63 protein-coding genes (2 of these 63 running past the window's edge) are annotated in these 54,971 nt (G+C 61.4%); 46 read left to right on the top strand and 17 right to left on the bottom strand.

What is annotated here, in order from left to right; genetic code table 11:
- A protein-coding gene (locus V5N13_RS02610; protein ID WP_336359506.1) for a hypothetical protein crosses the window boundary here: on the bottom strand, positions 1-725 show its start. Its footprint begins 1,357 nt before the window's first position; only the first 725 of its 2,082 coding nucleotides appear in the window; it begins with the start codon at positions 723-725; the stop codon falls past the left edge of the window.
- 94 nt (positions 726-819) lie between these two features.
- Between V5N13_RS02610 and glyA the strand changes: the two genes are divergently transcribed.
- The 5 genes from glyA (at position 820) to folD (ending at position 4,263) form a co-directional block, all read left to right on the top strand.
- Positions 820-2,067 (top strand): serine hydroxymethyltransferase, encoded by a 1,248-nt coding sequence (glyA, locus tag V5N13_RS02605; RefSeq protein WP_336359505.1) that lies wholly within the window; start codon positions 820-822, stop codon positions 2,065-2,067.
- A 64-nt stretch (positions 2,068-2,131) separates the two neighbouring features.
- The gene (locus V5N13_RS02600; protein ID WP_336359504.1) at positions 2,132-2,449 is read left to right on the top strand and encodes a hypothetical protein; all 318 of its coding nucleotides are present in this window, start codon (positions 2,132-2,134) and stop codon (positions 2,447-2,449) included.
- Positions 2,450-2,488: 39 nt separating this feature from the next.
- The gene (locus tag V5N13_RS02595) at positions 2,489-3,028 is read left to right on the top strand and encodes a hypothetical protein (protein WP_336359503.1); all 540 of its coding nucleotides are present in this window, start codon (positions 2,489-2,491) and stop codon (positions 3,026-3,028) included.
- A 35-nt stretch (positions 3,029-3,063) separates the two neighbouring features.
- A complete protein-coding gene (locus V5N13_RS02590; protein WP_336359502.1) occupies positions 3,064-3,276 on the top strand; it encodes a hypothetical protein in 213 nt (70 codons plus the stop codon).
- 93 nt (positions 3,277-3,369) lie between these two features.
- The gene (gene folD / locus V5N13_RS02585) at positions 3,370-4,263 is read left to right on the top strand and encodes a bifunctional methylenetetrahydrofolate dehydrogenase/methenyltetrahydrofolate cyclohydrolase FolD (RefSeq protein WP_336359501.1); all 894 of its coding nucleotides are present in this window, start codon (positions 3,370-3,372) and stop codon (positions 4,261-4,263) included.
- 8 nt (positions 4,264-4,271) lie between these two features.
- On the opposite strand, the gene V5N13_RS02580 is transcribed toward folD, so the two are convergent.
- The 5 genes from V5N13_RS02580 to V5N13_RS02560 form a co-directional block, all read right to left on the bottom strand.
- On the bottom strand, positions 4,272-4,982 hold the full coding sequence (locus V5N13_RS02580) for a DUF7117 family protein (RefSeq protein WP_336359500.1): 711 nt from the start codon (positions 4,980-4,982) through the stop codon (positions 4,272-4,274).
- 43 nt (positions 4,983-5,025) lie between these two features.
- On the bottom strand, positions 5,026-5,202 hold the full coding sequence (locus V5N13_RS02575) for a hypothetical protein (protein ID WP_332899270.1): 177 nt from the start codon (positions 5,200-5,202) through the stop codon (positions 5,026-5,028).
- A 43-nt stretch (positions 5,203-5,245) separates the two neighbouring features.
- Complete coding sequence (locus V5N13_RS02570; RefSeq protein WP_336359499.1) at positions 5,246-6,259, bottom strand: alcohol dehydrogenase catalytic domain-containing protein; 1,014 nt, start codon at positions 6,257-6,259, stop codon at positions 5,246-5,248.
- Between the two features lie 73 nt (positions 6,260-6,332).
- Positions 6,333-6,716 (bottom strand): DsrE family protein, encoded by a 384-nt coding sequence (locus V5N13_RS02565; protein WP_332899268.1) that lies wholly within the window; start codon positions 6,714-6,716, stop codon positions 6,333-6,335.
- A gap of 2 nt (positions 6,717-6,718) precedes the next feature.
- Complete coding sequence (locus V5N13_RS02560; RefSeq protein WP_332899267.1) at positions 6,719-6,976, bottom strand: sulfurtransferase TusA family protein; 258 nt, start codon at positions 6,974-6,976, stop codon at positions 6,719-6,721.
- Between the two features lie 220 nt (positions 6,977-7,196).
- On the opposite strand from V5N13_RS02560, the gene V5N13_RS02555 reads away from it, so the two are divergent.
- The 8 genes from V5N13_RS02555 to V5N13_RS02520 all read left to right on the top strand — a co-directional run bounded on the left by V5N13_RS02555 (position 7,197) and on the right by V5N13_RS02520 (position 12,317).
- Positions 7,197-8,387 (top strand): MBL fold metallo-hydrolase, encoded by a 1,191-nt coding sequence (locus V5N13_RS02555; protein ID WP_336359498.1) that lies wholly within the window; start codon positions 7,197-7,199, stop codon positions 8,385-8,387.
- A gap of 3 nt (positions 8,388-8,390) precedes the next feature.
- Positions 8,391-8,885, top strand: a complete 495-nt coding sequence (locus tag V5N13_RS02550) for a YeeE/YedE family protein (protein WP_332899265.1) — start codon at positions 8,391-8,393, stop codon at positions 8,883-8,885.
- Between the two features lie 23 nt (positions 8,886-8,908).
- Positions 8,909-9,331, top strand: a complete 423-nt coding sequence (locus V5N13_RS02545) for a YeeE/YedE family protein (RefSeq protein ID WP_336361408.1) — start codon at positions 8,909-8,911, stop codon at positions 9,329-9,331.
- A gap of 133 nt (positions 9,332-9,464) precedes the next feature.
- Positions 9,465-9,614, top strand: a complete 150-nt coding sequence (locus V5N13_RS02540) for a DUF7512 family protein (RefSeq protein WP_336359497.1) — start codon at positions 9,465-9,467, stop codon at positions 9,612-9,614.
- Between the two features lie 2 nt (positions 9,615-9,616).
- Entirely contained in the window at positions 9,617-10,609 is a 993-nt protein-coding gene (locus tag V5N13_RS02535; RefSeq protein ID WP_336359496.1) for a sulfite exporter TauE/SafE family protein, read from the top strand.
- A gap of 159 nt (positions 10,610-10,768) precedes the next feature.
- Complete coding sequence (locus V5N13_RS02530; RefSeq protein WP_336359495.1) at positions 10,769-11,164, top strand: DUF7528 family protein; 396 nt, start codon at positions 10,769-10,771, stop codon at positions 11,162-11,164.
- 38 nt (positions 11,165-11,202) lie between these two features.
- Positions 11,203-12,132, top strand: coding sequence for a DUF1028 domain-containing protein (locus V5N13_RS02525; protein WP_336359494.1), 930 nt, complete (start codon positions 11,203-11,205; stop codon positions 12,130-12,132).
- 38 nt (positions 12,133-12,170) lie between these two features.
- Complete coding sequence (locus V5N13_RS02520) at positions 12,171-12,317, top strand: hypothetical protein (RefSeq protein ID WP_332899260.1); 147 nt, start codon at positions 12,171-12,173, stop codon at positions 12,315-12,317.
- Between the two features lie 156 nt (positions 12,318-12,473).
- Here the strand turns inward: V5N13_RS02520 and V5N13_RS02515 are convergent, their stop codons facing one another.
- Positions 12,474-12,755, bottom strand: coding sequence for an amphi-Trp domain-containing protein (locus tag V5N13_RS02515; protein WP_336359493.1), 282 nt, complete (start codon positions 12,753-12,755; stop codon positions 12,474-12,476).
- Positions 12,756-12,999: 244 nt separating this feature from the next.
- Between V5N13_RS02515 and V5N13_RS02510 the strand changes: the two genes are divergently transcribed.
- Positions 13,000-13,272 carry a PadR family transcriptional regulator gene (locus V5N13_RS02510; RefSeq protein ID WP_336359492.1) on the top strand — a complete coding sequence of 91 codons (273 nt, stop codon included), beginning with the start codon at positions 13,000-13,002 and terminating at the stop codon, positions 13,270-13,272.
- Positions 13,273-13,308: 36 nt separating this feature from the next.
- On the opposite strand, the gene V5N13_RS02505 is transcribed toward V5N13_RS02510, so the two are convergent.
- Complete coding sequence (locus V5N13_RS02505) at positions 13,309-14,466, bottom strand: AI-2E family transporter (protein WP_336359491.1); 1,158 nt, start codon at positions 14,464-14,466, stop codon at positions 13,309-13,311.
- A gap of 84 nt (positions 14,467-14,550) precedes the next feature.
- Between V5N13_RS02505 and V5N13_RS02500 the strand changes: the two genes are divergently transcribed.
- The 7 genes from V5N13_RS02500 (at position 14,551) to V5N13_RS02470 (ending at position 22,424) form a co-directional block, all read left to right on the top strand.
- The gene (locus tag V5N13_RS02500; RefSeq protein WP_336359490.1) at positions 14,551-15,825 is read left to right on the top strand and encodes an MgtC/SapB family protein; all 1,275 of its coding nucleotides are present in this window, start codon (positions 14,551-14,553) and stop codon (positions 15,823-15,825) included.
- 52 nt (positions 15,826-15,877) lie between these two features.
- Positions 15,878-17,218, top strand: a complete 1,341-nt coding sequence (locus tag V5N13_RS02495; protein ID WP_336359489.1) for an aminotransferase class III-fold pyridoxal phosphate-dependent enzyme — start codon at positions 15,878-15,880, stop codon at positions 17,216-17,218.
- A gap of 191 nt (positions 17,219-17,409) precedes the next feature.
- A complete protein-coding gene (locus V5N13_RS02490) occupies positions 17,410-17,643 on the top strand; it encodes a transcriptional regulator (protein WP_332899254.1) in 234 nt (77 codons plus the stop codon).
- A gap of 92 nt (positions 17,644-17,735) precedes the next feature.
- Positions 17,736-18,611: an ABC transporter ATP-binding protein gene (locus tag V5N13_RS02485; protein WP_336359488.1), complete on the top strand. Its 876-nt coding sequence runs from the start codon at positions 17,736-17,738 to the stop codon at positions 18,609-18,611.
- Positions 18,608-20,371 (top strand): PrsW family intramembrane metalloprotease, encoded by a 1,764-nt coding sequence (locus V5N13_RS02480; protein WP_336359487.1) that lies wholly within the window; start codon positions 18,608-18,610, stop codon positions 20,369-20,371. Before V5N13_RS02485 ends, V5N13_RS02480 begins: the two co-directional genes overlap by 4 nt.
- A complete protein-coding gene (locus tag V5N13_RS02475; protein ID WP_336359486.1) occupies positions 20,364-21,419 on the top strand; it encodes an ABC transporter permease in 1,056 nt (351 codons plus the stop codon). Before V5N13_RS02480 ends, V5N13_RS02475 begins: the two co-directional genes overlap by 8 nt.
- A 30-nt stretch (positions 21,420-21,449) precedes the next feature.
- Positions 21,450-22,424 carry an aldo/keto reductase gene (locus tag V5N13_RS02470; RefSeq protein ID WP_336359485.1) on the top strand — a complete coding sequence of 325 codons (975 nt, stop codon included), beginning with the start codon at positions 21,450-21,452 and terminating at the stop codon, positions 22,422-22,424.
- A gap of 200 nt (positions 22,425-22,624) precedes the next feature.
- Here V5N13_RS02470 and V5N13_RS02465 read toward each other — a convergent pair whose 3' ends face one another.
- Together V5N13_RS02465 and V5N13_RS02460 are read right to left on the bottom strand one after the other, a co-directional pair.
- A complete protein-coding gene (locus V5N13_RS02465; RefSeq protein ID WP_336359484.1) occupies positions 22,625-23,272 on the bottom strand; it encodes a helix-turn-helix domain-containing protein in 648 nt (215 codons plus the stop codon).
- Between the two features lie 36 nt (positions 23,273-23,308).
- Positions 23,309-23,773 carry a DUF6069 family protein gene (locus tag V5N13_RS02460; RefSeq protein WP_336359483.1) on the bottom strand — a complete coding sequence of 155 codons (465 nt, stop codon included), beginning with the start codon at positions 23,771-23,773 and terminating at the stop codon, positions 23,309-23,311.
- A gap of 163 nt (positions 23,774-23,936) precedes the next feature.
- Between V5N13_RS02460 and V5N13_RS02455 the strand changes: the two genes are divergently transcribed.
- Both V5N13_RS02455 and V5N13_RS02450 read left to right on the top strand, forming a co-directional pair.
- Positions 23,937-24,431 carry a PH domain-containing protein gene (locus V5N13_RS02455; protein ID WP_336359482.1) on the top strand — a complete coding sequence of 165 codons (495 nt, stop codon included), beginning with the start codon at positions 23,937-23,939 and terminating at the stop codon, positions 24,429-24,431.
- Positions 24,428-25,879, top strand: coding sequence for a PH domain-containing protein (locus tag V5N13_RS02450; RefSeq protein WP_336359481.1), 1,452 nt, complete (start codon positions 24,428-24,430; stop codon positions 25,877-25,879). Before V5N13_RS02455 ends, V5N13_RS02450 begins: the two co-directional genes overlap by 4 nt.
- On the opposite strand, the gene V5N13_RS02445 is transcribed toward V5N13_RS02450, so the two are convergent.
- Together V5N13_RS02445 and V5N13_RS02440 are read right to left on the bottom strand one after the other, a co-directional pair.
- Positions 25,880-26,584 (bottom strand): cytochrome c biogenesis CcdA family protein, encoded by a 705-nt coding sequence (locus tag V5N13_RS02445; RefSeq protein WP_336359480.1) that lies wholly within the window; start codon positions 26,582-26,584, stop codon positions 25,880-25,882.
- Entirely contained in the window at positions 26,584-27,069 is a 486-nt protein-coding gene (locus V5N13_RS02440) for a TlpA family protein disulfide reductase (protein ID WP_336359479.1), read from the bottom strand. The genes V5N13_RS02445 and V5N13_RS02440 overlap by 1 nt, the downstream gene beginning before the upstream one ends.
- A gap of 99 nt (positions 27,070-27,168) precedes the next feature.
- On the opposite strand from V5N13_RS02440, the gene V5N13_RS02435 reads away from it, so the two are divergent.
- Both V5N13_RS02435 and V5N13_RS02430 read left to right on the top strand, forming a co-directional pair.
- On the top strand, positions 27,169-28,299 hold the full coding sequence (locus V5N13_RS02435) for a DUF3179 domain-containing protein (protein WP_442905089.1): 1,131 nt from the start codon (positions 27,169-27,171) through the stop codon (positions 28,297-28,299).
- A gap of 39 nt (positions 28,300-28,338) precedes the next feature.
- Complete coding sequence (locus V5N13_RS02430) at positions 28,339-28,908, top strand: DUF998 domain-containing protein (protein ID WP_336359477.1); 570 nt, start codon at positions 28,339-28,341, stop codon at positions 28,906-28,908.
- Here V5N13_RS02430 and V5N13_RS02425 read toward each other — a convergent pair.
- Positions 28,905-30,572 carry a potassium channel family protein gene (locus V5N13_RS02425; protein WP_336359476.1) on the bottom strand — a complete coding sequence of 556 codons (1,668 nt, stop codon included), beginning with the start codon at positions 30,570-30,572 and terminating at the stop codon, positions 28,905-28,907. The genes V5N13_RS02430 and V5N13_RS02425 overlap by 4 nt on opposite strands.
- Before the next feature lie 174 nt (positions 30,573-30,746).
- On the opposite strand from V5N13_RS02425, the gene V5N13_RS02420 reads away from it, so the two are divergent.
- Together V5N13_RS02420 and V5N13_RS02415 are read left to right on the top strand one after the other, a co-directional pair.
- Positions 30,747-31,475 (top strand): ABC transporter ATP-binding protein, encoded by a 729-nt coding sequence (locus tag V5N13_RS02420; RefSeq protein WP_332899243.1) that lies wholly within the window; start codon positions 30,747-30,749, stop codon positions 31,473-31,475.
- A complete protein-coding gene (locus tag V5N13_RS02415; RefSeq protein WP_336359475.1) occupies positions 31,472-32,878 on the top strand; it encodes a hypothetical protein in 1,407 nt (468 codons plus the stop codon). The genes V5N13_RS02420 and V5N13_RS02415 overlap by 4 nt, the downstream gene beginning before the upstream one ends.
- Here V5N13_RS02415 and V5N13_RS02410 read toward each other — a convergent pair whose 3' ends face one another.
- Positions 32,879-33,610: a class I SAM-dependent methyltransferase gene (locus V5N13_RS02410; protein ID WP_336359474.1), complete on the bottom strand. Its 732-nt coding sequence runs from the start codon at positions 33,608-33,610 to the stop codon at positions 32,879-32,881.
- A 107-nt stretch (positions 33,611-33,717) separates the two neighbouring features.
- On the opposite strand from V5N13_RS02410, the gene V5N13_RS02405 reads away from it, so the two are divergent.
- From V5N13_RS02405 to V5N13_RS02385, 5 genes are all read left to right on the top strand, one after another.
- Positions 33,718-34,131, top strand: coding sequence for a hypothetical protein (locus V5N13_RS02405; protein WP_336359473.1), 414 nt, complete (start codon positions 33,718-33,720; stop codon positions 34,129-34,131).
- A gap of 46 nt (positions 34,132-34,177) precedes the next feature.
- On the top strand, positions 34,178-34,957 hold the full coding sequence (locus V5N13_RS02400) for an HAD-IIA family hydrolase (protein ID WP_332899239.1): 780 nt from the start codon (positions 34,178-34,180) through the stop codon (positions 34,955-34,957).
- Between the two features lie 68 nt (positions 34,958-35,025).
- Complete coding sequence (locus tag V5N13_RS02395; protein ID WP_336359472.1) at positions 35,026-35,610, top strand: DJ-1/PfpI family protein; 585 nt, start codon at positions 35,026-35,028, stop codon at positions 35,608-35,610.
- Positions 35,611-35,699: 89 nt separating this feature from the next.
- The gene (gene rbcL, locus V5N13_RS02390) at positions 35,700-36,947 is read left to right on the top strand and encodes a type III ribulose-bisphosphate carboxylase (RefSeq protein ID WP_336359471.1); all 1,248 of its coding nucleotides are present in this window, start codon (positions 35,700-35,702) and stop codon (positions 36,945-36,947) included.
- 60 nt (positions 36,948-37,007) lie between these two features.
- A complete protein-coding gene (locus V5N13_RS02385; protein ID WP_336359470.1) occupies positions 37,008-38,207 on the top strand; it encodes an MFS transporter in 1,200 nt (399 codons plus the stop codon).
- On the opposite strand, the gene V5N13_RS02380 is transcribed toward V5N13_RS02385, so the two are convergent.
- Entirely contained in the window at positions 38,208-39,980 is a 1,773-nt protein-coding gene (locus V5N13_RS02380) for an acyl-CoA dehydrogenase family protein (RefSeq protein WP_336359469.1), read from the bottom strand.
- Between the two features lie 187 nt (positions 39,981-40,167).
- On the opposite strand from V5N13_RS02380, the gene V5N13_RS02375 reads away from it, so the two are divergent.
- Positions 40,168-40,419 carry an MTH865 family protein gene (locus tag V5N13_RS02375; RefSeq protein WP_336359468.1) on the top strand — a complete coding sequence of 84 codons (252 nt, stop codon included), beginning with the start codon at positions 40,168-40,170 and terminating at the stop codon, positions 40,417-40,419.
- A 42-nt stretch (positions 40,420-40,461) separates the two neighbouring features.
- On the opposite strand, the gene V5N13_RS02370 is transcribed toward V5N13_RS02375, so the two are convergent.
- Positions 40,462-40,923 (bottom strand): metal-dependent hydrolase, encoded by a 462-nt coding sequence (locus V5N13_RS02370; RefSeq protein WP_336359467.1) that lies wholly within the window; start codon positions 40,921-40,923, stop codon positions 40,462-40,464.
- Between the two features lie 70 nt (positions 40,924-40,993).
- Between V5N13_RS02370 and V5N13_RS02365 the strand changes: the two genes are divergently transcribed.
- From V5N13_RS02365 to V5N13_RS02315, 11 genes are all read left to right on the top strand, one after another.
- Complete coding sequence (locus tag V5N13_RS02365) at positions 40,994-41,122, top strand: hypothetical protein (RefSeq protein WP_336359466.1); 129 nt, start codon at positions 40,994-40,996, stop codon at positions 41,120-41,122.
- Positions 41,123-41,146: 24 nt separating this feature from the next.
- On the top strand, positions 41,147-41,713 hold the full coding sequence (locus V5N13_RS02360) for a peroxidase-related enzyme (RefSeq protein WP_336359465.1): 567 nt from the start codon (positions 41,147-41,149) through the stop codon (positions 41,711-41,713).
- 102 nt (positions 41,714-41,815) lie between these two features.
- The gene (locus V5N13_RS02355; protein ID WP_332899231.1) at positions 41,816-42,508 is read left to right on the top strand and encodes a metal-dependent transcriptional regulator; all 693 of its coding nucleotides are present in this window, start codon (positions 41,816-41,818) and stop codon (positions 42,506-42,508) included.
- Positions 42,509-43,768, top strand: a complete 1,260-nt coding sequence (locus tag V5N13_RS02350) for a multicopper oxidase domain-containing protein (protein WP_332899230.1) — start codon at positions 42,509-42,511, stop codon at positions 43,766-43,768.
- Positions 43,769-44,980 (top strand): ZIP family metal transporter, encoded by a 1,212-nt coding sequence (locus tag V5N13_RS02345; RefSeq protein WP_332899229.1) that lies wholly within the window; start codon positions 43,769-43,771, stop codon positions 44,978-44,980.
- A gap of 3 nt (positions 44,981-44,983) precedes the next feature.
- Positions 44,984-45,388, top strand: a complete 405-nt coding sequence (locus V5N13_RS02340; RefSeq protein ID WP_336359464.1) for a cupredoxin domain-containing protein — start codon at positions 44,984-44,986, stop codon at positions 45,386-45,388.
- 41 nt (positions 45,389-45,429) lie between these two features.
- Positions 45,430-46,020 carry an AsnC family transcriptional regulator gene (locus V5N13_RS02335; RefSeq protein ID WP_336359463.1) on the top strand — a complete coding sequence of 197 codons (591 nt, stop codon included), beginning with the start codon at positions 45,430-45,432 and terminating at the stop codon, positions 46,018-46,020.
- Between the two features lie 57 nt (positions 46,021-46,077).
- Positions 46,078-47,079, top strand: a complete 1,002-nt coding sequence (locus V5N13_RS02330; protein WP_336359462.1) for a DUF7490 domain-containing protein — start codon at positions 46,078-46,080, stop codon at positions 47,077-47,079.
- Positions 47,076-47,348 carry a hypothetical protein gene (locus V5N13_RS02325; RefSeq protein WP_332899225.1) on the top strand — a complete coding sequence of 91 codons (273 nt, stop codon included), beginning with the start codon at positions 47,076-47,078 and terminating at the stop codon, positions 47,346-47,348. The genes V5N13_RS02330 and V5N13_RS02325 overlap by 4 nt, the downstream gene beginning before the upstream one ends.
- A 272-nt stretch (positions 47,349-47,620) precedes the next feature.
- Positions 47,621-50,185, top strand: coding sequence for a heavy metal translocating P-type ATPase (locus V5N13_RS02320; RefSeq protein WP_336359461.1), 2,565 nt, complete (start codon positions 47,621-47,623; stop codon positions 50,183-50,185).
- Positions 50,186-50,327: 142 nt separating this feature from the next.
- On the top strand, positions 50,328-52,334 hold the full coding sequence (locus tag V5N13_RS02315) for an LVIVD repeat-containing protein (protein ID WP_336359460.1): 2,007 nt from the start codon (positions 50,328-50,330) through the stop codon (positions 52,332-52,334).
- On the opposite strand, the gene V5N13_RS02310 is transcribed toward V5N13_RS02315, so the two are convergent.
- Positions 52,331-53,374, bottom strand: coding sequence for a succinylglutamate desuccinylase/aspartoacylase family protein (locus V5N13_RS02310; RefSeq protein WP_332899222.1), 1,044 nt, complete (start codon positions 53,372-53,374; stop codon positions 52,331-52,333). The two genes, V5N13_RS02315 and V5N13_RS02310, sit on opposite strands and share 4 nt — an antisense overlap.
- A 122-nt stretch (positions 53,375-53,496) precedes the next feature.
- Between V5N13_RS02310 and V5N13_RS02305 the strand changes: the two genes are divergently transcribed.
- Together V5N13_RS02305 and V5N13_RS02300 are read left to right on the top strand one after the other, a co-directional pair.
- Positions 53,497-54,129 carry a uracil-DNA glycosylase family protein gene (locus V5N13_RS02305; protein WP_336359459.1) on the top strand — a complete coding sequence of 211 codons (633 nt, stop codon included), beginning with the start codon at positions 53,497-53,499 and terminating at the stop codon, positions 54,127-54,129.
- A gap of 65 nt (positions 54,130-54,194) precedes the next feature.
- Positions 54,195-54,971 carry the 5' portion of an NAD(P)/FAD-dependent oxidoreductase gene (locus tag V5N13_RS02300; RefSeq protein WP_336359458.1) on the top strand. The gene runs 264 nt beyond the window's last position, so only the first 777 of its 1,041 coding nucleotides appear in the window; the start codon lies at positions 54,195-54,197; its stop codon lies off the right edge, out of view.

The following is a 54,971-nucleotide window of genomic DNA, read 5'->3' as shown; positions in this document are numbered from 1 at the left end:
GTCACCTGCGCGCCAAGATAGTACGCAAGCGGCGCGACGACGTACAAGTACTCGGTATCGGGCGGGAGTTTCACCTCGATCCCAATCTGTGGCGTGCGCGATTGGATGGCGGCCGGCACGTCGATTTGCGACCCAATTTCGACCAGCGGCGGGTGGTGTCGCCACGCCGGATGCGAGCGTTCGGGACCGGTGGTCGCCATCCCCGCAGCGAGGTGAGAGAGTGCGGTCGCAATGCCTTCGGGCGTGGGCGTGACAGTGATGGTGTGTTCCGGAATCGTGTGTTCGTGGGAGACGCCCACGGTGACCGTCGATTGTTGGTCGAAGTCGATACAGAGGTCGGTGCCGAGCGGGCGAATCCTCGCTGGCCCGTCGAACGCAATCGTGGTTTCGAGCGCCGCTTCGGTCGTGCGCGCGAGTTGTTTCGTCCCGCAGCCGTCCGTGCGCATCGCCGTTCGAGAGGTTTCTATTCCGACCGTGAGGTAGTGGGTGCCAGCGCCGAGTGACTGACCAGCAGAGACGGCGCGTGGTGTTCCGTCCGCAGTGGTGAGCCGTCCGGTTGTTGCCGGGAGTTGGAGCCGGGATACCGTCCCGGCTGTCACGGCGTTTACGTGGCGTGGAAGGGCGTGGCTCACCGCCGTTGGTTGCCAGTCAGGAGCGACGAATGAAACCGACGTGGAACCGTTGCTGAGACGCACTCCGGACGCAGTCAGGTCCCAGCGCAACATTGACCGTTTAGTTCACCCTCTAGGAGTATAGGTGTGTTGGCCTTGCGTACACAGAGGTACACTTATTGAGCGAGGCGATTCAGCTTTTCATACAATGGATTACGACCAGGTTCGCGAAGTTGACCCAGAGGTCGCAAACGCACTCACAAATGAGGTAGAGCGCCAGCGTTCGACGCTCGAAATGATTGCCTCTGAGAACCACGTTTCAGAGGCCGTACTCGAAGCACAGGGCAGTGCGCTCACGAACAAGTACGCAGAGGGCTATCCCGGCGCGCGCTACTACGCTGGCTGTGAGTACGCAGACGTCGTCGAACAGCTCGCAATCGACCGCGCGAAAGAGCTCTGGGGCGCAGAACACGTCAACGTCCAGCCACACAGCGGGACGCAAGCGAACATGGGCGTCTACATCGCCATGCTCGAACCCGGCGACAAGATTCTCTCTCTTGAACTCTCTCACGGCGGCCACCTCTCCCACGGCCACCCGGCGAACTTCACGGGGAAACTCTACGAGGTAGAGCAGTACGAAGTCGATGCAGAAACCGGCTATCTCGACTACGACGGCATCATGGAGAAAGCAAAGGCGTTCGACCCAGACATCATCGTCTCCGGATACTCCGCCTACCCACGCGTCGTCGAGTGGGAGAAGATTCAGGAAGCCGCAGACGAAGTCGACGCCTACCACCTCGCGGACATCGCCCACATCACGGGCCTCGTCGCCGCAGGCGAACACCCCTCGCCCGTTGGCATCGCTGACTTCGTCACGGGTTCAACGCACAAGACCATCCGCGCGGGGCGCGGTGGCATCATCATGACCGGCGAAGAACACAAGAAGGCCATCAACTCGGCCGTGTTCCCCGGCACGCAGGGCGGCCCCCTTATGCACAACATCGCGGGCAAGGCCGTTGGCTTCAAAGAGGCCCTCCAACCGGCGTTCAAAGAGTACGCCGCCCAGACGGTCAAAAACGCCAAAGTGCTCGGCGAGACGCTCAAAGACCACGGCTTCTCGCTCGTTTCTGGCGGGACGGACAACCACCTCCTGCTCATCGACCTGCGCCCATCGCATCCGGACACGACCGGCGGCGACGCAGAGGAGGCGCTCGAAGAAGTCGGTATCATCCTCAACAAGAACACCGTGCCGGGCGAGACGCGCTCGCCGTTCAACCCGAGTGGCATCCGCGCCGGGACGCCACTGCTCACGACGCGCGGCTTTGACGAGGAAGCCACGCGCAAGGTGGGGGACATCATCGCCAAAGTCGTCGACAACTACGACGACGACGAGGTGAAAGCAGAAGCCGCAGGCGAAGTCGCAGACCTCTGTGCGCAGTTCCCGCTCTACGAATAATTCGACGTTCTCTATTTTCTGACTGTTCGCGCAGGCTTATCGACTCCACTCTCGTAGTTTACCTATGGCCGTGGGGAGCATTGGCGACCGACAGATTCGCATGGGAAACATCGTCGGCATCAGCCTGATTACGGAACTCCTGTTCGTTGAAGTGATTTTCATGTTCCTGTTCCTGCTTGTCCGGAATCCGGACGGGCTGAGCGCCCTCGCAAACAGCGAGGGGGTCGGCGTCGGTGACGTGCTTGGGTTGTTCTCAGAACCCGTTCTCGCTGTGGGATTTGCGCTGTTTCTCGTCGCCGTCGTCATTGGCCAGCGCATCGTCCGCGAGTTCGCCCGTGCCTACGACCTCGAATTCCTCCGCCGTCGCCCCGGCGACTACTGAGCCGTCACGGTAACGGCGGCTGGTCGCGTATGCACACGCATGAGTCCCTTTTCACGACGCCGCATCCTTGCACTCCTTTCCGGGGGCATCCTCTTGCTCGCAGGCTGTACAAGCGATGGCGGTGCGGACGCTGAACCTTCCACCACGACGGCGACGACGACCGCTGACTCGTCACCGACCGACACAACCACGGCTGAGCAGATGACTACGGAAATTGACCTCGACTTGCGCGAAGCGAACGTGATGGCCGTCGCGTTCGAAAAAACGGGTGAAACGAGCTACCGATTCGACGTCACGCTCCTCCACGATGACGATGGCGAAGAGGGGTACGCAAACTGGTGGCAGGTCGAAACTCTTGACGGAGAGCAGTTGGGGAGACGCGAACTCCTCCACGCGCACGGGACACAGGAGTTCACCCGGTCTGGAACCATCGATATTCCAGCAGGCGTGTCGCGCGTCGTCGTCCGGGGCCACGACCAGATTCACGGCTACGGCGGGCAGGCCATGATTGTGACACTCGATACGGGCGAGACAGAAGCCGTCCAGCAGGGTGCAGGGCTACAATCGTTCGACGAATAGCGTGTCTGTACGCTACGTGCTCGCAATTTTCCCGCGTGTTCAAATTCCTCCACGTGCTCTGTGGGCGAATTGACGCCACCGATGCGCTCGGCAATGGCCTCCTCAACCGAACCCCGACGGACGATGACTCGATTGACCTCGTCGCTGCGGCGTACGATATGCACGCCGAGTACAGAGAGCGAGACGACGTGACCGAGAGCCGAGTCACCGGGCTTGAACCCGAACTCAGAGCGTGGTCAGAGGCGTAACCTGTACACGTTCGTGCGTATTTCTTCTCGAAACAGTACGAATATAGGCACAAATCCGAGCATTAATGTGGGTCGCCACCCGCCGTTTCGGTAATGACAACTATCATTGACGGGAAGGCCGTCGCCGCGGAGATTCGAGCAGAACTCGCCGCGAGCATCGAGACGCTCGCAGACGCGGACGTGACTCCCGGCCTCGCAACCGTTCTGATGAGCGACGATGGCGCGAGCGAAACCTATGTGTCGATGAAACAGCGCGCCTGTGAAGAAGTCGGCATCAACGGCATCCACATCGAATTAGACCCGGAGGCCCCCGCAGAAGAGCTCTATGCGACCATCGACGACCTGAACGCAGACCCGGAGGTCCACGGCATTCTCGTCCAGTTGCCAGTTCCTGACCACGTCGACAAACGCGAGGTCATCCGTCGCATCGACCCCGCAAAGGACGTAGACGGCTTCCACCCTGAGAACATCGGCCGCCTCGTCGCTGGTGACCCACTGTTCAAGCCGTGTACGCCCCACGGCGTCCAGAAGCTGCTCGAAGCCACGGACGTTGACCCGGAGGGCAAAGACGTGGTCATCGTTGGCCGCTCTGACATCGTTGGCAAGCCACTTGCGAACCTGCTCATCCAGAAAACCGACGGTGGGAACGCGACGGTGACGGTCTGTCACTCTCGCACGAAAGACCTCGCCGCTAAGAGCAAGCAGGCGGACATCGTCATCGCCGCAGTTGGCGTCCCGGAACTCATCGACGGCTCGATGCTCAAAGAAGGCGTCACCGTCATCGACGTTGGTGTGAACCGCGTCGATGCAGACACCGAAAAGGGCTACAAACTCGTCGGCGACGTGGAGTTCGAGAGCGCGAAGGAGAAGGCCGCCGCCATCACGCCCGTCCCCGGCGGCGTCGGGCCGATGACGATTGCGATGTTGCTCTACAACACGGTCAAGAGCGCGAGTCTCGACGCCGACGTCGCGGTTGACCTGCCGTAGAAGCCCACTTATTCTATCGAAGCAAGACGGCTTTGTGCCGTCGCGAGTGCCGATTCGTCGCCGTCGCGGAGATACGTCCCGAGTTCTTGGGCAATCGAAACGAGTCGCTCTGCCTCCGTAGGTTCGATGTCGCCTTCGAGCGCACGCACCCGTTTTACGTGTTCGGTGAGCGACGCGAGCACCTGTCTCGCCGGTTGGTCTGGGTGGTCGTCTAAGTAGGTGTCGAGGTCGCGGCGATAGGCCATCACGGCTTCGGCGTAGGCAAGGCCGCGAGCGTCTGCGAGTGACGCGGGGACGTCGCTTGGGTCGGGACGCTCGCCCGTGTCCGCACCGCGCAGCAGCGAGACGAAGTAGAATTCTTCTGGGTCAGTGAGACTCATCGCCCGGCCGACGATGTCCGCGACGTGGCGCAGTTCGACCGCGGCGAGGTAGGTCGAAGACAGTTCGAGCAGGTCGCCGCCGCTGATGAAGCCGTAGCGGTGGACGTAGCGCCGACAGGCGTCTTTCGCGGTTCGGGCGGCCGCCCGGAGGTCGTCGCGAGATGCGAGGTCGCGTGCCTCCGTGAGGTCGAGGGCGTCGGGCGTTGCGGTGTGTTGTTTCGCCTCGGAGACCCCCACGCTTTCGAGACTGCCACACGCCGGGCATTCGACGCCGCCGGTCTCGTAGTACGACCACTGGGTGCCACACTGCTTGCACTCGCGCTCGCCTCGGATTTTCATTAGCGAATGTTGGGTGGCAATGCTCAAAACTTCGGTGGAACGTTTACAGCCGACGGCGCAGCGTCACGAGAATGGCGAGCAGTGCTGCGCCAACACCGAGGGTCGTCGCAAGCGGGTCGCCACCGGCGTCGAAACGCCAGCCGTAGACGAGAAAGCCAACGAGTCCGACGGCGAACGCGAGCAGCCCGACGATGCGTAACGCGGAGTTTCCAGGGCCCATAGTCGCTGTTTCTTGACTCGCGGCCTAAACAGTTCTGGCGCGGTCAGTTGGTGACGACGAGTTTCCCGACCGCATCGCGCTCTTGCATTGACGCGAACGCCGCCCCCGTCTCAGCGAGTGGGTAGGTTTCGTCAATCTCTGGTTCGAGGTCGCCGGAGGCGACCAGCGAGAGGAGCGTTTCGAGGTCGCCTTGGGTTCCCATCGTGCTCCCGATGACGCGCTTGTGGCCGAGAAACAGGTCGGGGATGTTGATTTCCGAGATGTTGCCTGCCGTCCGGCCGCAGATGACCATGTGACCCCCGCGCCGGAGCAGTCCGAGGCCGAGTTTGGTGTACGGGCCGCCGAGGTGGTTGATGACGGCGTCGGGCGTGCCAATCGCTTCGACTGCCGCAGCGAGTTCGTCAGGGTCGGTGCCCTGAATCGCGTGGTCGAGACCGAGGGCGTTGAGCTGGGCTAGCTTCGAGTCGGACGAGGAGGTGCCAACCGTTCGCGCGCCGAAAATCGAGGCGAGTTGGACGGTTGCGACGCCGACGCCGCCGGTCGCGCCGGGGACGAACACGAGGTCGCCGGGGCCAACTTCCGCGCGCTTGAGCATGCGGAAGGCGGTCATGTACGCCGTTGGAATCGCCGCGGCTGTGGTGGTTTCCACGTTGTCAGGGAGGGGAACGAGTCGGTCTGCGGTCACGAGCGCTTGCTCTGCGAGGCCGCCGTGGTAGAGCGAGTAGGACCTACAGAGGTTCTCTGGGCCTTCGCGGCAGAACCGACAGGTGCCACACGTTTCGTTCGGGCAGAGGACGACGCGGTCGCCGGGTGCGATATTCTCGACGCCAACCCCGATTTCTCGGACGACGCCCGCCACGTCGAGGCCACTCACGAACGGGAGGTCGTCGGTGGCGACCATCGCTGAATCGCCTTCTAAAATCCACAGGTCGTGGCGGTTGATGGCGCACGCTTTGACGTCAATGACGGCTTCGCCTGGGCCGGGTTCTGGGTTCGGTTGCTCGACGATGCCCACGCCCTCCGGGCCGGTGAGTTCGGTGAATGCTGCGACGCGCATGCACAGAGCATGTGGAGGCGAGCCTAAAGCAATACGGGAAGGGTCAATCGGCGGGGGCGAAAAAACGAGGCGGTTAGAAGCTGAACACCTGGTCTGCGTCGTCCATCACTTCGAGGAACGTCGCAGCGCCGGCGAACTGGGTGGTGACCGCTTCGTCGATTGCGTCCCGGTCCCACTGGAGCATGTCGAGGGTGGTCGTACACGCGACGGTGGTTGCGAGGTCACCGCCTTGGTCTACGAACATCGGGAGCATGTCGTAGGGGTTCGGCATGCCCTGGTCGAGGAGGGGCTGAATCTCGGAGACGTCCTTGTCGCCTTCCAGCAGGTGGGTCAGGCCATCGAACGTGAAGTAAATCATGACCTCAGTTTCGGTCGTGAGGGCCGTGTGGCCGAGGTTCATTGCCATTGCGAGGTTCTTCGGGCTGTCGTCGGAAACGATGATGCCAATTTTATCCATTGTTATTCGGTTTTGCGGATGTAGTGTTTGTAGACGGTCTGTTCTTCCGAGTCGTCTTTGTGCTGGGTGACCAGCTCGACGCCGGGTGCGCCGTTGGCCCAGCCCTTGATGTCGCTCATCGAGCCGGGGTCGGTTGCGAGCACTTCGAGGATCGCCGTCTCCGCTAAGTCATCGCTCGCCTGCTTCGTCTGCATCACGGGCATCGGGCAGTTCATCCCCCGAGCGTCGAGGGTCTCTGTCACGTCTAATTCCTGAGTCATGGTGTATCACCGTGCATTTGTCTTGCTGTGTTTGTGCAATATTGGGCCGATTGTGAAAAGCATGTCGGTGTCTGCCATGTAGCCAAAAACGCATTATTCGACCAATATTGGCCGATTAAACCAGTTATTCAACCCACGCGCCCAACAAACGGTTTTGCACAAAATGAGAACAACCGTCCAAACACTTTTGAGGATGCACCTGATAGGGACGGCTACACAGATGGCAAACAACGCGTTCCCAACGACGGACGAAGACATCGACGCCGTCCGTCCGGAAACCCTGAAAGAGCGTATCGACGACGGAGAATCCGTATTCATCCTCGACGTGCGTGCGACCGAGGAGTTCGACCAGTGGCACATCGACGGCGAGACCGTCGAAACCGAGAACGTGCCCTACTTCGAGTTCCTGATGGACGAAGACGACGACAGTCTGTACGAAGGCCTCCCAGACGACCAAGAAATCGTCGTGCTCTGTGCCAAAGGCGGGTCGAGCGAGTACGTCGCTTCCCTGCTCAAAGCGCGTGGCTTCACCGTCTCCCACCTCGAATCTGGCATGAACGGATGGGCCTCGATTTACGACTACACGGAACTCGACACCGAGACGGATGCGACGATTGCGCAGTACCAGCGGCCGTCAAGCGGCTGTCTCGCCTACCTCGTCGTCTCCGGCGACGAAGCTGCGGTCATCGACCCGCTTCGGGCGTTCGCAGACGAGTACGTCGCAGACGCCCGCGCGATGGGCGCAGAGCTGAAGTACGCCCTCGACACCCACATCCACGCAGACCACATCTCGGGCGTTCGCACGCTTGCACGCGAGACCGGCGCAACCGCTGTGATTCCAGCGGCCGCCGCAGACCGCGGCGTCGAGTACGACGACGCCTACGAAACCGTCGAAGATGGCGATGAACTCACGGTTGGCGACGTGACCATCGACGCCATCTACACACCCGGTCACACCTCGGGGATGACGTCCTACGAGGTCGGTGACGTGCTGTTCACCGGCGACACGCTGTTCACCGAAAGCGTCGCCCGCCCCGACTTAGAAGACGGAGCGGAGGGCGCAGAAGACGCAGCAAAACTGCTCTACGATTCGCTCGCAGACCGCATCCTCACCCGTGACCCGGACTCGCTCGTGGCTCCGGCCCACTTCAGCGACGCGGCGACCCAGGCAGCAGACGGGACGTACACCGCCCGCCTCGGTGCCCTCGAAACGTCGATGGACGCGCTCTCGATGGCGCGCGACGAGTTCGTTTCGTTCATCCTCTCTGACATGCCACCGCGTCCGGCCAACTACGAGGACATCATCGCCGCAAACCTCGGTGTCGAGGACGTAGACGACGCCGAGGCGTTCGCGCTCGAACTCGGGCCAAATAACTGTGCGGCCAGCCAAGACGCACTCACGAGCAACTAAACCATGTACCCGCTTCAGCTTGCGTTAGACCTGAGCGCGCTGTTCCCGAGAGGCATCCTTCCGTACGCCCTCGGCGGCGTGCTCATCGGTGTCGGCGTCGCAACCATCTACCTCGCCACCGGTATCCACGCTGGAGCGAGTACGTTCTTAGAATCGTCGCTGTCGTACGTCTCAGACTTAGCACCGTTGAACCGCTTTTCCTACCGCGAGTCGCGCGACTGGCGCGTGGTGTTCACCCTCGGCATCGTCCTCGGCGCGGGGGTGTACGCCCTCGCGTTTCAGGACGGCATCTGGGTGACGGACGTTCAGTGGTGGCGGCTCCTCGTCGGCGGCGTGCTCATCGGCATCGGCACCCGCCTCGGGAAGGGCTGTACCTCGGGCCACGGCGTCTGTGGGATTGGCTCGCGCTCGCGTACCTCGCTCACGAACGTCGCCGTCTTCCTGCTGGTCGCCGCCGGAATTGCACACCTCGTGCAAGCAGTGGGGGTGTCGCCGTGAGCGACGACCGCCACCCGCTGTTCATGCCCGTCATCTTCGGTGGCGGGCTCATCTTCGGCTTCGGCCTCGCGCTCAGCCAGATGGCGAAACCGGAAGTCGTCCTTGACTTCCTCCAGTTCGAGGACTTCGGCCTTCTGTTCGTGATGGGCGGGGCCGCAGTCGTCTCCGGACTGGCGGTTATCGTGGGCACGCGCTTCCTGCAAAACGCACCGCTCACGGGTCGCGAGTACACGCCGCGAGTCAAGGACTTAGACCGCGACGTGCTTGTCGGCGGGGCCGTCTTCGGCGTTGGCTGGGGCCTCTCCGGCATCTGCCCGGGCGCAGGGTACGCCAGCCTCGGCATTGGAAACTATCCCGTGCTCCTCGCCATCGGCGGAATGTTCGTTGGCGCGTACGCACAGAGCTACTGGAAGGCGGTTCGACGCGACGATTCAGCACCGACATAGGCAAAAAAATTTGAGAAACAGTATTGTACACAAATCCCAAAATCGAAACAACTACCACGATGAACCCACCGCACACCCTAACCCGCATGATTCGACCCACCACACACCCCACTCGCTTCGGGGGGTGGAGCTGATGTTCGGCATCGAAACCCTCCCGGCAACCGTGCAGGCGGCCGCAACCGTTGGCTTCGTCCTGAGCGAGGCGTTGGTGCTCTACGTCGGCTACGGCACCCTCACGAGCCTCGCCGGGCCGACGCTCAACGAAACCGTACAGGGTGACTGAGTGTGTCAATTCTCGGTTTGAGCCTCGGCCTCGCCGCGCTGTTCGTCGGCTTTGGTCTGCTCATTGGCATCCTGTTTGGCTTCTTTGGGATGGGCGGGTCGTTCCTCGTCACGCCCGCCTTGCTGGTGATGGGTTATCCGGCGAAAGTCGCGGTCGGCAGCGGGCTCGCGTTCGTGTTCGGTACCTCGATTATCGCCGCGCTCAGACACCGCGACCTCGGACAAGTTGACTACAAACTCGGCGCGATGTTCGTCGTCGGCATGACCGCGGGCATCGAGGTGGGAAAGCGTCTCGTGCTCGTCCTCGAAGCCGCGGGGCTCGCAGACACAGTCGTGAGCGTCGCCTACGTCGTCTTGCTCGCCACGGTCGGTCTGTTCGTCCTCAGAGACGCCCGCACCGCAGACGACAGCGACGGCGAAGACAACTCGGCCATTCTCCGGGCACTGCGCCGCGTCCGACTCCCACCAGTTATCACACTCAAAGGCGACATCGAGGTGTCCATCTGGGTCGGCCTGACCATCGCCTTCGCCATCGGTATCCTCTCGGGATTCCTCGGCGTCGGTGGCGGGTTCCTCCTCATGCCCGCGATGATGTACGGCCTCGGCGTACCGGCGGCAGTCGCGGTCGGCACCGACGTGTTCCAAATCACCATCTCCGGGGCGTTCGGTGCGTTCCGCTACGCACAGGAAGGCGCGGTCTCCCTCCCCGTCGTGACCACGCTCCTCGCCGGGAGCGCGCTCGGTGCGCGTGTCGGCGCGGCCGCAACTGACGTGGTGGACGAAGACGCCATCAAGGGCTACTTCGCCGCCATGTTGCTCGCAGGCGCACTCGCCGTTGCGAGCAAGAAACTTGGTGCAGTATACGCCATCGACCTGCTCTCGACGGTGAGCATGGCGCTCATCTTCGGCGCGGCAATTCTCGTGAGCGGGGCGATTCTGTACCGCGCTGCGGTGAACATCCGACAGGAAAGTCGGGCAGAGAGCCTCGCCGACTAACGACACTTCTAGCTGCCTGACCGCCACCGTTTATCCCGGTTGGCAGCGTACGACGGCGTACAATGTCGAGTGAGACACTCACCTCCGACGTGCCAGAGGATACTCGAAGTCGCCGCGAGGCGACTGGTCGAGAAATTCTCCGGCGATGAAACTGTTTCTGTGACGAGCACACCAGAGGGTGTCGTCCTGCGCGTAAACGACGAAACGACCGTTCTTTCGAGAGCGGCCGCCACCCGCCTGCGCGACGCGCTCAGAGACGCACTCACCGAAACCCGCGAGTACGTCTACACGTCTGGAACGTACCGCGAAGACGGTTCCTACGTCGTCGCCCGACGCGGTGCGACGTCTGTGGGTCACAGCAAGGTGTTCGAGGACTTTCGAGAACTGCAACGACTCTACGACCGCCTCCCCGAGGCGTTCACCGCCGACGACCTGAGTCGGTCGGGACTGACCGGTGGCCGCCGCCACATGCTACTGCGTCACTTCGTGGAGCATCCGGCGTTCGACTGCCGACTCGAACATCGCCAGCCGCTCACAGCGCGAAAAGTCGGCTAGCGCCGAACGCTTTTGCGCCTGCCAGTTGTGACTCCGGTATGCCACAACCACGACCCGCCACCTTCTCAATCGTTGCGCGCGACCACGACACCGACACTGTCGGGGTCGCCGTCCACTCGAAGTTCATCAGCGTCGGCTCCGTCGTCCCGTTCGTGAGCGCCGATGCCGGGGCAATTGCAACCCAGAGCTTTGCAAACGTCGCCTACGGGCCTGCGGGATTGGCACTGCTCCGCGACGGTGAGTCCGCAGAAGCCGTCATCGAGCAACTCACCGCCGCAGACGACGAGGCAGCGTCACGACAGGTCGGCGTTATCGGCCAAGACGGCTCCGTCGCGGCATTTACGGGCGACGAGTGTTTCGACTATGCGGGCGACATTCAGGGTGAGAACTACTCCGTCCAGGGCAACATCCTCGTGAGCGAGGAGACGCTGACGGCGATGGCAGCCGCCTTCGAGGAGACGACAGGTGGGCTGCCCGAAAAACTGCTGGCGGCGCTCCACGCTGGAAATGACGCGGGCGGCGACAAGCGCGGCGAGCAGAGCGCGGCGATGTACATCGCAAAGCCCGAGGGCGGTTACGACGGCGGGAACGACCGCTGGGTGGACGTGCGCGTCGACGACCACGAAACCCCAATTGACGAACTGGAGCGCGTGTTTCGGCTCTACGACATCACGCTGCTCTCGCGCGCCGCCCCCGAGGAGACCCGCGAACTAGCTGGCGAGACGGCACAGGAGGTTTCAGAGACGCTCGCGGCGATGGGACTCTACGACGGTACGCCGGACGAGACGTTCGCCGCAGACGAACGCGAGGCCCTCGAACAGTTTCGCGGCCTCAACAACTTCGAGAACCACGACCTCGCGGTCATCGAAGACGCTCTCGCCCGCGGGTGGGACGCGGCGAGTGGGTCGGGCGAGAAACGACTCGTGAACGCGCTCTGGCACGGCCTTTCACGGCTCGACCGAGTGTAGGGAACAGGTACTTTTGCCCCGCGTGTGTAGCGAATCGTATGCGCTCTGAAGAGGAAATTCGCGCCCAGTACGAATTTCTCGCCGAAGAACTCGATGACGAGGACATGAATCACAAGGGAGTCAAACAGATGTTCACCTACTATAAGCGTGCGCTCGGCTGGGTGTTAGAAGAGGAGTATATATAGGCTGTTCCCACCGCATTCGGTACTTTTATGTATCATACTGGAATTTATCCAGTTGACGCTTCGATTGGAGGGCCGAAGCGTCAGCGGGGACCAATTCAGGGCGGCAAGCATGCCTGGGGGCCGCTCCCTCAGGCGTTGCTTACCTTTTGATGATCACTACGAGATTGAGAGCGACGTGTCTTCGTCGCTTGCACCTTCGTCCCATTCGAGTTCTAACTCCAAACTGAGTTCGCCCTTCTTCGCGCCTCGTGAGGTTTCGCGCTCTGCTTTCACCTCGAAGGTGACCCGCGCGGGCGGGTTCATACTGACCGATTCGCCCCCGGACACGAGGGTGACCTCGTCTCCTGCATCGAGCTTGTCTGCAATCGTGCGCAGGTAGGTCGCAACCTCGGCGCGTGTCTGTGACTGCTCTGACTTGAATAACACTTCTTCTGGCATCCCTCTCTCCTACGCGAGCCAGTCAGATAAGTAGCGAGGCTCCGCCCACTAACTGTTTCCCACCACGCCCAGTAACATTCAGTTCAGACTGTCAGTATCAAATTCGCACCTTTTGTCCCACCCATCAAGAATTAAATAGTTTCTATATTTGTGGCAAAGTACAAGAAAGATAACCGCCTATCCACGTTTTTATCGCCCGATATGTTTATCCTATTCGGGTTAATATGTCTGATTGAAAGCAAAGATGTACGACTTGACAGGATTCCAGCGAGACCTCCTCTACGTCATCGCTGGGAGCGACGACCCCCACGGGCTCGCTATCAAAGAAGAACTCGAAGAGTACTACGAAAAAGAGATACACCACGGACGGCTCTACCCGAATCTCGACACCCTCGTCGACAAGGGCCTCGTCGAAAAGGGACAGCGCGACAGACGGACGAACTTCTACACGCTCACGCGTCGCGGCCGCCGTGAAATCGAAGCGCGCAACGATTGGGAAGCGCGCTACATCGAATAGACCGTATTCTAGTCTCTGCGTTTCTCGTAAGAAGGGTTACTCAGCCGACGGCTCGCCACCGTCGGTCGTCGCATCCACAGAGGCCGCCTGCTCCGGTGGCTCAGTGAGATACGTCGGGTCGACCGCATACGGCTGAATCTGCGTGCCCGCGATGAGCTCTGGGAGAATTATCCGTGCAAAGTGGACGAGGAGCACGAGCAAGATTGGGCCGAGGAAGATGCCGTACCACCCGAACAACAGTGGCCCGAAGATGTAGGCGAACATCACGGCACCGACGTGGAGATTTCGCCCAGAGACGTACGGCCGGAGCACGAAGTCAGGGAGCGTATCGACGATGATGAACGAGACGGCGGCGAACACGATGACGAACCAGAACTGTGGCTCCTCGGAGAGAACGGTCACGATTCCGAGATACGCGGTCACGGGGAAGTAGACGAGTTTCATGCCAACGACTGGGATGAGACTCGCCACGCCCGCAAGCAAGCCAATGAGTGCGGCGTAGGGAACGGAGAGGCCGGGTGGGCTCATGAAGTCGAGCACCGAATACGAGAGCACGGCGATAATCGCGGTCAACACCGCGTTCAGGATGTTCCCGAAGAAGATGTTGTGAAAGTCCTCATCGACGTTTTTCAGATACGTTTCGAGCACGCCGCGTTGGTCACCGAAGCGACTCTGGAACCAGCGAGTAATCTTGTGGCCGTCGCGTAGGAGGTAGAACGCGAGGGCAATCATGACGAACAGGTGTAAGAGGAGATTGCCGATGAACCCCGCGTAGTTGAGCCCTTGGTCTAAAATCTCTTGGAGCGTTTCGAAACCGGTGTCCGTTTCGATGTACGAGACGGGGTCATCGACGATGGTCGAGACGTCGAGATAGGGTTGTAACGCGACCGAGAGCGGGCCGAGTTCGACCGTGTTCTGGACGGCGTTCAGTTCTTGGAGAGCGATTGCAATGGAGTACGCGAGTAATACCAGTGCCGGGAGCGCGAGGGTAAACAGCGCGACGAACGCGGCAAGCGACCGAGGATAGATGCGCGTTTTGAGCCGGTCGTAGATGGGCCGCGTCGCGTAGTAGATGAACACGCCAAAGACGAACGTGCCGATAAACGAGTAAAAGACAAACAGCAGGGCAATCCCGAGAACCGCTCCGATAACCGACCAGCCAAGGCGCGAGCGGTCCATGTCCGTACCAACCATGTCCATCGGTTTGTGTGCGTGGTGGATAAACGTTCGTGGGGCCAGAGCGGAGATTTTTAGCACCCGGCAGAGAATGCTACCGAAGTGACTGATTTCGTTGCCCAACTTGCACTCGCACCACTCGATAGCACGGTGGTTCGCATCGCGCTCGCCGGAGCGCTCGGTCTCTTTCTTGGTCTCGAACGTGAGTGGTCGCAGAAGTCGGCGGGGATTCGCACGTTTTCGCTTACGAGCCTGCTCGCCGCGGTGTTCACGATTCTCGACACCGACCTACTGCTCGTGGTGGGTGGCCTGCTCATCATCGTCCAAGGCGTCCTCCTTGCGTTCCAGGGGCTGAAAGACGAAGAGAAGGGGCTTTCGCTTACGACTTCCACGTCGATGCTCGTCGCGTACGGCGTCGGCTCGCTCGTCGCAAGCGGCCTCATCATCGAGGGCGTGGCGGTGGCTATGCTCTCGTCGCTGTTGCTCGTGTTGAAACGCGAGTTGCACAGTTTCGCATGGGGGCTGTCGCGCGAAGAGGTGCGTTCGACCACGGAGTTCGCCATCCTCGCGTTCGTCATCTTCCCGCTGCTCCCGAGTGAGCCGATTGGTTTCGACCTGAACGGGATTCGCATCGCCGCAGAGCCACAAGTCGTCTGGCTCATGGTCGTCACCGTCGCCGGAATTGGTATCGCGAACTACGCCATCGTCAAGAGCTACGGCGGCCGCGGAATTGCGGTCACAGGCTTTTTCGGTGGGCTTGCGTCTTCGACCGCCGTCGTCGGGACGATGATGGACCACGTCCGCCAGCGCCCCGACGCCACCTCGTATGCGGTTGCTGCCATCCTCCTCGCGGATGCAGCGATGGCGCTTCGTAACCTGCTCATCGCAATCGGGTTTACGCTTTCTACAGAGCGCGTTCTGGTGGGTGCGGCCGCCCCGCTCGGTGCGGTCATCCTCTGTAGCCTGCTCGTCGCGGCGTACACCGCAGACTGGTCGCAGAAAGTCGAGATGAAACTCGACAACCCCTTCTCGCTCAGGAACGCCCTCGGCTTCGGCGCGATGTTCCTCGTCATCATCGTCGCAGGCGGCCTCGCGGAAGCCCAGTTCGGCACGATTGGCTTTTATGTCACCGCAGTCCTCTCGGGGCTCGTGTCGAGTGCGGGGGTCACCACTTCGACGGTCGTACTCTACCGAACCGGGGGACTGCCCTACGACACGGCAATCGTCGGCATTCTCATCGCAACGGCCTCAAGCATCCTCGTGAAAGCGGCGCTCGTTGCCTTTGGACCCAGCCGCAAATTCGCGTTGCGCGTTGGCATCTGGAGCGCGGTGTTGCTCGTCGCGGCGACCGTGATGACCCTGCTCGTCACCTTCTAAATTTCGCCGGTATCGCAACCAAGTTTATCACGCTTTGTAGCACAGTTTGTGCATGGACCGAGAGACTGCTCGACCACAGGTCCGCGAGTTGCCCGGAAAACGCGCCCAGAAATGGGTGTCATACCACCAGCAAACCGCGGCGCCTAGCACCTATGTCTACGATTTTGTGTGGGATATTACTGCGGACGCAGAAGGCCCATTTTGTACCGACGTTGACGGCAACGTGCTCATGGATTTCACGAGCCACGTCGGGGCTGCCCCCCTCGGGTACAACAACCCGAAACTCATGGAGAAACTCGAACGGTTCGACCTCGTCGACCCGATGAAGATTGCGGGGCAAGATTTCTACGTTGCCGGCGCAGGCACCCCTGACGACCCACAAATCCCCGGCCCAGCCGTCCTGATGGACCGGCTCACCGACATCACCGCCCACTACGACATGGACACCGTGTTCCTCTCAAACAGTGGTGCCGAAGCCGTCGAAAACGCCATCAAAATCTGCTACGACAACAGCGACGGCGCGAAGTACGGCCTCACGTTCCAAGGCGCGTTCCACGGCCGCACCCTCGGCGCGCTCTCGCTCAACCGCTCGAAAGAGGTGTATCGACGCCACTACCCCGAGATTGCGGGGATTCACGACGCGCCGTTCTGTGCAGACCGAACCTGTACGCCCGACTCGTGTGACTGTGGCTTTTTCGTAGAAAACACCTCAACCCTGCGAAAGCGCTTGCACCCGAAGAAGGGACACATCAACCCCGAAGAAGTCGCCTACCTCATTATGGAACCCGTCCAGGGCGAGGGTGGGTACAACATCCCGAGCGATGCGTTCATGCAGGAGATTGCGGACGTCTGTGCTGAGTACAACATCACCCTCATCGCAGACGAGATTCAGTCGGGAATCGGTCGTACCGGGAAGCTGTGGGCCTCTGACCACTACCCAATCACGCCAGACGTCATCACCTGCGCAAAGGGGCTTCGCGTCGGCGCGACCGTTTCGCGGTCGGACGTGTTCCCGGCAGAGAAAGGTCGCATTTCATCGACGTGGGGGGCAGGTGACATCCTCGGGGCGATGCAAGGCACGCTTACCCTCGACGCCATCGAGCAGTACGACCTGCTTTCAAACGCCACAGCGCGCGGTGAACAGTTGAAAGAACAGTTCGCTGACGCGGAAAACGAGAAGGTTGTCGACGTGCGCGGACTCGGGTTGATGCTCGCCGTCGAGCTCGATTCGCGCGAGCGCCGCGATGCGGTAATTAACGAAGCGTTGAAGCGTGGCTTGCTCATCCTCGGCTGTGGGTACAAGACGGTTCGGCTCCTGCCGCCACTCGACGTGACCGAGCGCGAGATGGCGCTCGGCGCAGACCTCCTTCTCGAAGCTATCAACGCAGCTTAACGTCGCGGTAGGAACGGCGTATTCACGACACTGGTAAAATCTTATTTTCTATGATATGTTGGTTTTGAAGAAATCTGCGTTTCCGACGCACACCCGTTCAGTGTGCTGAAACTAGCGTATGTTAGGACTAGACATACTGTGTCGAATTACAGAACGGAGTTTCTATTACCTCGCAGGCGTATGGGTAAGGCATGGTTCACACGTGCCGAAACTGCAAACGGGCGTTCACCAGCAAACTGGACTTACAGCTCCACCAGGACAACTGCTCTGACGCGCAGTTGTTCTGCTCGCAGTGTGGTGAGCGATTTGCAGAACGACGGGCGACACGAGATGGGTGGTACTATCGATGTCCGACAGAGGACTGTGAGGGACAGGAGATTGGCGAGGATCTCCACTACGTCTCTGACATGATGGTCGTACGATAACTAACGGCGCGGTTCGCGGTCTGGCACGTGTTTTTCGGGTGTTTTTCCTGTAGCAAAACTACATTGTCTTTGCGTTCGTACAGTTCGAATGAATGATACGGGTTCGAAATCTCAGGAAAGAGTACAGCGGATTCGTCGCCGTCTCTGACAGCAGCTTTTCTGTCGAACCCGGTGACGTGTTTGGTATCATCGGGCCAAACGGAGCGGGGAAAACGACGACGCTCAAGATGCTCGCCGGACTCCTCACGCCGACGAACGGCACGGCAACCGTCGCGGGCCTGCCCGCAGACGACCCGGAGATGCGGACGCGACTTGGCTACCTCCCAGAAGAGTCGCCGCTCTACGAGGAGATGACGCCCAACTCTTATCTCCGCTTTTTCGCAGACCTCTACGATGTGCCCCGCGACGTGGCCGACGAGCGCATCGAAGACACCTTAGACGCCTTAGACCTCGCCTACCGCGACCGGCGGCTCGGTGATATGTCGAAGGGGATGCGCCGGAAGGTTGCCATCGCGCGGTCGCTCGTAAACGACCCGGACGTCCTCATCTACGACGAACCCGCGAGCGGCTTAGACCCGCTCACGACGAACTACGTGCTCGAATTCACCCGCGACCTGAGCGCGCAGGGCAAGACCGTCGTCTTCAGCGCGCACAATCTCTTTCACGTCGAAAGCATCTGTGACCACCTCGTCATCATGAACAAGGGGGAGATTGTGGCGCGCGGAACCGTCGGGGAGATTCGAGAAACGCACGGCAAGACGGCCTACCACGTGTTCACTTCGGTTCCGCTGCCTGAAACGACGCCCGATGGCGACCGACACAAAGTTGTCGTCGAGAGCATGGCCGAGGTGGACGCGATTCGAGACGCGGCACAGGCCGCAGACGGCGACGTGGTCGACCTCAGAACCGACGAGCCGAGTCTCGAAGACATCTTCCTCGACCTTGCGAAAGGAGCGACGACGGCGTGAACCCGCGGAAGATTCTGCGCATTGCACGCTGGGAGGTGACCAAAGGGGCCGGGGGCATCGACCGGAAAACCCTCGTCGCGGGCGTTGTTGCGATTGCCCTCCTCGGCGTCGTCTCTGCGGCCGCTGTCGGCCACGGCGTCGCCTTAGACCGCGGGATTTACCGTGTGAGCGTCGATGAGTCGAGTCCGTACTACGGCCCCGTCGCCGCAGATCCGACGTTCGACATCCGCGAACCGGGGTCTACAGAGGTTGAAATCACCATCGAAGACGGGGGTTTTCGGGTGAGTCCCACCCCGAAAGGTCGCGCCGCGTTCGCAGAACTCAGACGCGCCGTCGAACGCTACAATGACCGCGTTATGGCAGCAGAGCAAAACCAATCTGCGGCGTTCCCGGTCGCGGTTTCCATCACCTACGCCAACCGCGGCGGGGGTGAGGTGGTCGTGCCGGGCGACGCGGGGCAATCTCAACCGACGACCGCAGACCAACCGGCGGGCGGAGAGTCACCCGCACAGGGAACCGAAGCAGGAGATGGAACTGGCGGCGCTGGGGGTGCGACGACGCCCATTCCACAGAACGACCAGTCCGTGAGCGACGCGCTGTTCGGCGGCGGTACGGGGGACACACCGAGCGACATCGCGCCGCCGTTCCCCTTCGAGTCGCTGGCACTCGCGTTCCTGTTCGTCCTCCCGATGAACTTCGTGATACAGGCCTACGGTGGCTCGATTCTCAAAGAGCGCATCAACCGCCGGGGCGTGCTATTACTCGTCACGCCAGTGTCTCGCTACGACATCGTTGCCGGAAAGACGCTCCCCTACTTCGCCGCAGCCCTGACTATCACGACGGTCATCGCGCTCGCCATCGGTGGCGGCCTCGTCTCGATTACGGCGGTGATCCCGCTCGCGCTCGTGTTCCTCGCGGCGACGTTCCTCGCGGGGATGTTCGCCCGGTCGTTCAAGGAACTCACCTTCGTGACGGTCGCAATCAGCGTGTTTCTCACGACCTACGCGTTCGTCCCGGCCATCTTCACCGACCTGAACGCGATTGCGCTCATCTCGCCGCTCACGCTCGTTGTGCGCGACCTACAGTCTGAAGCCATCACCGCGGGCGAGTACGCCTTTGCGACGCTCCCGCTCTACCTCACTGCGGGCGTCCTGTTCACCCTCGGTGTCGGCGTCTACCGCGAGGAGGACATGTTCACCCAGCGGGCGGTTCACCTGAAGGCGCTTGACGCGATTTCGAGTCGCATCCGCGGCCGGCGGAGTATCGCATTTCTCTCGATCCTGTTCATCCCGTTCGTGTTCGTCGCGGAGTTGATGGCGATTGCGACGCTGTTCGCGCTTCCGATGACGTTCTCGATACCGGTGTTGTTGGTGTTGATTGCGCTCGTCGAAGAACTCGCAAAGAGCATCCACATCTACGCCGGGTTCGAGACGGCAAAGTTCGACCGCCGATTCTCGCTCGCACTCGTACTCGGCGCGCTCTCGGGACTCGGCTTTTTCCTCGCAGAAAAGCTCACGCTCATCAGCCAAATCGTCGGCCTTCCCGAACTCCAGTTGGGAAGCGTCGCCTTCACGGGCGTCGAGATGAGCGGTCTCGCGCTGCTCGGACTCTTGCTCGCTCCGCTCGCGCTCCACGTCGTGACGGCGACCATCTCCGCGATAGGGGCCGCGCGTGGCGCGCGTTCCTACGCGGTCGCCCTCGGGGTGGCTATCTTCGTCCACACGATGTACAACCTCACGGTGGTGACGCAGTTTGGGTGACCCACGCCTCGCCATCACGCGCCGGGAGTTGGGTGCGATAACGAGCGAGAAAACCATCGTCCTCGCACTGCTCATCCAACTGTTCATCGCGGCGTTCTCGTCGTTTCTGGTGGTCGGACTCGTCTCGCTGTACGACCCCGGCAGCGTCTCTGACGGCCAAATCGTCACCGTCGGCGTCGCAGGCGATGCAAGCGAGTCGGTCGAAGATGCCGTGCGGTCGGTACGCGGAAGCCGGGCGCGCTTTTTCGAGAGCCGCGACCAGGCCGAACGCGCCTTCGAGAACGGGGGTGTCGATGCGCTCTTACTTGCGAACCAGCGCGATGACGACCGCATCGGGGTCGAAACAGTCGTGCCGAAAGGCAGTCTGCGCACGACGCTCATCGTCACACAGGTTCGTGAGGTACTCGAAGCGCTCGAACGCGAAGAGCGGGTGGCGCGTCAAAACGAGCTTTCAGCGACGCCAGTGAACCTCCCGCCAGAGGTGTCTGCGAGTCCGTACTTCGGCTTCACCTACACCATCTTACTCCCACTGCTCTGTCTGTTGCCGGTGTTCATCAGCGGGTCGCTCGTCGTCGACTCAATCACCGAAGAGCGCGAGCGCGGAACCTTCGAACTTCTGCGGGTTGCCCCCATTACGCTGGTCGATATTGTCGATGGCAAGCTGTTTGCCGCCGTCGTCCTTGCGCCCGCGCAGGTGGCCCTGTGGCTGGTGTTGCTCACGGTAAACGGCATCTCGATTTCCGATGTCGGGTTGCTGCTCGTGTTCGTCACCGCGCTCACGCTGGTGGTCGTGAGCGGTGGGGCTGGCATTGCGCTGTTCTTTGGCGACCGACAACGGTCGCAGCTTGCGTATTCGACTGGCTTGCTGTTGTTCTTCGCCAGTTTGGTGTTCCTCCCCGAGCACCCGTCATCGACGATTGCACGCCTCGCCATCGACAGCGCGGCTCCCATCTCTTTTATCAGCGTGGCTGGCGCGCTCGTCGTCGGTGCGCTCTGTCTCGGCTTCCTCCGCGAGTTCGCGCGCCGAACGGGCAAAGACCAACTGTAGCTTTTTGGTTCTGGTCTGTGTGCTGTTGGCATGGAGTATACCACCCTCGGCTCGACGGGTATGGAGGTCAGTCGGCTGTGTCTTGGCTGTATGAGTTTCGGCACCCCGAAGTGGCGTGACTGGGTGTTAGAAGAGGACGACAGCCTCCCCATCATCGAACGCGCAATCGACCTCGGTATCAACTTTTTCGACACGGCGAACATGTACTCGGTCGGTGAATCAGAGCGCATACTCGGCAACGCCCTCGAAGGCCGCCGCGAGGAGAACGTCGTCGCGACGAAGGTCTTTTTCGAGATGGACGACGAAAACCGCAATTCGAGTGGCCTCTCGCGAAAGGGTATCGAACAGGAGTTGAACGCGAGTTTAGACCGGCTCGGGATGGACACCATCGACCTCTATCAGACCCACCGCTGGGACTACAACACGCCAATCGACGTGACGCTTTCTGCGCTGTCAGATGCGGTCCGCAGGGAGAAAGTCCGGTACATCGGCGCGAGTTCGATGTGGACCCATCAGTTCGCAGAGTCACTGCACACGAGCGAAGCACTCGGCCTCGAACGCTTCGTGACGATGCAAAACCACTACAACCTGCTCTACCGCGAGGAGGAACGCGAGATGCTCCCGCTCTGTGAGAAGGAGAACGTCGGCGTGATTCCGTGGAGTCCGCTCGCCCGGGGCTACCTCGCCCGCCCACACCGGGAACGCGAAAGCACCACGCGTGGGAAATCAGACCGGTATGCACGCATCCACCCTTATCTCGAAGGCGGTGGCCGCACCATCAACGAGCGCGTAGAGGAGGTCGCAGCCGAGAAGGGCGTCACGATGGCACAGCTCTCACTCGCGTGGTTGTTACACAAAGAGTGGGTTGACGCGCCGATTATCGGGACGACGAGCATCGAACACTTAGAACAAGCCGTCGCTGCGCTCGACATTTCGCTGTCAGAAAGTGACATGGACTACTTAGAAGAACCGTACCAACCGGTGCGGGTTGCTGGACACGAATAGGCAGCAAAAATCCAGCGCCGAGAGGTTAGGCGCGGGTCTCCGCGGATTGAGACCCCGGAGACCCCCGGACAGCGGCCCCTTTTCCCCAAATCCGTCGGGTGTACGCTACCCCTAGTGTGGCGCAAGTGGCCACGACGGTACCCGACAATTGTAGGTTTGAGGCAGGGACTATCCTAGCGTTGCTTGTTATTTCAGGGACTTTATGTACGCTCTTCTAACAACACCGCTGTGAGGACGGATTTCGTCCCGCGTCGAACCCGTTCTGAGACCGCTTGCTGGGTGATGTCTAACTGTGTTGCGATGTCTGCGAGCGTCGATTCACGGGGAACGTCGAAGTAGCCGTGGTTGAGGGCGAGGGTGAGCGTTTCGCGCTGTTCGGGCGTCAGTCCGAACTCGAAAGCGTCTTCGGTTTCTCCGAGGGTGTACACTCTGGTCAGGTCGAACGTGATGTCGTGTTCGATACAGTAGTCGTGGAACTGAGAGAGGTGTGCGTGGTCGCCAAAGCGGAGGTGGAACGCCCAGCGTTCGTTGCCGTGGGCTTTCAGAATCGTGGCCTGTGACTCTGCGATGCCGTATACCAGACTTTCGATTGACTCGGTCCACTCGACGCGATACAGCACCGAACTGCCAACTTCATCGAGTCGGGTTAGCTCTTTGACAATCGGACTGTCTCTGACGGACTGTTCGAACGCGGCTAAATCACCGCCGGACGCCCAGAAGAAGGGCATAATCTCCTCTGAGGTGGGGACGACCCGTTCGAGGTCGATTTGTACCGATTCATCGGTGTGCAACACTCGTCCGAGATTAAATTCTGACGCCGGGATGGTAAACTCGGCAATAACACTCACAGGAGGTATATCGCGCGGATACAGAAAATAACTTTCTCAGGAATCGTCTGCAGTTGCTGGGTTGACACGCCCGATTCCGCGGTCCATTCGGACGAGCAACCCCACCGTCACAACCGCGACGACGAGGTGTAACAGTGCGAGCACGAGAACGCTCTCTACGGTGGCACCCGTCATCCGGCCGGCAATCCACAACGGCGCGGTCGAAAGCAGGAGTATCACTGCCGCAACGGCGATGAAATTCCGTCGCGGGTGGGCCGTATAGCGGTCGAGTAGCGTGTAGGCGAACACGCCACCGGCAGAGCCAACGACGCTCACGCCAGTCACCTGCGACCACGAGAGCGGGGCAAACGACGCCGGGATGACGCCGAACACCCCCGCGACCCCTCGTACAACCGTCGTCGCGACGACGGCGACGCCGACGACGACGATGCCGATACGAAAGAGGTAGTCTACCCGCGCATAGGTGACACGCGCTTCCGGTGACTCAGCCTCCAATGCCATACGCTATCAATAGGCACGAGCGAATTTCAGTGTTGTCCTCCACGCGCCCGCACTCACCGGCGGTTTACGGCCGCCCGGTTCGAGACGGCTTGTGCCGACTGCTCGCGCGTGTGAACCGCTCTCGGACACACGTTTATCACCCGTGGCGGCCCACACAGCACCAATGGAATCTGACACTGGTCGAATGCTTCACCGCCTCCACGGGCGCGTTCAGGTGCTCTGGATTGGACAGGCACTCGTCGGTGCCCTCTTTTTCGGCGGTGTCGCTGTCGCTGCCGCGACGTTTGTAAACGGCTTTTCGCCGCAAGCTCTCTTCCTCGGTGGTGGGGTGTTCGTCGTTCTCGCGCTCGTTGGCAGCCTCCTCGCGGTTGCGCGCTACCGGCGCTGGCGCTTTGCGCTGTACGACGACTATCTCTACTTAGAACGCGGCGTGTTCACCCGCGTGAACACGGTGGTACCGTTCGTCCGCGTCCAGCACGTAGACGCCCGGCGCGGCCCACTCGAACGCCTCGTGGGCCTCGCAACCGCCGTGGTGTACACCGCCGGGTCGCGCGGGGCGGACGTGACGATTCCTGGCCTCACCCCCGACGGCGCGGATAGCCTCCAAGACCAGCTCAAAGAACTCGCCATCGACGCAGAACCCGAGGACGCCGTATGAAACTCAGCCCGCTCTCGATTCCCTACCGCCTCGCGCGGTTCGCCGGGGGACTCGTGTGGGTGCTCATCTTCGCTGGCTTTGGCTCTGCGTCGATGTTCGGCATGGACGTTGGCATCGCCACGCTCGGTGGCCTGTTGGTGCTCGGCGGTGCGCTCCTCGTCGGGTATCAGGTGCGCTACTACCAGCGATTCGAGTACACGCTCACCGCAGACTCACTCGATATTACCTCTGGCGTGCTCTCACGGACGAACCGCGAAATCCCCCTTCGGCGCATCCAGAACGTCGATGTCCACCAAAATCTGTTCCAGCGCGCGCTCGACATCGCGGAGGTGCGCGTCGAAACCGCCGGCGGGAGTTCGACCGAAGCAACCCTCCAGTACGTAACCACGGCCGCAGCCAGCAGGCTCGTAGACGACGTTGCCCGACTCAAGCGCGGTGAGGCGGCCGAAGACGAACCACCCGAGGAAACGGCGCTGCTCTACGAAATTACATCCCGAGAGCTTGCGCTGCTCGCGTTTGTCTCGCTCGATTTACGCTTCGTCCCACTGCTCAGTCTCGCAGTTCCGGTCGTCGCGCCGACTGTGTCGCGCTTCGTCCTCACGGACCCGGTTACCGGCTTCATCCTCGCCGCCCCACTCGGGGTCGTCGCGCTCATTCTCCTCTCCGTCGTGACGAGCGGCGCAGCGGCGGTTGCCAACTACTACGGGTTTCGCCTCACGCGGGCGAACGGCGACCTGCGCTACGAGCGCGGGCTCCTCCAGCGGTACAACGGCACGATTCCGCTCGATAAGGTACAGGCGCTCACGATACGCGAAAACGTCCTCCAGCGGTTCGTCTCGCACGCGAGTCTCGGCGTCGAGACGGCAGGCTACGCACCCGGCCAGGGCGCAGGCGGGGGCTCCGAGGCGGCGATTCCACTCGCTCCCACCGAGCGCGTTTACTCGCTCGCACAGACTATCGAACCGTTCGGCACGCCCAGCTTCGAACGCCCGCCAAAACGCGCCCGCGAACGCTATACGGTGCGCTATACGCTCGTGCTCCTCGTGGCGACCGGGCTATTGTACGCCGCTGTGCAGTTTTTCGCCTTCGACATCGCGTGGTGGGTGCCACTCGTGGGCGTCGTCCTTACTCCCGTCGCGGCGCACTACCAGTGGAAAAATCTGGGCTACGCACTCACCGACGACTACGTGATAACGCGGGCCGGGTTCTGGGTGCGCACCACGAAAATCGTCCCGTACTACCGCGTCCAGACGGTGGCGACCAGCGAGACGATTTTCCAGCGCCGACGCGACCTTGCCACGTTGAGCGTCGATACCGCGGGCGGGCGAAGCATCATGGGCGCGAACGCGCGGGCTGTGGATATCGACGAACAGACGGCGATGACGCTCAGAGAGACGGTCGCAGACCGCTTCCACCAGTCGCTCGTGGCGCGGCGGTCGGTTCGCTAATCACCCGAATCCGAGGAGTCGAAGCCCGTCGAAGGCGACGAGGAACAGATAAATCTGAACGAGTCCGGCGAGCACGAGCAAGACACCAGCGGCGCGCGTGACTCGCCCGGCGTTCTGTGACAGTCTGGTGAGTAGCGCCTGTCGCCCGAGCGCCGCGAGCACGGTGACGAGAATCATGAGCAGGCTCATGCCTGCGGCGTAGGCCCCGAGGGTGGCGAGCGCCGTTGTCGGCCCAGCGGCAAGCGAAGACAACGCAACCGCGATGAACAGCGGCGCAGTACATCCCGCCGCCGCGGCGGCGTACACCACGCCAAAGAGGACGAAGCCCGCTCCTGACCGGTTTCGTTCGGGGAGTTCGATGGTGACGTGGAGGAACGATGGCGTTCGGTCGAGTGCCATCGCGCCGCCGAGGAGAATCAACAGCGTCCCGACGACCAGTTCGAGGACGCTGATGTTGGTGAACGCGCGTGTCCCCACCGCGAGCACGAGACCGACGAGCGCGGCGTAGACAAGAAAGAAGCCAACGCTCACGAGCAGGCCAACGACGAGCGCACGTGACAATCGGGTTCCCACGGGTCGCTCGTCAGCCGACGTGGTGCCGAGATAATACGCCACGTAGCCCGGCAACAGCGGATACGAACACGGCGCGAAGAAGGTGAGCACGCCTGCGGTGAACGCAAAGCCGAGACGGAGGTCATCGACCATCACTCGACTCCAGCGCGAGAGATGGCGTCCTCGATTGTCGACAGGCCCGCGAGGCCGACGTGTCGCCACACCTCGTCTCCTTCGGGTGTGAACACGAGCAGGGTCGGGAGATTCTGGACGCCGTAGTGCTCGCCTGTCGTAACCGCGGGGTCCATCGCAACCGGCCACGATCCACGATACTCCTCCCAGAAGCCGCGGACGGCTGCTTCGTCGAGCTCCCACGTGACCGAGAGCATGTGGAGCCGGTCTGGGCCATAGCGGGCGCGAATCTCACCGAGGTCGCTCATCTGTGGCTTACACGGCGCACACCACGTTGCGAAGAAATCGAGCAACACTGGGCGGTCACGGGGTTGAACCTGTACTACCCCGTCGTCAAGCGTTTCGACCGTCAGTTCTTGTGGCGTAGTCGCGTTTGTACACCCGGCGAAACCACTCGCCACGGCGAACGCAGACACGCCGAGGAACCGTCTCCGGGTGGAGCCCATACTTGAACGTAGGAGGCTGGGGAGAAGTCGGTATGGCGTTTGTGAGCAATGGTCACACAACCCCGTGGGGGCTTAATCGGGTGCGAGCCAACGGATGGCATGAACCGGCGGCGCTATCTCACGATTGCCACAGCCAGCCTCGTCGGGCTGGCTGGGTGTACGAGTGGTGACAGCGGTTCGCCAACCCAGCCGACCCAAACGCCGGAGGGATTCACGCTCCCGGTTCCCGAAGCTGAGTTGAATCGTGGCGCGCCAAAAGACGCCATCCCGGCGATCGTCGACCCCGCCTTTGGCGCGGACTGGGAGGATGTCGAACTCCCTGTTCGGAGCAGGCTCGTCGGTGATTACACCGCACGTCCCCGACTCTCGCCCGACGACCGCGTAATCGGCGTCGAGCGAAACGGCAAGGCGCGCGCCTACCCACTCAAGATTCTGAACTGGCACGAGATAGTCAACGACGAGTTCGACGGGCCGTTGCTCGTCACCTACTGTCCACTCTGTGGAAGCGGCCTCACCGCAGAGCGCACTGTCGATGGAGACGTGACCACCTTCGGCGTGTCTGGCCTCCTCTGGAACGCAGACCTCGTGATGTACGACGAGAAAACAGACAGCCTCTGGAGTCAGTTGCTCGCCACGGCGATTTCCGGCGAGCGAACCGGTGAGGCACTCACACTCACGCCGTCGTCACTCACGACGTGGGGAGCGTGGCAGGCAAGCCATCCAGAGACGGTCGTGCTCTTACCGCCACCGTTTTCCGGAACCGTCGTTGGAGAGACCTCGCGTGACTACACGCGGAATCCATACGCCTCCTACGGCGACTCAGACCAGATTGGGATTGGCTTCACCGAGTTCGAAGACGACCGGCTGCACCCGAAAACGCTCGTCATCGGTATTACTGACGGCACGACGGCGCGTGCCTATCCGTTCGCAGAACTCGACGGGGCCCACGTCGTAAACGACACGGTCGGCTCGCGGCCGGTGGTGGTCGCCGCCCTCACAGACGGGTCGCTGGTCGCCTACGACCGGACGATTGGTGAGGACGTGCTGACGTTCGCGCCGGGCGAGCCGGACGAGATGACCGGCGGTGGCTCGCGCTGGCAGTTGGCGACCGGCGTCGCCATCGACGGCCCCCACGTAGGAACCCACCTAGCGCGGGCAAACGACGTGTCGCCGCTGTTCTGGTTCGCGTGGGCGACGTTCAACCCAGAGACGGACATCTACACCGGTTGACACCAGCAGCTTTTTCTCGAATCATCATCTCGAATACGTATGCAAACAGAGCGAGTCGGCGGCTTAGCAGGAGTTCTCGCTCCCACGGTTACCCTCGGAGCCATTCTACTCGGCACGGTCATCTCTCCGACGTTTACGTGGTCGGGCAGCGCGCTCTCTAATCTCGGTGCGATGGGCGCAGAAACCGCGTGGCTGTTCAACGGCGGCTTGATGCTCGGGAGTCTCCTTGCCATCCCATTTCTCGTCGTGGCCTTTCGCAGGAGTGTACACCGCCTCCAGCACGTCGGCGTCCTCCTTCTCTCACTCGCGCTGGCTGGCCTGTTTCTCGTCGGCGTGTTTCCGATGGGAACGACCTACCACTTCCCCGCCGCGCTCTCGTTTTATCTGTTCACGACGCTCGCCCTCTGGATTCACGGCTCCGGGTCGGTGCTCGCAGGCACGCCGCGACGCGGATTGGTGAGCATCTGGCTCGGCATCGCAAACATCATGACGTGGCTGGTCTGGGTCGCCCAAGGCCCGCTGACGCGCGGCGGGCTTGCGGTCCCCGAGTTCATCGGCGCGTGCGTGTTCGCCCTCTGGCTGGTGTTTACAGCCCGTCGCCTGCGCTAACCGGCGAGCGCAGAGAACTGGTTGATGTCTTCGTCAAGCCCGGTCACGATGAGTTCGTCGTCTCGCTGGATGACGAACGATGGCCCAATCTCGGTGAGCACGCTGCCGTTTCGCTCGACGGCGATGATGGTACACCCCGTGCGCTGGCGGATGTCGGCCTCTGCTATCGTCTGGCCTGCGAGATTCTGCGCGCTCATGCGAACGATTTCGATTTGTTTGTCGAACGTCATCACCTCCTCTTCTAAGATGGTCGATGCGAGCATCCGTCCGCTCACGGTGGCAAGCCCGAGGACGTAATCTGCACCAGCACGGTACATCTTCCGCACGCTGTCGGTCTCCTCTGCGCGGGCTAAGATTTCGATGTCGGGGAAGTGTTCGCGCAAGATGAGCAGACAGAACACGGAGACGGTGTCGTCTGGAAGGGCCAGAATCACCGCGCTTGCTTCTCCAATGTTCGCCCGTTGCAGCGTCTCTTCGTCCGTGGCGTCACCGACGATATCGACGCCGTCTTTCTCGACGATATCGACCACCGTGTGCGGGTGGCCCGCCGCATCGAGCGCGCGGGCGACTTCCGTCCCGACTTCGCCGTAGCCGATGATAACGACCGCCCCGCGGCGGTGTTGACGGGTTTCAGAGAGCGTGAGGCCTTTGACCTGTTCGAGTTGATCTTGGTGACCGGCGACGAGCAACATGGTGTGTTCGTCGATGACCGTCTCTGGCGGCGGCGGACTGACGAACTCACCGGAGAGCCACGCGCCGATGATGTTCGCACCGGTTTTCTCTGCAATCTGACTCTGTCTGATGGAGACGCCGTCGAGCGGACTGTCTTCTTGCACCGAGAATTCGACAATCTCGAAATCATCTGCGATTTCGACCGTGTCCCTGAGTTCTGTGCTGAGCGTCGTCGTCACCTTGTTCGCCAGGCTTTCACCGACGAGTCGGCGCGGTGAGAAGACGAAGTCGGCACCGGCATAGCGGTGGTAGCGGGCGGCATCGTGGGTTTCGACGAACGTGATAACGCGCGTGTCACAGACGTCTTTCGCCGTGAGCGCGATGCTCGCGTTCGTCTCGTCGTCTTCGTCTGCGACGACGGCGCGCGCTTTGGCGATGTTCGCGGCTTTGAGCGTTTCGTTCGTCTCGGGGTCGCCGTAGATGACCGGGACGCCGTTTTCGTAGAGCACGTTTGCCTCCTCGCGGTTTGCCGCGATGACCACTGACGGAATGTCGCGGTGTTTGAGTTCGGCAATCAACGTCTCGCCGCGTGGCGTGTAACCACAGATAATGACGTGATCTGCCAGTTCTTCGACCGAATTCGGCGCGCGCATCGAAAGGCGGGTTTCGATCCACGGTACGACGAACAGGGGCAAGGCGAGAAACACGAAGAAGATGCCCGTAAACTGCATGAACACGACGAGTGCCTTCATCGGAAGCGTCTGCCACGGCGCGTCTTCGCCGTAGCCGGTCGTCGTGAACGTCTCTACGACCACGACGAGCGAATCCGAAATGGGTTGCGGGTCGTTTTCGAGGACGCGCATTCCCGTGTTGTAGGTCACTGTGAACGCGATGAGAACGCCGAGAAAGGTGAGGAGATAGACGAAGAAGAGTCTACGGCGGCCGCTCTCTCTGCTGAACAGGTTCGAACTGACGACGCGCCGAAATACCATCTGTCTCTTGTTTCGCGCGGAGTGGCGTAAAACAATTCGGGTCACAGATGGCGTTTTGATACTGTCTGTGTTCGGTGTGCACGACAGCCAAACCACGACCGCCCCTCCCCAACCGAAATACATGATTCGGGCCCGACAGTATAGTTATGTTCAGCGGCGTTCATGTCGCCAGTAATGCCCGCCATCGAAACCACCTCGCTTACGAAGGAGTACGACGGCTTTGCGGCACTCAGAGACCTCTCACTCTCCGTCGAACACGGCTCGCTCTACGGCCTGCTCGGCCCAAACGGCTCCGGGAAGACCACGACGCTCTCTATTCTCACCGGCCAGCTCGTCCCCACATCCGGGAGTGCGCGCGTTCTCGACATCGACCCCGTCGCAGACCCCGTAGCGGTACGCGAGAACGTCGGTATTCTCCCCGAACGCGAAGACCCGCCGAGTTTCATGACGCCACGAGAATACCTGACCTTCGTCTCGGAGGTGCGCAACTTAGACGACCCGGAGTACCAAATCGCGCGCTGGGCCGACCGCCTCGGCTTCGAAGACCGCCTCGATACGCTTTCGACAGACCTCTCTGAGGGCGAACGCCAGCGCGTCATGCTCGCCCAAGCGTTCGTCCACGACCCGCAGGTCGTGTTCATCGACGAACCGCTCGTGAACTTAGACCCAATCATGCAAGAGCGCGTCAAACGGCTGTTCGTCGATTACTGCGACGTGGGAAACACGCTGTTTCTCTCGACGCATTTCATCAGCGTGGCAGAGGAAATCTGTACGGACGTGGGCATCCTCACGGAGGGGGAACTCGCCGCAGAGTGTGACCCACGAACGCTCAAAAGCGGCACGGGGCTGCTCGACTACTTTCTCTCTGAGGTGGACGCAGCAAAGGCAGAGGCGCTGCAATGAGCCTGTTCTACCGAATGCTGAGAGAGGAGTGGCGGCTCCATAGCCGGTTGTTCGGCTCCGGGCGATTCGCCCTGTTTCCGCTGTTCATCGGACTCATCTGCGGGGTGAGCTACTGGTTTTTGACGCTCACGGGCACCAGCGTCGAGAGCCTCGCGCTTGGCCTCCACGTCATCGTGTTCTTCCTTGGACTACAGGTCGGCACGATTGGCTTCGTTGGCCGCGATGCGCTCGAAAATTTGCTTGGTGACATCACCTTACTCGTCTTTTCTGCACGCACCCTCCCGCTCTCACAACGCCGCTTGCTCGCCACGTTTCTCGCAAAAGACCTCGTGTACTACGTGTTCTTGTACATCACGCCGGTCGTGCTCGCGTACGCGCCGTTCGCGCTACAGGCGGGCCAGTCACCCCTGCGCATCCTTCTGCTGTGGGTGACCGTCGCAGAAGCGTTTGGCGTCGGCGTCGCGCTCTCGTTTGCCGCCGCGGCAGTTTCGACGCGCGGGAAACCCGTTCTCCTCGCATTCCTCGTCGGCGCGGGCGCGCTCATCGTACTGGCTCGGAACCCGATTTACGCGCTCTTCACGCTCGGCCTTCCAGAGCAGGCGACGCTTGCGAGCGCCGGACTCGGCTGTCTCATCTTACTCGCGCTTGGTGCTATCGGCCTCGCGCTGTTCAAACCGCGCGCCGAACGCGCCCACCGAACACCCTCCTCTCGGCTCGCCGGGTTGAAAACCCGGTTGCCGGGACGCGACCCGCACCTCGTCTCACGGGCGATTACCGACGTGGGACGCTCCAGTGGGTCGTTCTGGAAAGTGGTCATCTCCGCGGCCATCATCTTCGGGACGACCGCCTTCTTGCTCGACAAAGTCGCAGAGGCTACCGCTATCCGTCCGGGGGCGGGCATCGCCCTCGGGACGCTCCTCGGGCTTGGGTCGTTCACCACCTACGCGTGGGTGACACAATTCGACGACGCGAGCGAGTATCTCCACTATCCGATTACGTTTTCGCGGGTGTTTCGAGCGAAGTTCTACGCCTTCCTCATCCTCACGATTCCCGTCTCGCTCGCGTTCCTCGTTGGCGCGGAGCTCGCGTTCAACGTGACGAGCGTCGCCTCTGGCTTCGTCATCTTCCCGCTCGTTTCGGTCTACGTCTTCGGCGTGTCGGCGTGGCTCACCGGCCTCGCCCCGAACGACCTCTTGTTCGATACGCCGCGATTCGTGCTGTTCGGCGTCGCCATCGCGCTCGTCGCCGTCCCGTTGCTCGTCGCCTCGCTCGCTCACAGCGTCTCGCCGCTTGTCACGACCGGTGGCTCGGTGGGACTCGCCATACTCGCGGCTGGCGGCGGCTGGGTGCTTCTCAATCGTGCCGGGCCACGCTGGGAGCGCCGCCTGCGCCAAGAAAATTAGTTAGATACGAGCGCGGACGAGCAGCTTTGGCGTCGTGAACGACGCCACGCCATTTTCTGCATACCAGATGTCGAAGTAGCGCCGCGCGGCGTTCGGGGCTTTGTCAAAGAGTTCTTGGAGCTCTGAGAAGCGGTCTTCTGGGACGTTCATCCGGTCAACCCAGCTATCGAATTCGATGGTACGACGCACCCATGCGGTTTCCTCAACGACGAACCCAGCAGCGGAGAGCCAGTCGCGCCACGTCTGTTCTGGGTAGCTTTCGACGTGCGTCGGGTCGCGGATGGCTTCGACGGTGTTCAAGAATTCTGCGAGAGCTTCGTCTTCGGGGGCGACGTTGTCTTCGAGGACGAACACGCCGCCCGGGGCGAGGATGCGGGCGACCTCTGAAACGAACGTCGCGGGGTCGGGGAAGTGATGGGCAGCGATACGACAGGAAACAGCGTCGAACGTGTTGTCGGCAAACGGCAGCGCCTCTGCGTCGCCCACGACACCGCGGAGCAGCGGAAACGACGATTGGGCCATCTCCACCATCTCGCGGGTGAGGTCAAGCACGAGCACCTCTTCGACGCCGGTGCGCATGAGCGCGTTTGCGGTGTGGCCCGCACCGGTTGCGATGTCGAGCGCGAGGGTTGCCTCGCTCGCCCACTCGCTCAGCAAGCTGAGGTCACGGCCGCCGCGATGGACCGGACTGTCGCGATACCCCGTGCTGGCTCGACCAAATGCTGTTGCCACATCCTGCTTTGAGTCTGCCCCTCGCATGGGCCTGTGTTGGCATGGAGAGATTATTTAGATTTGGGCACCCGCGAAACCGCCATTTGCCCCCGCGCCCAACCAGCGGTGTGAACCTCGCGACTGACGCTGGCCGCGAACACATCGTGTTCGGCCACGAAATCGACTGGAGTGTGACTGGCTCCGTGGTGAAATTCGAGGGGCTTTCGCCCGCAGACGCACGCGCGCTGCTTGCCGGTGGATACATGCATCCTGACACACGAAGCGGACGGTCGCCAACGATGGCGGAAATGGTCGAATTCATGGAACGCTACGCCGAGGCGGTTCCCGAACGCGAAGGCATGCTGTCCGCCCACGGCCGCGTCATCGCTCCCACAGAACCCGATTCAGAGGTCGTCCTCGAAGGCGTCATCTACTCCGGGCCGACTTCGGATGCGTTCGTAAAAGAGTACGCTACGCTGTTCTACCGGGCGGATTCGTTTATGCTGGAAAAAGACCTGCACGCACGCTGTTGGTTCGACTGATGGTGCGACCCTTGGAGTTAATCACTCGGCGTGCCTACGACGGGTAATGACCTATCGCGGAGCCGTCGTAGATTTGGACGGCACGGTGTACCGAGGCAAACAGCTGATTCCCGGCGCAGACCGCGGTATCGACCGCCTCCGGCACGCCGACCTGAACCTCCTCTTTTTCTCGAACAACCCGACCAAATCGCCCGCGGAGTACGAAGCCCGACTGGCTGGCCACGGGCTCTCGGTTTCCGAAGCCGAAATCGCCTCCTCTGCGACGGTCACCGCGTCGTACCTCGTCTCGAACTACGCAGACGGCGAGGTGTTCGTCATCGGTGACGCAGGACTCATCTCGCAACTTGAAGCCGCCGGATTGACGCTCACCGACGACCCGCACGCAGCCGACGTACTGGTCGGGTCGTGGGACAAGGAGTTTGACTACCGAAAGCTCACCAAGGCACTCTGGGCGATTCAGGACGGCGCGGCGTTCATCGGCACCGACCCAGACCGCCGGGTTCCCATCGGTGACGGACGGCTGATTCCCGGCTCTGGGGCCATCATTCACGCCATCGAAGGCGTCGCAGAGCGCTCGGTTGATCACGTCCTCGGCAAACCCTCAGAAGAGGCGGCAGAATTGGCGCTCTCGCGGCTTGGCGTCGAACCCGACGAGTGTCTCGTCATCGGCGACAGCCTCCACACGGACATCACCATGGGCGCTCGCGTGGGGATGACGACGGTGCTCGTGCGCTCGGGCGTGACGACCGCCGAAAACCGCGATGCGGTGGCGGTCGAACCCGATTACGTCATCGACTCACTCGCGGACATCGACGAAGTGTTCTGAGTCGGTCACGTTTATTGGGAACAATGCACATGGAGTAGGTGTGCACAGAGGGGTGCACGGTGGAACACATGAAAATCCTCGAATTCACAGGAGATTTTGTCGAAGACTACGAAGTGATGGTTCCGTTCCAAGCCCTCCAGATGGTGGGCCATGAGGTGCACGCGGTCTGCCCGGAGAAGGCAGACGGTGACACCGTGAAGACGGCCATCCACGACTTCGAAGGCGACCAGACCTACACCGAAAAGCCCGGTCACAACTTCACGTTGAACGCGACGTTTGCGGACATTGACCCGGCAAACTACGACGCGCTCGTCATTCCCGGCGGGCGAGCGCCTGAGTATCTGCGGCTGAACGAGGAAGTGCTCGACATCGTCCGGCACTTCGCCACGGCGAACAAACCAATCGCCGCGCTCTGTCACGGCCCGCAGATTCTCGCCGCCGCGGACGTGCTTTCGGGGAAACACTGCACGTCGTACCCAGCGGTGAAACCCGACGTACTCGCCGCGGGCGGGCAGTGGGAAGACCGCGTGACGACCGACGGAAACCTCGTCACGGGCCAGGCGTGGCCAGACCACCAAGAGTGGCTCGCGCAGTTCTTAGACGTGCTCGGAACGACCATCGAGCACAAAGAGCCGGCGGCCGCAGACGACTAACCCACTCAATTTTTCGCATTGTAGGGCGTCAAAATAACGCGACTGAGTCGCAACAAACGCTATACACTCGGCCGTCGAATGTAATCGGTATGACAGGGATTGAGTATTCAGATTTCCTCGACCTCGACTACGAACCCGTAGAGACAGACCTTGTCTGCACGTTCCGGCTCCACCCCGGCGAAGGGATGAGCATGGAGGACGCCGCCGCGCGGGTCGCCTCCGAGAGTTCGAACGGGACGTGGGCCGAGTTGCAGGTCGAAGCCGGTGTGACCGAACTAAGTGCCACCGCCTTTGACCTCTCAGGAAACACCGTTCGCGTCGCCTACCCCGAAGCGCTGTTCGAACCGGGGAACATGCCCCAGATTCTCTCATGTATCGCGGGGAACATCATGGGGATGAAGGCAGTCGATTCCATCCGCCTCGAAGACTGTGAGTGGCCGGAAGCCCTCGTCGAAGGCTTCCCCGGCCCGCAGTTCGGCTCGTCGGTCGCCACGGAACTCCTGTCGGCTCACGGCCGTCCCGTGACGGCGACCGTCCCGAAGCCGAAAGTCGGTCTGCACACCGAGTCGCACGCCCAAATCGGCTACGACGCGTGGCTAGGCGGCGTCGATTTGCTGAAAGACGACGAGAACCTCACCGACCAAGCGTTCAACCCGTTCGAAGAACGCGTTGCCCGGTCGCTCGAACTCCGCGACAAAGCCCAAGAGGAGACCGGCGAGCGCAAAGACTACCTCGTGAACATCACCGCGGAGACCGACGAGATGCTCCGGCGCGCCGAGTTCGTCGCGGACCACGGCGGCAAGTTCGTCATGGTCGATGTCGTGACCGCGGGTTGGGCGAGCGTCCAGACCGTGCGCCGTCGCTGTGAGGACTTGGGCCTCGCCATCCACGCCCACCGCGCGATGCACGCCGCGTTCGACCGCCACCCAGACCAAGGCGTCTCGATGCGCGTCATCGCCCAAATTTCGCGGCTGGTCGGTGTCGACCACATCCACACCGGAACCGCGGATTTGGGAAAACTCGAAAACGAAGATACGGCGGGCATCAACGACTGGCTTCAGTCAGACCTCTACGGGATGAAAGACGTGTTGCCGGTCGCCTCCGGCGGGTTGCACCCCGGTATCATAGACGAACTCATCAACCATCTCGGCTCAAACCTCATCATCCAGGCCGGTGGAGGTATCCACGGACACCCCGACGGCACCGCCGCGGGCGCGAAGGCGTTCCGACAATCGGTCGATGCCTCGATGGAGGGCATCCGGCTCGCTGAGTACGCAGAAACCCACCCCGAACTGAAAGTCGCCCTCGACAAGTGGGGCACGCAAACACCCCGGTAAGCCGTCGGACCTGCCGCCACCCGCTGTTTGATTAGGCACGACCCCGACGTGTGGGTATCGATGGCACAGTCACTGGCTTCGCGGCGCGCTACTGTCCTCCTCGCGCTCGGGAGTCTCGCGTATCTCGCGTTGATGTTCGTTTGGTTTACACTACCCGCATTCCTCGTCCCGATTTCGACCGAGCTCTCGCTCACGTCGGCCGAAGCCGGCTTTCTGGCGGGTGCGATTCCGCTGTCCTACATTCCCCTCTCGGTGATGAGCGGCGTCATCGTAGACCGAATCGGCCCGCGCCGGAGCGTCGGTTTCGCGCTCCTGATTTTCGGCGTCGCCCAGATTTTCCGGGGCTACGCGACTGACTTCTGGACGCTGTTGCTCCCGACGCTGTTGCTCGGCCTCGGCGGGACAGGCATCACGTTTGGCCTTCCGAAACTCGTCTCGAAACTCTACACCGCAGACCGCGTCGGGGTCGCGTCCTCGGCCTACATGATTGGCTCGTACCTCGGCGTCGCGGCGGCGTTCTCGCTCGGCCGCGGCGTCCTCGGCCCGGCACTCGGCGGCTGGCGACCCGTGTTCTTCTGGGGTGGCGTCACCTGCATCCTTTTTTCACTCGGTTGGTTTCTCGTCACTCGTGGGACGAGCGGCGCTGACCTCGACGCACCTCCTGCTGACGAACACGACTCTGCGCGCACCAACGTTCGCGCGGTACTCACCACGCCGGGCATGCTGAGCGTCATCGTCATCGGGACGATGTACCTGTTCATCCTCCACGGGATTCAGGGCTGGCTCGCGACGATTCTCGAATATCGCGGCATTGCGCCCACGCTCGCGGCGACGATTACGAGCGGGATGGTCGGCGCACAGATTCTCGGCGCGCTCGCCATCCCGTTGTTCGTCTCGCGGCTTTCCAATCGAACAATCGTGTTCGGTATCGGGGCGGTCACGACGGTTGGCACGCTCGGGATGTGGGTTCCCGGCCTCGGTGGCACGGCGGCGGTTGCGGGCGCGCTCGTCATCGGTGTCGGTATTGGCGCGCTCTCGCCACTCGTGCGCTCAATTCCTGTCGAGTTAGATGGCGTCGGCCCGGAACTCACGGGGACGGCAGTCGGCCTCGTGTTCACGGTTGGAGAAATCGGTGGCTTCCTCGGCCCGTTCCTGATTGGCTCGCTCGAAACGGCGACCGATTCGTTCGTTCCCGGACTCATCTTGCTGACCGTCGGCGGCGTGATAATTCTGGGTGCCGGTACGTCGCTTTCGACGTGATTAGTCGTCTGCGGGCGTCGACTCGACGAGCGTGTCGGGTTCGACTGTGGCGTATCTGACGATGGCATCGAACTGTTCGACCGCAAAGCGACTGCCCGAGGTGATTCCGCGCGCCTCGCGGGTGTCGAACCTGGTTTCAATGAAGCGCTGGGCGACGAGGGATTTTCGCGCATTGTCTTCCGCGTCGAGTTGTGACTGCGCCTCCGCAAGCAGGAGCGCGGCGGTCACCACGTCGAAGATGTAGTCTGCGAATTTCTTCGCGTGCAGTTGGGCGTACTCCTCGTCTTCGGTAGCGAGAGTGGCGAACGCCGCATTCAGCGACGCAACCTCGCTCTCGACGGTGGCTTTGAGCGATTCGAGATGGGTGTGTTCGACGCTGTCGAGCCACCCATTTATGAGCGCAATCACGCCCTCGTGGGACTGCTCGCGGGCCATGCCCCGAAGCACGTCGAGCGAGAGGATGTTCGAGGTGCCCTCCCAGATGGGGAGCACTTGCGCGTCCCGGAGCAGGCGTGGGGTGACGAACTCTTCGACGTAGCCATTGCCGCCGAGTATCTCGCAGGCGTAGGAGGCCGTATCGACAGCCATGCGCCCGGTTTTATACTTCGCAATCGGGACGAGGACGCGCATGGCTTTGAACGCGGCTTCTGCGTTCTCGCCGTCGGTTCGCTCTCGGATGTCGAGTTGGCGGGCGGCCTCGAACGAAAACGCGGCGGCAGCTTCGTATTCGACGGCCATGTCCACGAGGTCGCGGCGCATGAGCGGGTACTCGTCGATGGGGTTTCCGAACGCCTCGCGGTTTGCGGCGTGAATCTTGCTTTCGAGGAGACACCGCCCCATCACGCCAACCGACGCGAAGGCGTTCGAGAGGCGTTCTAAATTGAGCATCTCAGTCATGTATCGGAAGCCCTTTTCGGGTTTTCCGACGAGGTAGCCGGTCGCGCCGTGGAACTCGACTTCGCCCGTGGGCACGCTGGTGGTTCCGAGTTTGTCCTTCAGGCGTCGGTAGATGGCGGCATTCAGGTCGCCGTTGTCGAGGCGATGAGGGACGAGAAACAGCGAGAGGCCTTTCGTGCCTTCGGGCGCGTCTGGCCTGCGGGCGAGCGCGAGCGTGGCTTGCGCGTCGATGTTCGAGCAGAACCATTTCTCGCCGGTGAGCCGGTAGGTGCCGTCTGCTGCCTTCTCGGCGATGGTTTCGTTCGCGCCTACGTCGCTCCCGCCCTGCTTTTCGGTGAGGAACATCGCCCCCTCCTGGAGAGTGTCGTGGTTCTTGCTCGTGAGTCCCTCGTAGAACTGTTCGGTCGTGCCGTCTCCGAACTTCTGGAGCACGAGCGCGACGCCTGCGGTCATCGCCACCGGACAGGTGAAGCCGGGGTCTGCATACGAGAGAAGCAGGTCCATCGTCAGGTTGTGCGTGAGACAGAGTGGAGAAGTACGACCCTCGGGAGCCTCGAAGGAATCTGCGACGATGCCCGCCTCGTAGGCGAGGCGTTCGTTCTCTGCTTGCTTTGGGTGATAGTCGACTTCGTTTACCACCTCGCCGTGTTTCGAGTAGGTTCGAAGCTCCGGGCCGTGTTTGTCAATGAGGTCTGCGTTGTCCGCGATGGTGTGGCCGACGACCTGGCCAAACTCGCTGAGTCGCGATTCCGCCCACGCAAACTCGTCGGCTGGATACGTTCGTCGGGCCTCGAATTGGACGGTTTCGTCTCCCTCCCAGTAGTTCAGGTGGCGACCTTCCTCGAACTGGGAGTAGTCAACGGGTTCCTGTGACATGCGTGAGGCTTCTCGATGTGTTACCAAAAATCATTGTGCCCGTTCAGAGAGTTGTTTCAACAATACAATGACTGAAACAATAGTGCCTGTCGTCGGGTGTATTCGACGGCGAAAACAACTCCAAACAACGGGTAAAACTGGTGTTCTCGAATGTTTTTTCATTGCGGAGGGCCAGTGATAGCTTGTTATGGCTGACAAAGCAGAACTTCGCCAGCAGATGATTGACGCCTTCGAAGGTGCAAACTACCCAATCTCCAGCCCAATGGACCTCGTTCCAGCACTCCCGAACGGCCCGGCGACGAAGTTCGAGTCCGGTGACTTCTCCATGACGGCGATGGAGCTCAACACGAAAATCAGCGGCGGAGAATTCCCGTACGACAGCCCAGAAGCCTTCGTCGACGACATCTTAGAACAGCTCGAAGCGAACGACTACATCTAACCGGACAGACTCGCGTTCAGTCGGTGACCCGTCCACCAATTCTTAAAGAATGACCAGCAGCGCGACCACCGTGACGAACACGCCGAGGCCGAACAGCAGGTAGTTCGCCACGGGATTTTTTGCCGTCGTCAGACCCAGCGAGTAGCTGCGCCGCGAGAGCGGCCAGAACGGTTTGATGCCCATTGGCGTAATCCAGTCTGCGAGCAGGTGGGAGGTGATAGAGAGGGTGCCAACGAGAAACCCGAAGGTGGCGAGCGTGAGATTCGTGAGCCGGAGGGTCACCCAGCCGAGTCCCGCGCCGACGAGCAGGGCGAACAGTACGGTGTGGGTCGGGCCGCGGTGCGGGATGAGTGGTGTTCTGATGTCGATGTCGGGGAGTGTGGCGAGGGCAAGCATCCCCGCCCCGCCGAAGACGGCGAGTTCAAACTGTCCACTCAGCGCCAGCGCGACGCCGAGGGGCGCGTAGACGAGGAGTGCCGCGCCGTAGTGGCCAGTCGCGTACATACCCGGCGTATTTGCGTTCTCACAGATAAACTTCCGGACTGGCTTTGTCGTTCCGGGCGTTAGGTCTCCCATGGCCGGTCTCATCGACACGATTGTCGCAACGTTTGGTCCCTTTGCGATTGCCGCCGCGCTGTTCGCCTGTGGGCTGCTCGTGTACGGCGCGCTGCTCGCGCTCACCCGCGTCCGGGGGAAGGGCTAAGCGCGGGCGAGTGGCATGTAACTTATGCCACAAGAACCCATGACGCGGTTTCCGGTGCCCGATCTCGATGACTTGCCAGCAGACCTCAGAGAGCGCATCGAAGAAGAGACCGAGAAGGCCGGTTTCACGCCGAACGTGTTCATGGCCTACGCCTACCGCCCATCGCACTTCCGGGCGTTTTTCGCCTACTACGACGCGCTCGTTTCTGACACCGACCTCACCCGCGAAGAGATTGAGATGATAATCGTCGCCGCGAGCGGCGCGAACGATTGTTACTACTGCATCGTCGCCCACGGCGCTCTGTTGCGGCTGTTCAGCGACCAACCCCTCCTCGCAGACCAAGTCGCCTCGAACTATCGCAACGCAGAGATTTCGGACAAGCATATGGCCATGCTCGACGTGGCGGTGAAGCTCACCGAGCGACAGGCCGAAATCGACGAAACCGATTTCGAAAAACTCCGCGACGCCGGATTTTCTGAGAAGGCTATCTGGGACATCGGGAGCGTCACGGCGTTTTTCAACCTCTCGAATCGGATGGCACATTTCGCAGATATGCGCCCGAACGACGAGTTCCACACGATGGGCCGGTAGGCACAGATTTCGAGTTTCACTCTTGTTCTCTACATTGAAATTCTGAACTAAACTCAATATACCTCCGACACATATTTAGTTTAGACGCATCTAAACCAACCTATGTTGAGCGCCAAAATGGAGGATTATCTAAAGGTCATCTACAGTCTCCAGCGGGAGACCGATGGCCCCATCTCAACCTCCGCGATTGCAGAGGCTCTGGGTGTCAAACCGCCCACGGTCACGAGCATGGCAAAGAAGCTTGAGACGCGCGAGCTCGTCGAACGTGAGGAGTACAAAGGCGTCCGCCTCACCCCAGAAGGCGAGACGGTCGCCCTCGAAGTGCTCCGCCACCACCGCCTGCTCGAAACGTACCTTGCAGAACACCTCGGCTACGACTGGGCGGAAGTCCACAACGAAGCCGACCGCTTAGAACACCACATCAGCGAGGAGTTCGAGCGCCGGGTTGCCGAGATGCTCGACAACCCGACGGTCGACCCCCACGGTGCGCCCATTCCGAACGCGAATCTCGACCCAATCGAGGACATCATGGGCACCGCGCTGTCGGAGCGGGAAGCTGGTGACTCCGTCGTCATCAAACGAGTGCGCGACGGGAACGCCGCCGAGTTGGAATATCTCGCAGACGCCGGGATTCTGCCCGGCACGCCGGTCGATGTGGTCGAAGTCGCGCCAATCGGACTGGTGACGGTTCGCCTCCCCGACGGCGACGAAGTCGCGCTCTCAGAGCGCATCGCGGACGTCATCCGCGTCAGTGACCGTGATTCAATGTCAGAAAGTGCAACCGAGGTGGCGTGAATGCCATCCCACGACTACAAGACGGCGGGTGCGATGACGAAGACGTTAGAAGAACGCCTCGTTGGCGCGCTCAAGGGTGAATCGATTGATAGACGGACGGTTCTCGGCGGACTCGGACTCGCCGGTGCGGCGGGTATCGCCGGGTTCAGCGGTGGCGCGTCAGCAGACGGCGACCACGGTGGTGGCGACAGTCACCACGGGAATTTCGGCGCCGTTGGCGAGTATTCGGGCAACCAGTTTGACCCCCACGAATACCTCTATCAGTTCAACACAGGCTACGATGGACAGGAGAACGTCACCCAAGAGGTCTACATGGAGGGTGACCAGCGGATTCGTCGCTTCGAGTTGAACGCCGTGGACATCGAAATCGAAATCGCCCCCGGTATCACGTTCTCCGCGTGGTCCTACAACGGACAGGTTCCGGGACCGACGCTTCGCGTCACGGAAGGCGACATCATCGAAGTTGAGTTCACGAACCTTGGCCGCCACGCCCACACCATCCACCCACACGTAAAGAACATCAATCCGGCGATGGACGGCATCCCCACGAACGGACCGGGTGTCCTCGACACGGGCGAATCGTACACCTACCGCTGGAAAGCCCAGCCGTGTGGCGTGCAGTTTTACCACTGCCACTCACTGCCGCTCAAAGAGCACATCCACCGGGGCCTCTACGGCGTCATCATCGTTGACCCCGACCCAGAACGGGTGCGGGAAAATCCACGCGATTACATCAACTACGACGGGCCGATGACCGACGACCTCGTTTCCCAACTCGTCACGAAAGCAGAAAGCCGGAATCACGAGTACGATGAAGGCGAAGACGTAAACGAGATGGTGATGGTCATGAACGGCTTCGACACCAACTTCGACGGCGACAACGAGGTGTACGCCGCGAACACCCGCGCGTTCGCCTACGGCGTTGGCGATACCGACGGGAAGGGGAACTGGGAGCCGGGCGAAACGAAGCGCCCGATTCAGGTCGATGGCCAACAGCTCCAGCGCGTCTACCTCGTAAACGCCATCGAGTTCGACGCCATCAACTCGTTCCACACCCACTCGAACTTCTTCGACTACTACGACCACGGGACGATGCTCACGCCCACCCTGAAGACGGTGGACACGGTGATGCAGTGTCAGGCACAGCGCGGGATTCTGGAAATCGACTACTCGGACCACGAACCCGGCTTGTACATGTTCCACGCCCACCAGTCTGAGTTCGCTGAACTTGGTTGGATGAGCTTCTTCGAGGTGGTCTAAATGGCGAGAAGCGACGGTGGAACCAACACCGTCAACAAGCCGTTTGGCCTGCCACGCTGGGTAGCTGCAATCCTCCCGATTGCACTGCTCGCACTCGTCATCGCGGGCTTCTTCGTGGCGACGCCGTTCGCGGGCCTCCAAGGCTCCGGCGCGCCGCTTCCCGACGTAACCGTCACCCATCACACGATTCCGAACGACGACACCATCGTGTTACACGTGGTGAACAACGGTCCTGAGGACGTGACCATCTCGCAGGTGCTCGTCGGTGACGCCTACTGGAATCATCAGGTGATGCAAGGTGGCGAAGAAGTGCGGACTATCGGGGCACGCGAATCTGCGCAAGTGGTGATACCGTACCACTGGAATCCCGGTTGGGACTTGGAAACAGCGCTCGTCTTGAACGACGGGACGACCATCCACCACACCATCGTCGCTCCCGAACAGAGTCCGGGCGTGAGCGGTGACGTCCTCTGGACGCTCGCCATCATCGGCCTGTTCGTCGGGGTCATCCCTGTCGCACTCGGCATGCTCTGGTTCCCGTTCATGCAGTCGATGAGCGACCGGGCGCTCCACGCTATCCTCGCCTTCTCGGTGGGGATTCTCGTCTTCCTCGCGTTCGACGCGGGCTTCGAGGCATTCGAGATAGCAGAGCAGGTTCCCGGGGCGTTCGAGGGGCAACTCCTCGTCGTCCTCGGCATCCTCGGCGCGCTCCTCATCGTCCAAGCGGTGACGAAGTGGAAGTCCTCGGGCACGGGCACGCCGTCTGGGCTCTGGATTGCCTACATGGTCGCGCTCGGCATTGGCCTGCACAACCTCGCAGAAGGCCTCGCAATCGGGAGCGCGTTCGCAATCGGGCGGGTCTCGCTCGGCGCTTTCCTCGTGGTTGGCTTCATGCTCCACAACGTGACCGAAGGCCCCGCAGTCGTCGCCCCCGTGACGCGCGGGTCGCGGCCATCGCTCGGGCACTTCATGGCGATGGGCGCACTCGCTGGCATCCCCGTCATCTTCGGCGGTTGGATTGGCAGTTTCGCCTTCTCGCCAACGCTCGGGGCGCTGTTCCTCGCCATAGGCGTGGGCGCAATCCTGCAGGTCGTCTGGGAGATTGGCGGCCTCATTTCGCGCAACGGCCAGCTAGGCAGTTCGCTTAACTTGCTCGGGTTCCTCGCGGGACTCGTAGTTATGTATGCGACTGACTTGCTGGTGGTGCTCTAATAGATGGAACGGCGCGACTTCCTCACGATCGCAGGCGCAACGGTTGCCACTGCCCTCGCCGGGTGTACCGGCAGCGGGAGTGAAACCGGTGGCGACACCGTCGGGATGAAAGACTTCAAATTCACCCCGAAAACGCTCACCGTGGATGCAGGAACGACCGTCACCTTCGACAACGACAGCGAAGTCGGACACACCGTCACGGCCTACGAACAGAAAATTCCGGACGACGCCGCCTACTTCGCAAGCGGCGATTTCGAGAGCGAAACGGCCGCGCGCAAAGACGTAAACGGCGGCCTCATCGAACCCGGCGACACGTACACCCACACCTTCGAGGTGCCGGGTCGGTACGACTACTTCTGTATCCCCCACGAGGGCACGGGAATGAAAGGGACGATTTCGGTCGAATAACCGCCGAAACTGGTTTTTTCGTGGTTCGCGTGAACTGAATCATGACCTCGCTCGACGACATCGACCGCACGATTTTGCGCCTGCTGGTCGAAGACGCCCGCCGCCCCTACAGCGATATCGCAGAAGAGGTAGACCGCTCTCCGCCAACGGTTGCTGACCGCGTCGAGCGACTCCAAGACCTCGGCCTCATCAAACGCTTCACCGTCTCACTCGACCGCTCGCGGCTCAGCGAGGGGCTTCCGATGCTGGTTGACCTCAGCGTCAGGACCGGAGCCACAGAGCGCGTCAAATCCGGCGTGCTCGGCATCGATGGTGTCGAACACGTGTTCACGACCGCCGAGGGGCACGTCGTCTTCCAGGGCCACCTCGGTGAGACGAACGTCGAAGCACTGCTCGCTGAGGCCATCGCTCTTGACGACATCCAATCGTACTCAGTAGACCTCCTTTCTGACGTGTCGTGGCAACCCGCCGTTGGCGAGGCCGCCTTCGCCCCCGAGTGTGCAGAGTGTGGCAACACGGTCACTGCCGAAGGAACGTCCGTCGTCCTCGACGGCGATCGCTACCATTTCTGTTGCTCATCGTGTGAGGCGCGCTTTACCGACCGCTACGAGGAACTGAAACAGGGCGTCTGAACCACCCAAAGCTGTCATCCACACAAAGCTTATGTGTTAATTGCTTGAGCGTTCCGTATGCGAAAGGAAGTCCTGCTCGCCGGAGGCGTGGGGATTCTCGTTATCGTCGCCGCGCTCACGGCATTTTTCGTCCCCGGAACACTCGCAGACCCGGAGCTAGACCGGGAACCTGCGGGCCGTCTCGGCTTAGAAGAGATGACGATTACCTCCACCAACGTCACCGGCGGCTCAGCCACCCTTTCGGTTGATACCCGCCTCAGCCACCGCGGTGGCCCCTCCGACAACGTGACCATCCTGTTGCGCGCCATCGACCTCGATACGGGACTCGTCGAAACGGAAACCACGCTCGATGTCGGCACTATCGAGTCAGAAAAGGAGGTCTCTGCAGTTGGCTCGCTCACCGTCGCACGAAACGGCGGCTACCGTATCGAGTCCATCGCCTACGTCAACGACCGACGTATCGAACGCGGCACGAAGGAGATTCGCGGCGTCGAGACGCTGACGCCCGCCTACGCCCGCACCGCAACGCAGTTCCACGAGTTCCCAGACCGTCCGTCGCTCGAATACCGCATTCAGGCAGTCTCCGAGAACCGCGCGACGCTCAACGTTTCTACGTACCTGACGAACACTGGCGACGCGGCGGACGACGACCTCCGGCTGGTCGTGACGGCGCGACAGGCAGATTCGAACATCGTCGCCGACGAAGCGTCCGTGCAAGTCGGTGAAATCGCTCCCGGCCGCACCGCGAAACCGACTGTCACTCTCGACGTTCCAGATGGCTACAACTACTACTTAGACGCAACGCTCTGGAAAGACGGCGTCATCGTTGGCAACACCCGCTCGGTGGCGAATTTGAATCCGAACGAGACGGTGTCCGTGAACACGACCCAACGCGATACGGGCCTTCAATCGGGTGATTTCGTAACCGACTCGCCGTCCGGGCCGAACGCACCAGAAACCGGCACGACAACCGAAGAATCCGGCCCCGGCTTCGGCATTCTCGCCACGCTCGTGGCCATCGCAACGCTCGCGCTAATCAAACGAGGAACCCACAAATGAGTGACTCAGACCAATCACCAACGACCGCTGTTCGCACCGCCGCCGTAGATGACCTGCCGACCTACCTCTACTGGGGTGCGCTCGTTGGCCTGGCCCTGCTCGCGGCGATTGCGACGCTCCAGTTTTACTTCAGCGTCGGGCGCATCATCTCGATTTGGGTGGCCCGCGACTACCAACCGGTGTTTCAGGCGGTGTTCAACCTCATCATTCTCCTGCTCACCGGGATTGGCATCTCGCTCATCGTCACACGCCTTCGCAAAAACGCGTAGTTCTCTCTTCTTACGCTGACGCTTCGTAACCCGCGTCCTCGACCGCGGCGAGAGGCGCAGTCAGTTCGGCATCTTCGACCCCAGCCACAGCATCCCACCCGCAATTCCGTGTCGAGCCAATGTGGGCTGCTGTCTCAGGGGAACTTCGCAGTCGATCGTTTAGTTTCGTGTCTGCTATTTCGAATTCATCTTCGAATCCAATGTATTGAGGGTGAATTGCATTGAGTTCTGAGGGACAAACCGCTTCAAGCTATAGTGCGTAGTAGTTTTCAATGACTACCCAGCGGGTTCAGTTCGCCATCACGGGGATGAGTTGTGCGAACTGCTCGAAAACCATCGAAACGGCCGTCACGAAGCTAGACGGCGTCACCGAGGCGAGTATCAACTACGCCACGGACGAGGGGACAGTCGAGTTCGACCCCGAACGAGTGGAACTCATGGAAATTTACGACGCCATCGAGGAGGCGGGCTACGAGGCGGCCCGCGAGTCGGTTACGATTGGCATCACGGACATGACGTGTGCCAACTGCGCCTCGACCAACGAGGACGCGCTCATGCGGGTTCCCGGCGTCATCAACGTCGAAGCCAATTTCGCCACTGACGAGGCTCGTGTCGAGTACAACCCGGCGCAGGTCACGCGGTCACAGCTCTACGATGCCATCGAGGATGCGGGCTACACACCCGTCCGCGGCGACACGGGCGACACCGGGTCAGAGCGCGAGCGCCGTGACGCCGCTCGCCACGCAGACATCGACCGCCAGCGAAAGTTGGTGCTGTTCGGAGCAGTGCTTTCTGTCCCGCTTCTCGGGATGCTCCTTGCCCACCTCTTTGCGCCGAACATTCTCCCCGAAACCGTCCTCGGCCTCCCGATTGGGTGGGTTGGCTTTCTCTTCGCCACGCCCGTTCAGTACGTCCTCGGCAAGGAGTTCTACGAGAACTCGTACACCGCGCTCGTGAAAAATCGGACGGCGAACATGGACGTGCTCATCGCGCTTGGCTCGTCGACGGCGTACTTCTACTCTGTTGCCGTCCTGGTCGGGCTCATTGGCGGAGCCGTCTATTTCGACACTGCCGCGTTCATCCTCGTGTTCATCACACTCGGTAACTACCTCGAAGCCCGTTCGAAAGGGCAAGCAGGCGACGCACTCCGCGAACTGCTCGAACTCGAAGCCGACACCGCGACGCTCGTAGACGACGCGGGCAACGAACGTGAAGTCCCACTCGAAGACGTGGAAGTCGGCGACCGGATGAAGGTGCGCCCCGGGGAGAAAATCCCGACCGACGGCGTCGTCGTCTCCGGTGAGAGCGCGGTCGACGAGTCGATGGTGACCGGCGAGTCCGTCCCGGTCGAAAAGGCCGAAGGCGACGAAGTGGTTGGCTCCACCATCAACGAAAACGGCGTGCTGGTGGTGGAAGCCACGAAAGTCGGCGAGGAAACGGCAATCCAGCAAATCGTCGCCCTCGTCTCTGATGCCCAGAGCCGCCAGCCCGAGATTCAGAACCTCGCAGACCGCATCAGCGCCTACTTCGTCCCCGCGGTCATCGCAAACGCGCTGTTCTGGGGCATCATCTGGTTCGCCTTCCCCGAAGCCCTCGCCGGGTTCGTCCAGAGCCTGCCGCTCTGGGGGCTCATCGAAGGCGGCCCGCAGGTGGTGGGCGGAGGCGTTTCAGTCTTCGAGTTCGCGGTCATCGTGTTCGCCTCGGCCGTCCTCATCGCCTGTCCGTGCGCCCTCGGCCTCGCCACGCCCGCGGCCACGATGGTCGGGACGACGATTGGCGCGCGAAACGGCGTGCTGTTCAAAGGCGGTGACATCTTAGAGCGCGTCCGCGACGTGGACACCGTCGTTTTCGACAAAACCGGTACCCTGACGAAAGGCGAGATGCGCCTCACTGACATCGTCGCGCTCACCTCCGCCGACGGCGGGCAACTCCAATCCCAACTCGGTGATGAGGACTTCGTCCTCTCGGTCGCCGCAAGCGCAGAATCCGGCAGCGAGCACCCGCTCGCTGAAGCCATCGTAGCGGGAGCCAGCGAACGCGACCTCGACCTCGACTCCCCCGAATCGTTCGAGAACGTTCCCGGCCACGGAGTCCGCGCCGAAGTGAGTCAGGGAACCGTGTTCATCGGCAACCGCAAGCTCATGGCCGACAACGGCATCGACCCTACGCCAGCAGAAGAGACGTTAGAACGCCTCGAACGCGAGGGGAAAACCGCAATGCTCGTCGCCCTTGACGGAACGCTCATCGGCGTTGTCGCCACCGCAGACACCATCAAGGAGAATGCGGCTGCGGCCGTCACCGCGCTCCGCGAACGCGGTCTCTCGGTGTTGCTCATCACGGGTGACAACGAGCGCACCGCCCGCGCGGTGGCAGAGCAAGTCGGCATTGACCCCGAAAACGTCCGCGCAGAAGTGCTTCCCGAGGACAAAGCCGACGCGGTGGAATCGATTCAAGCTGAGGGCAATAGGGCAATGATGGTCGGTGACGGCGTGAACGACGCGCCCGCGCTCGCCGCCGCCTACGTCGGGACGGCCCTCGGCAGCGGGACGGACGTGGCCATCGAAGCCGCGGACGTGACGCTCATGCGCGACGACCCGGCGGACGTACTCAAGGCGATTCGCATCTCCGAAGGGACGCTCCAGAAAATCAAGCAGAACCTGTTCTGGGCGCTCGGCTACAACACCGCGATGATTCCGCTCGCCTCGCTTGGCCTGCTGCAACCCGTGCTCGCGGCGGTTGCGATGGCGTTTTCGAGCGTCTCGGTGCTCGCAAACAGTCTCGCGTTCCGGCGCTACACGCCCGACCACGACTACAAGCTGTTCGGGAAGTTCCGGTAGGAAGCTGTCTGATTCTGTGCAGTGATGTACGAGACTGGGCGCGATGTGCCCACACACGTCGGTTTTTAGCTGTCACCTGTCCGAACATTTTGATGGTTCTGCCAAAATCTATTCTTACTGATACTGTTTGGATTGAGTTACCATGCCACTCACTCCACTCGGGAAACCCACACGCAGACAGATTTTGCAGGCCACCGCTGGTGCACTCGGCGTCGCCGCCGTCTCTGGACTCGCGGCCGGGCGTGCAGAATACGACCCGTACAAGCCGGAAACCGTCGGAAAATCGAGCGACAACGTGACGAACGTCGGGTATCACAGCCTCGGCGGCATTGGCAGCGAGTCCACGGCAGGACGGTCAGAGAACCCCCACTACGGTGGCGTCACCGAGATACGCACTCACGGCGATTACGCCTTCGTCTCGCTATTTTCCTCGCGCGACGAGACGGATGGCCGCGGAGTCGCCATCGTCGATATCAGCGACTACAACCGCGCGGAGACCCAGGCCGACGTAGAACAGGCGGAGATGACCGTCCTCTCGTTTTTCGGCAACCAGAGTGCGGGGACGGCCATCATGGACGTGAAAGGCTCTGCCGACGGCAACTACCTGTTCCTCGGCACGCAACCCATCTCGGCGCTGTACAACGAAGTGACGACGAGCACGGATTCTGACGCCGACAGCACATCGGGGACGAACACCGGCGGCCTCATCGCCGTAGATATCACCGACAAAGGGAATCCGACAGTCGTTGGCACGTTCGACGCCTTCTCGACGGGGATACACAACCTGTTTCACCACCGCATCGGCGGCGCAGACTACGTCTTCGCGTGTAAGGACATCGAATACGCGGGCGACGCCGGGCTGTACGTCTTCGAGTTCCACCGCGACACTGGCCTGCTCGAACTCGTGAATCGGTGGACAGTTCCTGAGGAGCCGAACACGGACGCCGCTCCGTTTCCCTTCTTCTACTGCCACGACGTCGAAGTCCAAGACGACCCGAAGACGGGCACACCGACGGCGTATCTCTCCTACTGGGACGCGGGCCTCCAAGTCCTCGACGTGAGCGACCCGACCAGTATCTCGCGCATCGGGAAATTCGAGATGCGGCAGTCACACTTCGCCACACCCGCACCCGACCTCGTGGACGGAAAGCGCGTCTGTATCGCAAGCCACGAAGAACCCTCCGGCGACTACGACGAGGGCGTCGAAGGCAAAACCAACCCGAAAAGCACCGGTACGGTGTTTCTGGTGGATGCAGACGGCATCTACGAGGAGGCTGGCACGACTGTCATGCCGGAACTCGACAACTGGACGTGGCAGAATGCGACTGAAATCGAGGGCGTAGACGACATCTCGTTCGACAACTTTGCGCTGAGTCCCCACAACTCGACTGTCGAAAAACACGTTGACCCGGAGACGGGAGAAGAGGCGTTCTGGGTGCATCAGGCTCACTACCATGGCGGAATGCGCTATCTCCGCATCGACCCAGAAACCTGGACGCTCAGAGAAGACGGCTGGTCGCGCCCACAGTACGACGTGCCAGAGGACTCCATGCTCGGCGGCCTAAACGCCACCACGCCGAACATCTGGGGTGCAGATGAGAGCAACGGCGTCACCTTCGCCTCGGACATCAATCAGGGCGTCCACGCCATCTACAACGCTGCCATCCCCATCAGCGGCGCAACACCGGTTGTCGCCCTCTCACGTTCTGATGACGGCTCCGTGTTCACAGCCGGCCAGACCGACCACGTCACGCTTACCGTTGACTACGCAGCGGAATCCGTCCTTGTCCGTGACCGGCTCCCCGGGTCGTGGTCGGTCGTGGACGGCGACGCACACACCACCTACCTCGAAGGCGGCGCGCGCATGGTCGAGTTCACGACGCCGGTAAGTGAAGTAGACGGTGTGCGAAACTACTTCGCAGAAGCGCCATCGGGAGCGGAAGCCACTGGCGAGTACACGTTTGGCCCGGTTGAGTTCAGCCACGATGGCGGCGAAACGTGGCACGAAATCGAAGCCACGACGGACGTGAACACCGTGGGCGGCGTGGACACGAACACGCTCACGCTCGGGACTATTGGCGGCACGGCGGGCGTGTTCTATCACCAACGCGAAAGAGTGTTGAACACAGTTCGCGGGCTGTTCGATTAAAAGCCTTCGAGGACCGCGTTTCTGCGCTGAATGCGGTCTTGCTCTGACTCGATGACTTCGAGCGTGCGGTCGTCAACCGAGACGAGGTGACAGAGCGGGTGGCCGGGTGCGGCGACCGGGTTCTGGAGCAAGCCAACGAGTAAGCCCGTAAACGGTGCGGTCACCTCGTGTACCTCGTCTCTGAAGTGGTCGCTGATGGTCGCTATCACCTCGCCTTCGTACACCAGTTCGCGCCGTCCATGGTGCATCTCGACGAGGCCGCCCACGTCTGCTCTGAGCCAACGTTTGTCGCTGCTGTCATCTATCACCTTTATCCAGCCCGGCCAGTGAATCGCGCGGTCGGGGAGCAGTTCGTACTCCGCGAGGACGCTCTCGACGCCGTCGAGTGCCCGCTTGATGAGCCGCCGTTGAAAGCGATGGGCCTGTCCCATCTCGATGGTAATGGTCGGCGTGCCCGCGCTCGTCGCCGCACCGCGAAGCGAGCCGCCGTCGCCACCGCCGCCAAGGATGACGTTCGCCCCGAAGGAGCGTGCGAGTCGGGCCACCTCGGGGTTGTTCATATCGGCGCGAACGTGGAACATGGTCGTCCGATTGCGCGTCGAGGTATGGAAATCGAGGCCGAAATCGCACTGTTTGATGAACGTCGTAAACAGGGAGTTCGCCATGCGTTCTGCGGTGTTCGACCGTTCGCCTCCCGGGAACGACCGGTTCAAATCGAGGTCGTAAATCGGGATATAGCGCTGCTGGGCGAGGTAGCCGGGGATGTTCACGACGTGGACACAGACGAGGGTTCCGTGGAGTTCGTTTGGACTGTACCGTGAGGCGACTTCTTGGACGACTTTGACGCCGTTCAGTTCGTCGCCGTGGATGGCGGCGGTGAGGAACACCGACGGGCCGGGATGGCGGCCGTTGATGATGGTGACTGGAATTTCGACCGGGTCGCCAAGATACGTCTCGCTGATACCGTGGCGGAGGGTTTTCACTTCTCCCGGGCCGACGGTTTCTCCGTTGTAATGAAAGGCGTTCGAAAATTCTGCCATACCTGACTGTCTCGCGTGACCCCCAAGTACATTCCCCCTGCTCGTGAAAAATCGTGAAAAATCGGCACAGGGAACCTCTCTCGACCGTTGGCGTTTTATCCGCGAATGCGCTATCGAGTGGCGTGCAGAAGATTACCGACCGAACGCGCAACCCCTTTGGCATGCGCACGCCCGCAGAGTACGAGGCCACCGCCGGGCAGACGGCGTTCGGCTACGGTGACGTAAACGCCGACTTCCACCTCATCGGTGACCACCCGGGCGTCCACGGCGGAACGGAGACGGGTGTTCCCTTCACCGAAAGCATGGCCGGCGAACGCCTCCAACCGATTTTCCACGAGCTTGGCTTTCTCGATGCGGCCTACGCAGCCGAGCCAACACCCGACAACCTGTACGCGTCGTACATCCACATGTGCGCCGTCGAAGCCGGGAACACACCGACGGAAAAACAGTACGCTGCGCTCGAACGCTTCTTCGACGCCGAACTGCGCGCCATCAACGGCCACATCTTGATGCCGGTAGGTGAGCAAGCCACGCGCCACGTCGTTCGCGAGTACACTACCCAGGAGCGCCACCTCGACTTCGACATGGCCGCGCTTCACGGGACGGACATCCGCGGGGGTGGCTTTCTCGTGGTTCCGATTCGCGAGCCAACAGAATGGGACGACGGCGACGCAGAAATGCTCGAAACCAACCTGCGCGCGTTGTTGAACTCCGATTACCGCCAGACGAAGGGCGTGGCTACAATGATTGGGTGACTCGGTTCTCGCCCTTACTGCCCGGTTACCAGCGTCTTATGAGGCTCCCGCCTGTATGCAGAGCCATGAGTGAGACGCCCGAATACGATGTAACCGTTGTCGGCGGTGGTCCCGCCGGACTGACCGCCGCGCTGTATACGACCCGCCTGTCCCACGACACGGCGGTCATCAACCGCGGGGGCGGCCGCGCGGCGATGATGATGGAGACCCACAACGTCATCGGCATCACCGAAGACGTGTCCGGCAACGAGTTTCTCCAAACCGCCGTCGAACAGTTAGAAGGGTACGGCACGGACTACTTCCGCGACACCGTCACCTCGATTACAGCAACCGACGACGGGCCGCGACGCTACCTCGTCGAGGCTGGGAACGTCTCCGTCTACTCTGACTATCTCGTGTTGGCGACCGGCTTCACCGACAAGCGCCCAGACCCGCCGCTCCCACGCACGGGCCGAGGGCTGCACTACTGTCTGCACTGTGATGCCTACATGTTCGTCGACGAGCCGGTGTACGTAATGGGCCACTCGAACAGCGCCGCCTACGTGGCGATGATTATGCTCAATTTCACCAACCGCGTGGATCTGCTACTGCGCGGCGAGGAACCCACGTGGTCTGCCGAAACGGACGAACTCCTGCGCGCCCACCCCGTCACCATCATTGAAGACGAAATCGAGTCGAAATTCCAGGACGAGGACGACCCATCGTGGCTCGGCGGCTTCGTCTTCGAAGACGGCACGCGCCGCGAGTACAAGGGCGGCTTTCCGATGTACGGCTCCGAGTACAACACCGACCTCGCCACCTCACTCGGCGTCGAACTCACCGACGACGGAATGATTTCGGTG

Source organism: Haladaptatus sp. ZSTT2, from assembly GCF_037081775.1.
Taxonomy (GTDB): domain Archaea; phylum Halobacteriota; class Halobacteria; order Halobacteriales; family Halococcaceae; genus QDMS2.
This window is presented reverse-complemented; position numbering and strand designations above follow the sequence as displayed.

Bases quoted from the DNA above. Each gene is read 5' to 3' on its own strand.
- V5N13_RS02425 (WP_336359476.1), bottom strand. From the start codon at position 30,572: ATGGTATTTCGGCGCGTCGTCAGTTCGAACCTGTTCAGCAGAGAGAGC.
- V5N13_RS02515 (WP_336359493.1), bottom strand. From the start codon at position 12,755: ATGCCAGAAGAAGTGTTATTCAAGTCAGAGCAGTCACAGACACGCGCC.
- V5N13_RS02420 (WP_332899243.1), top strand. From the start codon at position 30,747: ATGCCCGCCATCGAAACCACCTCGCTTACGAAGGAGTACGACGGCTTT.
- V5N13_RS02580 (WP_336359500.1), bottom strand. From the start codon at position 4,982: ATGAAAATCCGAGGCGAGCGCGAGTGCAAGCAGTGTGGCACCCAGTGG.
- V5N13_RS02450 (WP_336359481.1), top strand. From the start codon at position 24,428: ATGAAACTCAGCCCGCTCTCGATTCCCTACCGCCTCGCGCGGTTCGCC.
- V5N13_RS02505 (WP_336359491.1), bottom strand. From the start codon at position 14,466: ATGGTTGGTACGGACATGGACCGCTCGCGCCTTGGCTGGTCGGTTATC.
- V5N13_RS02545 (WP_336361408.1), top strand. From the start codon at position 8,909: ATGCCCGTCATCTTCGGTGGCGGGCTCATCTTCGGCTTCGGCCTCGCG.
- V5N13_RS02415 (WP_336359475.1), top strand. From the start codon at position 31,472: ATGAGCCTGTTCTACCGAATGCTGAGAGAGGAGTGGCGGCTCCATAGC.
- V5N13_RS02600 (WP_336359504.1), top strand. From the start codon at position 2,132: ATGGCCGTGGGGAGCATTGGCGACCGACAGATTCGCATGGGAAACATC.
- V5N13_RS02455 (WP_336359482.1), top strand. From the start codon at position 23,937: ATGGAATCTGACACTGGTCGAATGCTTCACCGCCTCCACGGGCGCGTT.
- V5N13_RS02510 (WP_336359492.1), top strand. From the start codon at position 13,000: ATGTACGACTTGACAGGATTCCAGCGAGACCTCCTCTACGTCATCGCT.
- V5N13_RS02375 (WP_336359468.1), top strand. From the start codon at position 40,168: ATGGCTGACAAAGCAGAACTTCGCCAGCAGATGATTGACGCCTTCGAA.
- V5N13_RS02560 (WP_332899267.1), bottom strand. From the start codon at position 6,976: ATGACTCAGGAATTAGACGTGACAGAGACCCTCGACGCTCGGGGGATG.
- V5N13_RS02595 (WP_336359503.1), top strand. From the start codon at position 2,489: ATGAGTCCCTTTTCACGACGCCGCATCCTTGCACTCCTTTCCGGGGGC.
- glyA (WP_336359505.1), top strand. From the start codon at position 820: ATGGATTACGACCAGGTTCGCGAAGTTGACCCAGAGGTCGCAAACGCA.
- V5N13_RS02570 (WP_336359499.1), bottom strand. From the start codon at position 6,259: ATGCGCGTCGCAGCATTCACCGAACTCACCGGCCCGGAGGGCGTGGGC.
- V5N13_RS02330 (WP_336359462.1), top strand. From the start codon at position 46,078: ATGCGAAAGGAAGTCCTGCTCGCCGGAGGCGTGGGGATTCTCGTTATC.
- V5N13_RS02335 (WP_336359463.1), top strand. From the start codon at position 45,430: ATGACCTCGCTCGACGACATCGACCGCACGATTTTGCGCCTGCTGGTC.
- V5N13_RS02360 (WP_336359465.1), top strand. From the start codon at position 41,147: ATGCCACAAGAACCCATGACGCGGTTTCCGGTGCCCGATCTCGATGAC.
- V5N13_RS02365 (WP_336359466.1), top strand. From the start codon at position 40,994: ATGGCCGGTCTCATCGACACGATTGTCGCAACGTTTGGTCCCTTTGCG.
- V5N13_RS02485 (WP_336359488.1), top strand. From the start codon at position 17,736: ATGATACGGGTTCGAAATCTCAGGAAAGAGTACAGCGGATTCGTCGCC.
- V5N13_RS02310 (WP_332899222.1), bottom strand. From the start codon at position 53,374: ATGGCAGAATTTTCGAACGCCTTTCATTACAACGGAGAAACCGTCGGC.
- V5N13_RS02370 (WP_336359467.1), bottom strand. From the start codon at position 40,923: ATGTACGCGACTGGCCACTACGGCGCGGCACTCCTCGTCTACGCGCCC.
- V5N13_RS02385 (WP_336359470.1), top strand. From the start codon at position 37,008: ATGGCACAGTCACTGGCTTCGCGGCGCGCTACTGTCCTCCTCGCGCTC.
- V5N13_RS02525 (WP_336359494.1), top strand. From the start codon at position 11,203: ATGCCACAACCACGACCCGCCACCTTCTCAATCGTTGCGCGCGACCAC.
- V5N13_RS02345 (WP_332899229.1), top strand. From the start codon at position 43,769: ATGGCGAGAAGCGACGGTGGAACCAACACCGTCAACAAGCCGTTTGGC.
- V5N13_RS02435 (WP_442905089.1), top strand. From the start codon at position 27,169: ATGAACCGGCGGCGCTATCTCACGATTGCCACAGCCAGCCTCGTCGGG.
- V5N13_RS02430 (WP_336359477.1), top strand. From the start codon at position 28,339: ATGCAAACAGAGCGAGTCGGCGGCTTAGCAGGAGTTCTCGCTCCCACG.
- V5N13_RS02400 (WP_332899239.1), top strand. From the start codon at position 34,178: ATGACCTATCGCGGAGCCGTCGTAGATTTGGACGGCACGGTGTACCGA.
- V5N13_RS02565 (WP_332899268.1), bottom strand. From the start codon at position 6,716: ATGGATAAAATTGGCATCATCGTTTCCGACGACAGCCCGAAGAACCTC.
- V5N13_RS02440 (WP_336359479.1), bottom strand. From the start codon at position 27,069: ATGGGCTCCACCCGGAGACGGTTCCTCGGCGTGTCTGCGTTCGCCGTG.
- V5N13_RS02320 (WP_336359461.1), top strand. From the start codon at position 47,621: ATGACTACCCAGCGGGTTCAGTTCGCCATCACGGGGATGAGTTGTGCG.
- V5N13_RS02380 (WP_336359469.1), bottom strand. From the start codon at position 39,980: ATGTCACAGGAACCCGTTGACTACTCCCAGTTCGAGGAAGGTCGCCAC.
- V5N13_RS02350 (WP_332899230.1), top strand. From the start codon at position 42,509: ATGCCATCCCACGACTACAAGACGGCGGGTGCGATGACGAAGACGTTA.
- V5N13_RS02575 (WP_332899270.1), bottom strand. From the start codon at position 5,202: ATGGGCCCTGGAAACTCCGCGTTACGCATCGTCGGGCTGCTCGCGTTC.
- V5N13_RS02540 (WP_336359497.1), top strand. From the start codon at position 9,465: ATGTTCGGCATCGAAACCCTCCCGGCAACCGTGCAGGCGGCCGCAACC.
- V5N13_RS02550 (WP_332899265.1), top strand. From the start codon at position 8,391: ATGTACCCGCTTCAGCTTGCGTTAGACCTGAGCGCGCTGTTCCCGAGA.
- V5N13_RS02460 (WP_336359483.1), bottom strand. From the start codon at position 23,773: ATGGCATTGGAGGCTGAGTCACCGGAAGCGCGTGTCACCTATGCGCGG.
- V5N13_RS02355 (WP_332899231.1), top strand. From the start codon at position 41,816: ATGTTGAGCGCCAAAATGGAGGATTATCTAAAGGTCATCTACAGTCTC.
- rbcL (WP_336359471.1), top strand. From the start codon at position 35,700: ATGACAGGGATTGAGTATTCAGATTTCCTCGACCTCGACTACGAACCC.
- V5N13_RS02325 (WP_332899225.1), top strand. From the start codon at position 47,076: ATGAGTGACTCAGACCAATCACCAACGACCGCTGTTCGCACCGCCGCC.
- V5N13_RS02495 (WP_336359489.1), top strand. From the start codon at position 15,878: ATGGACCGAGAGACTGCTCGACCACAGGTCCGCGAGTTGCCCGGAAAA.
- V5N13_RS02340 (WP_336359464.1), top strand. From the start codon at position 44,984: ATGGAACGGCGCGACTTCCTCACGATCGCAGGCGCAACGGTTGCCACT.
- V5N13_RS02395 (WP_336359472.1), top strand. From the start codon at position 35,026: ATGAAAATCCTCGAATTCACAGGAGATTTTGTCGAAGACTACGAAGTG.
- V5N13_RS02555 (WP_336359498.1), top strand. From the start codon at position 7,197: ATGGCAAACAACGCGTTCCCAACGACGGACGAAGACATCGACGCCGTC.
- V5N13_RS02470 (WP_336359485.1), top strand. From the start codon at position 21,450: ATGGAGTATACCACCCTCGGCTCGACGGGTATGGAGGTCAGTCGGCTG.
- V5N13_RS02520 (WP_332899260.1), top strand. From the start codon at position 12,171: ATGCGCTCTGAAGAGGAAATTCGCGCCCAGTACGAATTTCTCGCCGAA.
- V5N13_RS02445 (WP_336359480.1), bottom strand. From the start codon at position 26,584: ATGGTCGATGACCTCCGTCTCGGCTTTGCGTTCACCGCAGGCGTGCTC.
- folD (WP_336359501.1), top strand. From the start codon at position 3,370: ATGACAACTATCATTGACGGGAAGGCCGTCGCCGCGGAGATTCGAGCA.
- V5N13_RS02315 (WP_336359460.1), top strand. From the start codon at position 50,328: ATGCCACTCACTCCACTCGGGAAACCCACACGCAGACAGATTTTGCAG.
- V5N13_RS02490 (WP_332899254.1), top strand. From the start codon at position 17,410: ATGGTTCACACGTGCCGAAACTGCAAACGGGCGTTCACCAGCAAACTG.